The organism is Deltaproteobacteria bacterium (genome assembly GCA_016874735.1).
Classification (GTDB): domain Bacteria; phylum Bdellovibrionota_B; class Oligoflexia; order Oligoflexales; family CAIYRB01; genus CAIYRB01.
The window spans coordinates 1-46,664 of the sequence record VGTI01000034.1; the positions used below are offsets into that span (position 1 = coordinate 1).

The 46,664-nt window shown below is 53.0% G+C and carries 39 protein-coding genes; 30 read left to right on the forward strand and 9 right to left on the reverse strand.

Going from position 1 to position 46,664, the window contains the following annotated elements; translation table 11 throughout:
* Positions 1–281: 281 nt before the first annotated feature.
* The 18 genes from FJ146_13160 to FJ146_13245 all read left to right on the forward strand — a co-directional run bounded on the left by FJ146_13160 (position 282) and on the right by FJ146_13245 (position 15,216).
* On the forward strand, positions 282–671 hold the full coding sequence (locus tag FJ146_13160) for a hypothetical protein (GenBank protein MBM4252914.1): 390 nt from the start codon (positions 282–284) through the stop codon (positions 669–671).
* A 606-nt stretch (positions 672–1,277) separates the two neighbouring features.
* Entirely contained in the window at positions 1,278–1,667 is a 390-nt protein-coding gene (locus FJ146_13165; protein MBM4252915.1) for a hypothetical protein, read from the forward strand.
* A 372-nt stretch (positions 1,668–2,039) separates the two neighbouring features.
* On the forward strand, positions 2,040–2,258 hold the full coding sequence (locus tag FJ146_13170) for a hypothetical protein (protein MBM4252916.1): 219 nt from the start codon (positions 2,040–2,042) through the stop codon (positions 2,256–2,258).
* A gap of 370 nt (positions 2,259–2,628) precedes the next feature.
* The gene (locus FJ146_13175; protein MBM4252917.1) at positions 2,629–3,012 is read left to right on the forward strand and encodes a hypothetical protein; all 384 of its coding nucleotides are present in this window, start codon (positions 2,629–2,631) and stop codon (positions 3,010–3,012) included.
* Positions 3,013–3,350: 338 nt separating this feature from the next.
* Positions 3,351–3,836: a hypothetical protein gene (locus FJ146_13180; GenBank protein MBM4252918.1), complete on the forward strand. Its 486-nt coding sequence runs from the start codon at positions 3,351–3,353 to the stop codon at positions 3,834–3,836.
* A complete protein-coding gene (locus FJ146_13185) occupies positions 3,823–4,383 on the forward strand; it encodes a hypothetical protein (protein ID MBM4252919.1) in 561 nt (186 codons plus the stop codon). Before FJ146_13180 ends, FJ146_13185 begins: the two co-directional genes overlap by 14 nt.
* Positions 4,384–5,021: 638 nt before the next feature.
* Positions 5,022–5,498, forward strand: a complete 477-nt coding sequence (locus tag FJ146_13190; protein ID MBM4252920.1) for a hypothetical protein — start codon at positions 5,022–5,024, stop codon at positions 5,496–5,498.
* A 317-nt stretch (positions 5,499–5,815) separates the two neighbouring features.
* A complete protein-coding gene (locus FJ146_13195; GenBank protein MBM4252921.1) occupies positions 5,816–6,205 on the forward strand; it encodes a hypothetical protein in 390 nt (129 codons plus the stop codon).
* A gap of 711 nt (positions 6,206–6,916) precedes the next feature.
* Entirely contained in the window at positions 6,917–7,297 is a 381-nt protein-coding gene (locus FJ146_13200) for a hypothetical protein (GenBank protein ID MBM4252922.1), read from the forward strand.
* A gap of 855 nt (positions 7,298–8,152) precedes the next feature.
* Positions 8,153–8,536: a hypothetical protein gene (locus FJ146_13205; protein MBM4252923.1), complete on the forward strand. Its 384-nt coding sequence runs from the start codon at positions 8,153–8,155 to the stop codon at positions 8,534–8,536.
* A 532-nt stretch (positions 8,537–9,068) separates the two neighbouring features.
* Entirely contained in the window at positions 9,069–9,248 is a 180-nt protein-coding gene (locus FJ146_13210; GenBank protein MBM4252924.1) for a hypothetical protein, read from the forward strand.
* A gap of 102 nt (positions 9,249–9,350) precedes the next feature.
* Positions 9,351–9,740, forward strand: coding sequence for a hypothetical protein (locus tag FJ146_13215; GenBank protein ID MBM4252925.1), 390 nt, complete (start codon positions 9,351–9,353; stop codon positions 9,738–9,740).
* A gap of 655 nt (positions 9,741–10,395) precedes the next feature.
* A complete protein-coding gene (locus FJ146_13220; GenBank protein MBM4252926.1) occupies positions 10,396–10,821 on the forward strand; it encodes a hypothetical protein in 426 nt (141 codons plus the stop codon).
* 154 nt (positions 10,822–10,975) lie between these two features.
* Positions 10,976–11,365, forward strand: coding sequence for a hypothetical protein (locus FJ146_13225; protein ID MBM4252927.1), 390 nt, complete (start codon positions 10,976–10,978; stop codon positions 11,363–11,365).
* Between the two features lie 608 nt (positions 11,366–11,973).
* Positions 11,974–12,327, forward strand: a complete 354-nt coding sequence (locus tag FJ146_13230) for a hypothetical protein (protein ID MBM4252928.1) — start codon at positions 11,974–11,976, stop codon at positions 12,325–12,327.
* 250 nt (positions 12,328–12,577) lie between these two features.
* On the forward strand, positions 12,578–12,967 hold the full coding sequence (locus FJ146_13235) for a hypothetical protein (protein MBM4252929.1): 390 nt from the start codon (positions 12,578–12,580) through the stop codon (positions 12,965–12,967).
* A gap of 620 nt (positions 12,968–13,587) precedes the next feature.
* Positions 13,588–14,076, forward strand: a complete 489-nt coding sequence (locus FJ146_13240; protein ID MBM4252930.1) for a hypothetical protein — start codon at positions 13,588–13,590, stop codon at positions 14,074–14,076.
* Positions 14,077–14,826: 750 nt separating this feature from the next.
* Positions 14,827–15,216, forward strand: coding sequence for a hypothetical protein (locus tag FJ146_13245; protein MBM4252931.1), 390 nt, complete (start codon positions 14,827–14,829; stop codon positions 15,214–15,216).
* A gap of 174 nt (positions 15,217–15,390) precedes the next feature.
* On the opposite strand, the gene FJ146_13250 is transcribed toward FJ146_13245, so the two are convergent.
* Complete coding sequence (locus FJ146_13250; protein MBM4252932.1) at positions 15,391–15,990, reverse strand: hypothetical protein; 600 nt, start codon at positions 15,988–15,990, stop codon at positions 15,391–15,393.
* Between the two features lie 85 nt (positions 15,991–16,075).
* Entirely contained in the window at positions 16,076–16,459 is a 384-nt protein-coding gene (locus FJ146_13255; GenBank protein MBM4252933.1) for a hypothetical protein, read from the reverse strand.
* Positions 16,460–16,919: 460 nt separating this feature from the next.
* Between FJ146_13255 and FJ146_13260 the strand changes: the two genes are divergently transcribed.
* Both FJ146_13260 and FJ146_13265 read left to right on the forward strand, forming a co-directional pair.
* Positions 16,920–17,663: a hypothetical protein gene (locus FJ146_13260; GenBank protein MBM4252934.1), complete on the forward strand. Its 744-nt coding sequence runs from the start codon at positions 16,920–16,922 to the stop codon at positions 17,661–17,663.
* A 7-nt stretch (positions 17,664–17,670) separates the two neighbouring features.
* Positions 17,671–31,737 (forward strand): hypothetical protein, encoded by a 14,067-nt coding sequence (locus FJ146_13265; GenBank protein ID MBM4252935.1) that lies wholly within the window; start codon positions 17,671–17,673, stop codon positions 31,735–31,737.
* Between the two features lie 20 nt (positions 31,738–31,757).
* Here the strand turns inward: FJ146_13265 and FJ146_13270 are convergent, their stop codons facing one another.
* Together FJ146_13270 and FJ146_13275 are read right to left on the reverse strand one after the other, a co-directional pair.
* On the reverse strand, positions 31,758–33,311 hold the full coding sequence (locus FJ146_13270) for a patatin-like phospholipase family protein (GenBank protein MBM4252936.1): 1,554 nt from the start codon (positions 33,309–33,311) through the stop codon (positions 31,758–31,760).
* Between the two features lie 25 nt (positions 33,312–33,336).
* Positions 33,337–35,202: a DUF255 domain-containing protein gene (locus FJ146_13275; GenBank protein MBM4252937.1), complete on the reverse strand. Its 1,866-nt coding sequence runs from the start codon at positions 35,200–35,202 to the stop codon at positions 33,337–33,339.
* Between the two features lie 197 nt (positions 35,203–35,399).
* Here FJ146_13275 and FJ146_13280 point away from each other — a divergent pair, with 197 nt between their 5' ends.
* A complete protein-coding gene (locus FJ146_13280; protein MBM4252938.1) occupies positions 35,400–35,756 on the forward strand; it encodes a 50S ribosomal protein L24 in 357 nt (118 codons plus the stop codon).
* Positions 35,757–35,833: 77 nt separating this feature from the next.
* Here the strand turns inward: FJ146_13280 and FJ146_13285 are convergent, their stop codons facing one another.
* Positions 35,834–37,297 (reverse strand): hypothetical protein, encoded by a 1,464-nt coding sequence (locus tag FJ146_13285; GenBank protein MBM4252939.1) that lies wholly within the window; start codon positions 37,295–37,297, stop codon positions 35,834–35,836.
* Positions 37,298–37,474: 177 nt separating this feature from the next.
* Here FJ146_13285 and FJ146_13290 point away from each other — a divergent pair, with 177 nt between their 5' ends.
* A complete protein-coding gene (locus FJ146_13290) occupies positions 37,475–37,771 on the forward strand; it encodes a hypothetical protein (GenBank protein ID MBM4252940.1) in 297 nt (98 codons plus the stop codon).
* Between the two features lies 1 nt (position 37,772).
* On the opposite strand, the gene FJ146_13295 is transcribed toward FJ146_13290, so the two are convergent.
* Both FJ146_13295 and FJ146_13300 read right to left on the reverse strand, forming a co-directional pair.
* Positions 37,773–38,219 (reverse strand): copper chaperone PCu(A)C, encoded by a 447-nt coding sequence (locus tag FJ146_13295; protein MBM4252941.1) that lies wholly within the window; start codon positions 38,217–38,219, stop codon positions 37,773–37,775.
* Positions 38,220–38,254: 35 nt separating this feature from the next.
* Positions 38,255–38,941: an SCO family protein gene (locus FJ146_13300; GenBank protein ID MBM4252942.1), complete on the reverse strand. Its 687-nt coding sequence runs from the start codon at positions 38,939–38,941 to the stop codon at positions 38,255–38,257.
* 211 nt (positions 38,942–39,152) lie between these two features.
* Here FJ146_13300 and FJ146_13305 point away from each other — a divergent pair, with 211 nt between their 5' ends.
* From FJ146_13305 to FJ146_13340, 8 genes are all read left to right on the forward strand, one after another.
* Positions 39,153–39,839 (forward strand): c-type cytochrome, encoded by a 687-nt coding sequence (locus FJ146_13305; protein MBM4252943.1) that lies wholly within the window; start codon positions 39,153–39,155, stop codon positions 39,837–39,839.
* A gap of 162 nt (positions 39,840–40,001) precedes the next feature.
* Complete coding sequence (gene coxB, locus FJ146_13310) at positions 40,002–40,727, forward strand: cytochrome c oxidase subunit II (GenBank protein MBM4252944.1); 726 nt, start codon at positions 40,002–40,004, stop codon at positions 40,725–40,727.
* A 2-nt stretch (positions 40,728–40,729) separates the two neighbouring features.
* Positions 40,730–42,451 carry a cytochrome c oxidase subunit I gene (locus tag FJ146_13315; protein MBM4252945.1) on the forward strand — a complete coding sequence of 574 codons (1,722 nt, stop codon included), beginning with the start codon at positions 40,730–40,732 and terminating at the stop codon, positions 42,449–42,451.
* 84 nt (positions 42,452–42,535) lie between these two features.
* Positions 42,536–43,048 (forward strand): cytochrome oxidase subunit III, encoded by a 513-nt coding sequence (locus FJ146_13320; protein MBM4252946.1) that lies wholly within the window; start codon positions 42,536–42,538, stop codon positions 43,046–43,048.
* A gap of 12 nt (positions 43,049–43,060) precedes the next feature.
* A complete protein-coding gene (locus FJ146_13325) occupies positions 43,061–43,537 on the forward strand; it encodes a hypothetical protein (GenBank protein MBM4252947.1) in 477 nt (158 codons plus the stop codon).
* Positions 43,538–43,566: 29 nt separating this feature from the next.
* A complete protein-coding gene (locus tag FJ146_13330) occupies positions 43,567–44,163 on the forward strand; it encodes a heme-copper oxidase subunit III (protein MBM4252948.1) in 597 nt (198 codons plus the stop codon).
* Between the two features lie 83 nt (positions 44,164–44,246).
* A complete protein-coding gene (locus tag FJ146_13335; GenBank protein MBM4252949.1) occupies positions 44,247–44,540 on the forward strand; it encodes a hypothetical protein in 294 nt (97 codons plus the stop codon).
* 8 nt (positions 44,541–44,548) lie between these two features.
* The gene (locus tag FJ146_13340) at positions 44,549–45,139 is read left to right on the forward strand and encodes a TlpA family protein disulfide reductase (GenBank protein ID MBM4252950.1); all 591 of its coding nucleotides are present in this window, start codon (positions 44,549–44,551) and stop codon (positions 45,137–45,139) included.
* Between the two features lie 28 nt (positions 45,140–45,167).
* Here the strand turns inward: FJ146_13340 and FJ146_13345 are convergent, their stop codons facing one another.
* Positions 45,168–45,716, reverse strand: coding sequence for a cyclic nucleotide-binding domain-containing protein (locus tag FJ146_13345; protein ID MBM4252951.1), 549 nt, complete (start codon positions 45,714–45,716; stop codon positions 45,168–45,170).
* A gap of 43 nt (positions 45,717–45,759) precedes the next feature.
* The gene (locus tag FJ146_13350; GenBank protein MBM4252952.1) at positions 45,760–46,527 is read right to left on the reverse strand and encodes a hypothetical protein; all 768 of its coding nucleotides are present in this window, start codon (positions 46,525–46,527) and stop codon (positions 45,760–45,762) included.
* Between the last annotated feature and the right edge of the window lie 137 nt (positions 46,528–46,664).

Here is a 46,664-nt window from a genome sequence, read left to right on the forward strand (position 1 = left end):
GCATTTGCGCGTGTAAAATCGCAGCATATAGCACCTTAGAAGATTGGCTGCAGAATCATTCCGCGGCACTCGCACTAGCATGCAACAACGCTAGTGGGGGTGCTACATGCGCTGGTGTACTAGGTACGGTCTTTTCGTTATCACCCGCCTCAGGTTATTTGGACTATCAGTAATCTATCATCAAATTCGTCTCTATATCCTGGTCTTAACCCCCGCGATTACAAAATCCTCTAAAGCCCCTACCGCCATGCTCCGATACCTCTCCCAGGGTGGAGGTGGCTATGGATCCTCGGCGCGAAAAGTTTGAAAAGCAATCAAGAGACCTTCATGCTTTTTTCAAGCTAGTGGGTAAGGTGTGGATTTACGAAGAGCTTAAATTTTTGGACTTAGAGCCTCAGATGATGACTGGTGAGTTTCGTTCGTGCCATGCTCAGTCTTTACTCGACTTCTGTAGGTCAAATCCTGAGTACCATATTGTAAGCGGTTTTCAACTGAAGGTGTTTAACAAGTTTGTCCCTAATGCACGTATCTACTACTTAGCTGACGGCGATTCGGACCCGGATTTGTATTTTGAATTAGGGACGCGGTTAGGTGTCCAGGAGACCTTGCAGGTGGGACACGCAATGTTTGCGACCAAATTTAGCAAGATCAAACGCAGTAATGATGCCTAGCGCCTTAGCGTGGGACTCACTGAATTCATCCGTCAATGAGGTATTGTGGAGATACAGCATATCTGTCGCTGAAATAAATTCCAGGGAATCCTCCCCGTATTTTCGCCAATAGACCAGCTGCAGGTATGAGAATACCGCAGCTGAGTCAAAATGGTCTGCTTGCGTAAAGCCTGAAACTATTTCATTTACTTTTTCGGAACCTCGTAGGTCGTATTGGTAAATTACTTTATTTGACGAGGTATAACCGACCAGTGATGGGACAAGACTTGGGACTTCCATTTTTGGTAGGGCCTTTTGGTGACTCGGTGACACAAACCAGGTAGTGATTAACAGAAAATATCGGCTGGTGCGAGTGACATAGGTTCTCAAATTGATATGTCACGCCATGAACAACGCATTGGCGCACTTGAGGTTACGGTCATGGATCATGTGGGTTAGCATGGGCGTGCAGGACATACAGGCATTTTACGGATCTTTGCCAGTTTGAATCTGTCGCAAATTAAGCGTGACCTAGTATTCAAATCGCTGGCTTAGTCGCCAAGATGCAGGCATCGCCTAAAGGCCTCGGCACCATGGTCCGATATCACTCCGAGGGTGGAGGTGGGTATGGAGGGGAATCGCAAGTTGTTTCGTGAGTCATCCCGAAACCTTCATGCTTTTTTCAAGCGGGCGGGTAAGGTTTGGATTTACGATGAGCTTAGGTTTTTGGACTTAGAGCCAGAAATGCTGACGGGCGAGTTTGGATCAGATAGGGTCCAAACATTGATTGATTTCTGTAATGCCAATCCCGAATACCACATCATCAGCGGTCTTGATGGCAAGGTGTTTAATAAATACATACCAGATGCCTCAATCTATTACCTGGCGGATAAGGATAACGATCCAAGTCTCATGGTGGATTTGTGGGGGGCGCTAAGTGGCGAGGAGTTCTTGCAGATAGGGTACGCAATGGTTACGCCCATAGTTGGCAAGATCAAATGCGGTAACGATACCTAGACGTTTCGCATGTTGAATACGGAACTTTCCGTTAATTAAAAGTCCATGAGACGTTAACATGTCTGTTGCGTCCTGAAAATCCTGAGAAACATCACCATACTTGCGCCAGAAGATTAATTGCAAAAAAGAAAAAACGGCGATCGCGTCAAAATGATCCTCATGGCTAAATCCTTTAGTCACTTTACTGAGATTCTCGGAATCACTAATATTGCACATATAAATACACTTCGCCGATGACGTGTACCCGACTATTGAAGGGATATTCATGGGGATTCCTCTGTGTCAAGTTTTTAGTCTTTCGTGTGTTACCATCATCGTTTTGAGCCCGCTAGTGACATGAGCGGCACTTGTACGATGTCACTTAGCCATTGATTGGATCCGTCAGTCAGAGACTATATCGGTGGCGTGGTCCCACTCAATCTCAGGGATCCCAGCGTGCAGCTAAACGAGACTAACCTCAAGTCGACAATTAAATCCGTCGTCAACGAAGCCATCGACGAGCATCCCACCATCCAGCGGATGGGCTCAGAGATTGGTGAGCTAAAGAGTGGTGTTGCTGAATTTAAGATCCACACTAGATCAAACACGTAAGCCATCAACCAATTAATCATTGAGCAGCAACGTCAGGGTGTGATGTTGGAGGACATGCGCTCGGATTTGAAGAAATTGATTAAGTTCGTCATCCCATCAATGATAGGCGAGGAGCAGTATGACCGGATGGAGCGCCGCGTGGAGAATCATGACCACCGCATTGGCGCGCTAGAGGTTACGGTCAGGGATCATGTGGGTGAGCATGAGCGGTCGTAAAGGCGCTGGGTGCTGCCACACATAAAACTGTTTAAACTATCAGTAATATGCCGCCAATTTCGTCTCTATATCCTGATCCTAGCTCCCGAGATTATAAAATCCCCTAAAGCTCCTACCGCCATGCTCCGATACCTCTCCCAGGGTGGAGGTGGCTATGGATCCTCGGCACAAAATATTTGATCAGACTTCTGAAGAGCTGCACGCTTTTTTCAAGCGAGTTGGCCGAATTTGGATTTATGAAGAGCTCAAGTTTTTAGGGCTGGAGCCACAGATGATTTCGGGCGAATTTTGGTCGGACGGTGTTTCTAATTTGACCGAGTTTTGTAAGGCAAATCCCGGCTATCACATCATTAGTAGTACAGAAGGTAAGGTGTTCAATAAGTTCATTCCATCTTCACACTTCTACTTTTTAGCTGACGGAGACGATAATCCAGATCTCATGATTGATTTGTGGGCACACCTAAATATCCAAGATTTTTTGGAGATAAGGCAAGCAAAGGCAACGTCCATACTTGGCAAGATCAATGGCGGTGATTAAACCTAGTTTCTTTGCGTGTGTCTTGAAGAATTCAGCCGGCACCAGTCGATTGTGACAAAGGAGCATGTTTGTCGCACTCTTTAGGTCAAGAGAATCCTCACCGTACTTACGCCAGTAGACAAATTCCAGGTAGGAAAAGACGGCAATCGAATCAGAGTGATCCTCGTCGCTAAAATCCGAGATTTTATGACTGAGGTCTTCAGGGTTGCTGGTGTCGTATTGGTAAATGAGTTTTTTTGATGATGTATAGCCGACTAGTGAGGGGATGACCATGCTCCTTCCTTTCTTGGTATTCCGAAGCTGTAAGGGTTTTTAGCACCGGCTTGTTCGGGTTACGAATGATATTGGTACTTCAACTAATATGTCACTCAGTGCGTGATTTTTCGCCGCTGTCTAACACCACGGTATTGCCAAAGTTCCACCCGGTTCCAATCAATCTCAAGGATCCCAGCGTGCAGCTAGACGAGACTACCCTCAAGGTCACAATCAAAACAGTCGTCAACGAAGCTATTGATGAGCATCCCACCATCCAGCGGATAGGATCGGAGATTGGTGAGCTGAAGAGCGATGTTGCCGAACTCAAGATCCAAACTAGAACTAACACTCAAGCGATCAACCAGTTATTCATAAAGCAGCAGCGTCAGGGTGTGATGATGGAGGATATGCGGTCTGATATCAAGAAAGTGCTTGAGATCGTCATGCCATCAAAGATGCGCGAGGAGCAGTATGACCGGATGGAGCGCCGCGTGGAGAATCATGGCCAACGCATTGGTGCGCTTGAGGTCAAGATCAGGGATCGTGTGGGTGGGCATGAGCGGTCGTAGCGTGGACGTCCTTTTGCGCAGTTTAGCAAGTTTGGGCTATTGGCAAGTTGTTGATTATTTCTTGTACATAACTTGGTCTTATTTCCCGCGATTACAAATACGCCTCAAGACTCTGCTGCCCATCGCCGATACCTCCCCCAAGGTGGAGGGAACGGGTATGGATCCGCGGGTCAAAATGTTTCGTGATACCTCAGACGAGCTTTATTATTTTCTTAAGCGAGCTGGTCGCGTTTGGATCTACGATGAGCTAAAGTTCTTGGACCTGGAGCCGGACACCCTCACGGGTGAATTCTGGCAGGGTAAGGAGCAGGTGCTGACAGATTTTTGCACTGCAAACCCCGAGTACCATGTTATTAGTTGTCATGTTCCACATGTTTACAATAAGTTTGTCCCTGATGCGTGTATTTACTACCTTGCCGACGGTGACGCTGATCCAAATTTGATGTTTGACTTCGAGACACGTCTCAACCTAGATGAGCTCTTTCAGATAGGACACGGTGTGTTTGCGCCCGTACTTAGCAAGATCAAAAACCGTGACGATTCCTAGCAGTGCTTTTTGGCTATCCCGAAACTCAACAGTGGTGTGACGAGTATAAAGTAGTAACATCTTAAGGCCGTCGCGGAATTCATGCGATTCCTCGCCATACTTTCGCAAGTATACGAGTTGCAAATGTGTGAAAACAGCTATGGCATCAAAATAATCTTCGCTTGAGAAATTTGGCGCCACCGCAGTCTCGTCCCTCAAATTGTTAAGATTATACTGGTAAATTTCTTTGCGGGTGCGCGTATAGCCTACGAGTGTTGGAACATCCATCCTAAGTTAATCCTCCAGCTTAATTAAAGGTCCAGACCTGCAAGGTATTAGCTCCTGCTGGGGGATGTTGCGAGTGACATATGCTCTTGCATCAAGATGTCATTGCTTAAAAGCGACGGGAGCGAGATGCGACGTGATCAATCTAAGGATGGATGCACTTTCGCTCGGGTGATTTCGTTTGGTCTAGTGGCAAGTTGCTAGCTGATGCTTCGATGATCAATGGTTGATTCGACTTAACGAGGTTGGTGCCACAGTAATCACCACTTACCACAAGTCCGCTCCCACCCCCGCCTCCTCCATTCCACCCACCCCCAACCAGTGCTGTGGTGCCCCACACCACGGCGTTAACACGGTCCCTCACGGGGGTCCACGTGGTCCCACTTAATCTCAAGGATCCCAGCGTGCAGCTAGACGAAACCACCCTCAAGGTCACAATCAAAACTGTCGTCAACGAAGCTATCGACGAGCATCCCACGATCCAGCGGATGGGCTCAGAGATTGGTGAGCTGAAGAGCGACGTATCGGAGCTGAAGAGCGATGTCGCGGAGCTTAAGACCGATGTCGCGGAGCTTAAGACCGATGTCAGGGACCTTAACAGCAGGTTCGAAATTCACGCCAGGACTACCAACTACTCCATCAACAAGCTCCATGATAACGTCCACAAATTGAGTCTGGATATGGAAGAGATCAAGTCAGGTCTCAACAAAGTGATTGAGATCGTCATGCCTGCAAAGATACGTGAGGAGCTGTATGACCGGATGGAGCGCCGCGTGGAGAATCATGACCACCGGATTGGCGCACTTGAGGTCAAGGTCAGGGATCATGTGGGCGAGCATGGCCGATCGTAGGGCTGTTCATTCTCGGTACTTCTCAGTACGTTCAGTTTTGACCCTGCTCTAGCTCGCTTTGCCCACCGGATAACATCAAGAATCTTTTCTTTAAACCACGGCCGCCAACTTAACATGTCGGTTGCCGCGTTTATTCGCGAAGTAGCCAAGCTTCAGGCGTACACGCACTCTGCGATAGGTTTTAGGCACTTGCCTACCTTCTAATACAAAGAATACATCAATTCGCCCGTTGAACCGACCACTTGCATCTATGTTTTATCAGCGAACCTCAAGGCATGCCTGTCAATGACCGATAAAGAGTTGGTATGGAGGTGGCTATGGGCGCGAGGCGACAGATATTCGATGTCACTGCAGACGAACTGCAGCAGTTTTTCAAGCAGGTCGGCAAGGTGTGGATCTATGAGGAATTGAAATTCCTTGATTTGGAGCCCGACATGATGACAGGTGAATTTTGGGGCGATAAAGTGCAGTCGCTCATCGATTTTTGCGAAGAAAATCCCAAATATCACGTGATCAGCTGCAGTGGCCGTAAAATTTATAATAAGTATGTACCCGACGCATTTAGTTATCATTTAGCCGATGGCAATTCGGACCCAGGGTTGTTTTTTGACTTTGAATCTCGACTAAGTATCCAAGAGCTCCTGCAAATAGGCTACACAATGTTTGCGCCCGTAATTGGAAAGATCAATAGCGGTGACAATCGCTAATGTGGCTTTATTTTCGCTAAGAAATTCCTTGGGCAAATTCTGCTCAAATATTTTGAGCATCACCTGACAGCTTATGTAATCCCTGCATTCGTCGCCGTATCGCCGCCAGTATACCAACTGTAGATACGAAAATACTGCAAAAGCGTCAAAGTGATCCTCGGGTGAGAAATGCGACACCAATTTCTCGAGAGTATCAATTTCTATGGTGTGATACTGATAAATTGGCTTACTCGACGAAGTATATCCAACTAGAGAGTGGGTGATCATGGCTATCGTAGTCCGGATTAGGTTAATGAATTCGTTGCGCACAAGAGTGCTACCATTGCCGCTTGAGCATTGCGAGTGACATGAGCATTGACCAGCAGCGTCAGGGTTTGATGCTGGAGGATATGCGCTCTGATATGTAGAAATTGTTTGAGATTGTAATGCCATCAAAGGTGCGCGAGTAGCAGTATTACGAGATGGAACTGCTTGTAGAGAATCATCACCGCCGGACCCGCGCGGTTGAGGTTACGGTCAGGGATCGTGTGGGTGAGCAGGAGCGATCGTAGGGTATCTGGCTACCATTACCCGTAAGCACGTTTGAGATTCTTGCAAGCTGGCAGCAACTTCGCATCCAAAGCGGGATCTTAGGTCCGACTGTTCCGAAGTCGCCTCAAGGCCTTCTCATCATGCGCCGACACCTCTCCCAGGGAGGGGTGTTATGGATCCGTGGCGCAAATTCTTCGAGGAGACATCGAGGGAACTTCATGCTTTCTTCCGGCGAGCGGGGAGGTTTGGATTTACGACGAGCTAAAGTTTTTGGATTTAGAGCCAGAAATGCTGACGGGCGAGTTTGGATCAGACAGAGTTCAGTCACTGGTCGAGTTTTGTAAGTCAAATCCTGAATATCAAATCATCAGTGGCTTTCAACAGGCGGTCTACAACAAGTTTGTACCTGCTGCACGCATTTATTATCTAGCTGACGGTGACGCAGACCCAGATTTATTTTTAGAACTGGGAGCGAGGTTAGGCATCCAGGAGAGCTTGCAGGTGGGACACGCACTGTTTGCGGCCAAAATTAGCAAGATCAAAGGCGGTGATGATGCGTAGCTTAACCTCATGGGCCTTGCGAAATTCATCAGACATTGAAGATCTGTGAAAATACAGAAGACCAGTGGCCAAGAGAAATTCTCTAGAGTCCTCGCCGTATTTTCGCCAGCAGACCAGCTGTAAGTATGAGAATACAGCAGCTGAGTCAAAATGATCCTCCTCGGTAAATCCTGCAACCATTTTAGCTAAATGATCAAGATGTCTCGGATCGTATTGATAGATATTTTTGTTTGATGATGTATGACCGACTAGCGATGCGATAATCATTGAGTCGCTCCAGCTATGATTTGCAAATCAATTGCCTTGTTAACACCCAATTTTTCTGCCTGCTACATTTATGAATTGATATTTAAAGATGTCGCTCCGCGAAATCTTATTTGGGTCAACCATCTAAAAAATTTCCTAAGCCCTCGACCCACAATTTCCTACAACGTTTCGGCTTGCAGCTAAACGAGACTAAACCAAAATATCATAATCAAAACTTTGGCCGAAGGTCCCTTCGATGAGTATGATACAAAGCAAGTGTAGACACGGAGTCGATGAAAGCAGGTCTCAACAAAGTGCTTGAGATCGTCATGCCATCAAAAATGCGCGAGGAGCAGTATGACCGTATGGAAATGCGCATCGATAATCATGACCACGGAATTGACGCGCTTGAGTTTACGGTCAGGGATCATGTGGGAGAGCATGATCGGTCGTAAAGGCGCTGGGTTCTGCCGCACATAAAACCGTTTAAACTATCAGTAATCTTCAGCCAATTTCGTCTCCATATCCTGATCCTAGCTACCGGGATTATGATGTCTCCTAAAGCCCCTACCGCCACGCGCCGATACCTATCCCAGGGTGGAGGTGGCTATGGATCCTCGGCACAAAATATTTGATCAGAATTCCAGAGATTTGCACGCTTTTTTCAAGCGGGTTGGCCGCATTTGGATTTATGAAGAGCTTAAGTTTTTAGGGCTAGAGCCACAGATGATTTCGGGCGAATTTTGGTCGGACGGTGTTTCTAATTTGACCGAGTTTTGTAAGGCAAATCCCGGCTATCACATCATTAGTAGTACAGAAGGTAAGGTGTTCAATAAGTTCATTCCATCTTCACACTTCTACTTTTTAGCTGACGGAGACGATAATCCAGATCTCATGATTGATTTATGGGCACACCTAAATATCCAAGATTTTTTGGAGATAAGGCAAGCAAAGGCAACGTCCATACTTGGCAAGATCAATAGCGGTGATTAAACCTAGTTTCTTTGCGTGTGTCTTGAAGAATTCAGCCGGCACCAGTCGATTGTGAGAAAAGAGCATGTTTGTCGCACTCTTTAGGTCAAGAGAATCCTCACCGTACTTACGCCAGTAGACAAATTCCAGGTAGGAAAAGACGGCAATCGAATCAAAGTGATCCTCGTCGCTAAAATCCGCGATTTTATGACTGAGCTCTTCAGGGTTGCTGGTGTCGTATTGGTAAATGAGTTTTTTGTGATGATGTATAGCCGACTAGTGATGGAACGAGCATGCGCCTTCCTTGCCTAATATTCCGGAGCTGTGAGGTTTTTACTACCTGTTTGTTCGGGTTATGGATGATATTGGTAGTTCAACTAATATGTCACTCAGCGCGTGATTTTTTCGGCACTGTTTAACTCCGCGGCGACGCCGCGGCCCCACACGGTCCTACTTAACCTCAAGGATTCCAGCGTGCAGCTAGACGAGAATACCGAACGCTGCGGTGGTGGAGTACATCCGATCTGATATCAACAAAGTGATTGAGATCGTCATGCCATCAAAGATACGTGAGGAGCAGTATGACCGGATGGAGCGCCGCGTGGACAACCATGACCATCGCATTGGCGCACTTGAGGTTACGGTCAGGGTTCATGTGGGTGAGCATGAGCGGTCGAAGATTGGACGTCCTTTAGCGCAGGTTAGCAAGTTTGGGCTATTGGCAAGTTGTTGATTATTTCGTGTACATAATTTGGTCTTATTTCCCGCGATTACAAAGGCGCCTCAAGACTCCGCTGCCCATCGCCGATACCTCCCCCAAGTGGAGGGAACGGGTATGGATCCGCGGGTCAAAATGTTTCGTGAAAATTCAGACGATTTTTTTTATTTTCTAAAGCGAGCTGGTCGCGTTTGGATTTACGATGAGCTAAAGTTCTTGGACCTTGAGCCGGATACCCTGACGGGTGAATTCTGGCAGGGTAAAGAGCAGTTGCTTACCGATTTCTGTGCGGCCAACCCAGAATATCATGTCATTAGCTTCCACTTGCCTCTTGTTTACAATAGGTTTGTCGCTAATGGGAGCCATTACTACCTAGCGGACGGTGATGCGGATCCAGATTTGGTATTTGACTTCGAAACTAGGCTTAGTCTAGACGAGCTCTTTAAGATAGGAAACAGTATGTTTGCGCCCGTACTTAGCAAGATCAAGAACCGTAACGATGCCTAGCATATCTTTTTGGCTCGCACGAAAATGCGTCGTAGTTCGAGCCGTATGAAAGGTCAACATTTTGAGACCGTCGCGGTACTCCTGAGAATCCTCGCCATACCTACGCAAGTAGACTATTTGTAAATGTGTGAAAACAGCTACGGCATCAAAACAGTCTTCAGGTGTGAAATCTGGTGCGACCGTAGGCTCGTCTCTCAAAGGGTCCAAACTATACTGATGAATTTCCTTTTGGGTGCGCGTATAGCCAACAAGCGTCGAAACTTCCCTCATGAGTAAATCCTTCTGCTGAACTTAGGACTCAGACCTGCAGAAACGGACTAGCACTTGCTTGGGTGTGTTGCGAGCGACATAGTCTCTGGCATCAAGATGTCATTGCTTAAAAGCGACGGGGGGCAAGAGGCGACATGATCAAGGTTGGTGCCACAGTAATCGAAATGACCGTGTACTTTGCCAAGTAGCCAGAGGATGGTTTTAGTTCAAACAAACTCTAGACTCCTGCTGCCGATGCCCCCCCCAATCCTTTCGACCACTTACCACATGTCCGCGCCCACCCCCGCCTCTCCCATTCCACCCGCCCCCAACCAGTGCTATGTTACCCCACACCACGGCGTTAACACGGTCCCACAAGGTCCCACTTAATCTCAAGGATCCCAGCGTGCAACTAGACGCAACCACCCTCAAGGTCACAATCAAAACAGTCGTCAACGAAGCTATCGACGAGCACCCCACCATCCAGCGGATGGGATCAGAGATTGGTGAGCTGAAGAGCGACGTATCGGTGCTGAAGAGCGACGTATCGGAGCTGAAGACCGATGTCAGAGACCTTAACAGTAGGTTCGAAGTTCATGCCAGGACTACCAACTACTCCATCAACAAGCTCCACGATTCCGTCCACAAAATGAGTGTGGATATGGAAGAGATCAAGTCAGGTCTCAACAAAGTGATTGAGATCGTTATGCCTTCAAAGATACGTGAGGAGCAGTATGACCGGATGGAGCGCCGCGTGGAGAATCATGACCACCGCATTGGTGCGCTTGAGGTCAAGATCAGGGATCGTGTGGGTGGGCATGAGCGGTCGTAGGGTTTCTTCGTAATCACTGGCGTCAACTCGCTTGTGCTAAAGACAATCTGTCACCAATTTCGTCTCTTTAGCCTGGTCTTAGCTCCCGTGATTCCAGGAGTCCCTCAAGCCCCTGCCGTAATTCGCCGATACCCTTCTAAGGGTGGAGGTGGGTATGGATCCGCAACGCCAGACATTCGATCAAGTTGCGAGTGAGCTTAACGCTTTTTTTAAGCGCATAGGTAAAATTTGGCTTCCCTATGAGCTGGCGTTTCTCGATCTAGATCAGCACATGATTGGAGGTGAATTTCTGGCTAATGCAGTGCCGGTTCTGGTTGAATTCTGTCAGTCCAATCCGGGTTATCATATAGTTAGCTTTAAAGATGGCGTGTTCTACAATAAACTTGTGGAAGGGGCGATTACGTACCATTTGGCTGACGGTGATGCCGATGCTAATCTCGGTTTTGAATTTGGATCGCGACTAAGTGATCGAGATTTCTTTGAGGTAGGGTACACAAAGTTTGCGACCGTACTGCGAGTGATCAAAGGCAGTGACGATACCTAGAGCGATCGCGTAGTGAGATAGAGTATCCGGCTTCATCTTGGATCGATGTTTAGCCAGCATGGCGGTAGCATCGATATAATCATGCGAGTTCTCTCCATACTTACGCCAATAAGCAAATTGTAAGTAGGAAAATACAGCTGCCGCGTCGAAGTGATCTTCTTGAGTGAAGTCTTTTAATTTGTCATCAAGATGCCCCATTACGCTTGTGTCGTACTGGTATATCGCCTTTCTTGATGCTGTGTACCCGACTAGTGATGGCACGCGCATAATATCGCCTCGGAGATATTTCTGGTTGCTGACTAGTATGATCAGCTCATTTCGCTAATGCGAGTGACATAGGAAGAATTCCTTTGATGTCCGTGCTCGGAAAAAAATGCGGAGAGAATAATTTGCTATAGTCACTCTCGCTGCTTTGCAGCGTGGTTGTTCTAGTTAAAACAAACTTTAGCCTCCTGCTGGCGATGCCCCAATCCTTCCGGCTACTTACCAGATGTCCGCGCCCACCCCCTCCTACTCCATTCCACTCACCCCCAACCAGTGCTATGTTACCCCACACCACGGCATTGCCATGGTCCCACACGGTTCCAGCCAATCTCAAGGATCCCAGCGTGCAGCTAGACGAAACCACCCTCAAGGTCACAATCAAAACAGTCGTCAAAGAAGCTATCGACGAGCATCCCACCATCCAGCGGATGGGATCAGAGATTGGTGAGCTTAAGAGCGATGTTGCGGTGCTTAAGACCGATGTCGCGGTGCTGAAGACCGATGTCGCGGTGCTGAAGACCGATGTCAGAGATCTTAACAGTAGGTTCGAAGTTCATGCCAGGACTACCAACTACTCCATCAACAAGCTCCACGATTCCTTCCACAAAATGAGTGTGGACATGGAAGAGATCAAGTCAGGTCTCAACAAAGTGATTGAGATCGTCATGCCTTCAAAGATACCGCGAGGAGCGGTATGACCGGATGGAGCGCCGCGTGGACAACCATGACCATCGCATTGGCGCACTTGAGGTTACGGTCAGGGATCATATTGGTGAGCATGAGCGGTCGTAGGGTTATTGGTTTTCGTTGACGGTTAATTAGATAATTTGGACTTATTAAAATTTGCAGGGAATTTTTCCTCTTTAGTCACGCCCTAGGTTCCGTGATTCAGATGTCACCTCAAGACCTAACAGCCAGGCGCCGATACCCCTTAGGGTGGAGGCGGGTATGGATGCTCGGCGCAAAAAATTTGAAGACTCGTCGCGAGAGCTGCAAGCATTCTTCAAGCGGGTCGGCAAAATTTGGATATACGAAGAGCTTCAGTTTTTGGACTTAGAGCCTCAGATGATGACCGGCGAATTTTGGCCGGGAAGTGTGCACATGTTGATAACCTTTTGCGAAGCAAATCCAGGTTATCACATCATTAGTAACTCGGACGGTAAGGTATTCAATAAATTCATGCCTAAGGCAGACGTCTATTATTTGGCTGATGGTGATACCGACCCAGATCTAATGATTAATTTATGGGCAGGCCTAAAAGTCCAAGATTTTTTGGAGATAAGGCACACAATGTTGACGCCCATATTTGGCAAGGTCGATGGTGGTGACGATCCTTAGTTTCTTAGAGTGTACCTCCTTGAATTCCGCCGAAACCAAGCGAAAGTGAGCGGAAAGCATATTTGAGGCAGTCATGAAGTCTAAAGAGTCTTCGCCATACTTTCGCCAGTATACTAACTGTAAGTAGGAAAAAACAGCTACTGCGTCGAAATGTTCTTCCTGGCTAAAGCGTGTAATTCGCTCACGAAGCTCATCGGGATTGCTGGTCTCGTACTGGTAAATGGCTTTATTTGATGCTGTGTACCCGACTAGTGATGGAACGCGCATAATATCGCCTCGGAGAAATTTCTGATTGCCGACTAGTATGATCAGCTCATTTCGCTAATGCGAGTGACATAGGAAGAATTCCTTTGATGTCCGTGCTCGGAAAAAAATGCGGAGAGAATAATTTGTGATAGTCACTCTCGCTGCTTTGCATCGTGGTTGTTCAAGTTAAAACAAACTTTAGCCTCCTGCTGGCGATGCCCCAATCCTTCCGGCTACTTACCAGATGTCCGCTCCCACCCCCTCCTCTCCCATTCCACCCACCCCCAACCAGTGCTATGGTACCCCACGCCACGGCGTTAACACGGTCCCTCACGGGGGCCCACAAGGTCCCACTTAATCTCAAGGATCCCAGCGTGCAGCTAGACGAAACCACCCTCAAGGTCACAATCAAAACTGTCGTCAACGAAGCTATCGACGAGCATCCCACCATCCAGCGTATGGGCTCAGAGATTGGTGAGCTTAAGACCGATGTCGCGGTGTTGAAGACCGATGTTGCGGAGCTGAAGACCGATGTTGCGGAGCTGAAGACCGATGTCGCGGAGCTGAAGACCGATGTCGCGGAGCTGAAGACCGATGTAAAAGACCTTAACAGCAGGTTCGAAGTTCATGCCAGTACTACCAACTACTCCATCAACCAGCTTCATCATTCCTTCCACAAAATGAGTGTGACTATGGAAGAGATCAAAGCTAGCATCGCCAAAGTGATTGAGATCGTCTCGCCGTCAAAGTTGAGGGAGGAGCAGTATGACCGTATGGAGCTCAAGGTTGAGACTCATGACCACCGCAATGGCGCGCTAGTGGTCACGGTCAGGGATCATGTGGTAGAGCATGAGCGGTCGTAAAGTCGCTGGGTTCTGCCGCACATAAAACTGTTTAAACTATCAGTAATCTGCCGCCAATTTCGTCTCTATATCCTGATCATAGCTCCCGGGATTATGATGTCTCCTAAAGCCCCTACCGCCACGCGCCGATACCTATCCCAGGGTGGAGGTGGCTATGGATCCTCGGCACAAAATATTTGTGCAGAATTCCAGAGATTTGCACGCTTTTTTCAAGCGGGTTGGCCGAATTTGGATTTATGAGGAGCTTAAGTTTTTAGGGCTAGAGCCACAGATGATTTCGGGCGAATTTTGGTTCGAAAGCGTCACTCAGTGCGTGGTTTTTTCGCCGCTGTCTAATTCCAGGGCGATGCCGCGGCCCCACACGGTTCTACTTAATCTCCGGGATTCTAGTGTGCAGCTATACGAGAATGACCAGGGCTGTGGTGATTGATTACAGCCGATAAGTCATGATGAAAGTGCCTTAGATCGTCATGCCTTCAAAAATAGGTGAGGAGCAGTATGACCGGATGGAGCGCCGCGTGGAGAATCATGACCACCGGGTTGGCGCACTTGATGTCAAGATCAGGGATCATGTGGGTGAGCATGAGCGGTCGTAGGGTTGCCTCGTAATCACTAGCGTCAAGTTGTTTGCACGATCAGTAATCTCTCATCAAATTCGTCTTTATATCCTGGTCTTAACCTCAGCGATTGTAAAATCCCCTCAAGCCCCGCCCGCCATGCTCCGATACCCCCGACAGGATGGAGGTGGGTATGGATCCGCGTCGCAAAAGCTTCGAAGAATCGTCTATAGCACTTCATGCCTTTTTCAAGCGTGTTGGTAAGGTGTGGAAATACGATGAGCTAAGATTTTTAGACCTAGATCCGCACATGCTGACTGGGCAATTTTGGTGTGACAGAGTGCAATCTTTGATCGATTTCTGTGAGTCAAATAAAGAGTACCACATCATAAGCAGCGTCGATGGCAAGGTGTATAATAAATTCGTTCCTAAGGCTTGCCACTACTACCTAGCTGATGGGGATGCGGATCCTAAATTGGTGTTTGAATTATGGTCTGGGCTAGATGTCCAGGATGTGTTGCAGGTAGGTTACGCAGTGTTTGCGCCCATAGTAGGCACGATCAAAAGCGGTAATGATACCTAGTTGCAGTTCATATTTTTGACGAAATTCAGGGGTAGTTAAACCGGATGGCGCGCCGTGGGGTGAACCAACAAGTTGTTTCGCTCCCCACCCTGAAAACATAAAAGTTTTTTTCAAACCAGGGTCGCCGCATTGACGGCGCCCTTGGCGACCAGGTACCTTTAAGAAAATGTGTCTCTAATCGTCTTGCGTTTCAGTTATTCTTAACTGTGAGCATTGCTGAAAAAATGACTTATAACTTGGTAGATAAAGCGCATCTGGATGTGGTGCTACAAGGGCGTTATCACTTGGTAGATGGCGGACCTCGATGATAACAAGTTTTGCTTTTTGGATCATGGCGTCAATTAACTGGACGAATAAGTCCTGTAGCCCCAAGCTGTCTTGTATGGCGGCAAAGGAATGCAAAAGTAAAATATCGATATGGTGACGATTGGTGGATGGTGCCACATATTTCAGGCGTGATTGCTGCCGAAAATAGTCGTCAAAGATTGCTCTACAGCTTTGCCAAGAAACGGTGACTTCATTGTCTCGGGAACGAATTTGTTGCTCGAATGCTCGCATCAAGTGAGTTTTGCCAGAGCCCTTTGGACCCTGCAAAAGAATGGGCGTCTGGTGCGACAATGGCCAGTTACTGGCAATATGACGCAACGCGCTCCAGGCTTTGTCATTGCCCGTATGTACGCGTAAATTATTAGTCGACTGATCGAGTTGGTTAAAATCGTCATGGCATGTCTTGCCAACAGACAACTGTAATCCACATGAAATCTGCGGGTAAATTTTTTTATGCTTGCAGTTGGTTCATTGGCATTCTTTGGTGCCACGAGTCATACCGAAGTTGATAACCCGTCATGAGTGTCTAGTCTCACTCACTGCGTGACGCTAGTTCTCTTAGGCGCATCATCCGTAAACGACGGATGTTTTGCTCGCGCTCAATCTCAAGATTAGTGTGGACCACTAGATAGGGATTCTTATCACCCTCGGCTAGATAGTAAACATCATAGCCGGGGACAAATCTGTTAAGCCAACGATATTTACTATCAGACGTGACGATATGGTAGTCGCTATGGGCTTCAACGAAACGGACGAGCGCACTCACACGCTCGTCACAGAACATACCGGCGGTATTGTCGAGCGTGAATCCAAGCCACTGGATTTCGCGGAAGTCGATGATCATACCGGTCCGGCGCGTGAACGTGTGCCGATCCGTAATCAGCTCGACCCGATGCTCGTTGGCATAGCCCGCCATGAAATGTCCTCCTTACTGAGTGCTTCGACATTTCCCGACAGATGTTTAGCAGGGCGCGCAGATTTTTTGTCGTGAGGTAATTGTTACCCATTGGCGGCATCTTTAATGCGTGGTCAATCACTCAGTGTCATCGGAATTTTAGTACGAGCGGTATCAAACCTGCCCAGTCGGGATCGGTGTGAGTGGTCGCGGATCGCAGTCCCTGAGGGGCGCGGCGGGAGGCCTGAGGCCTCTCCGGAAAGTGTCTACTTTATGTTGGCTGTCCGGCCAATTCGCCGCAGTTGCGCTTGGCTACGTGGCCAGCGCTCTGTCCTGCCTAAAAAAATCATGATTATTTGGGGGTTAACAAAAAGTTGCTGCGGATCAATATGCCCTCAAGATTTCTCTCAATTGTACCGAGGTAGGGCAAGAGGACGAGGGTCTAACTTGTAATTATGGCAGTTTACAAGGATTGAGCGAGATGACGAAAAGCTTCAAAATTTCGGCTTCAGTGCGGCGCATGTATGCACCTGGCATGACGTCGGCGAAGCCTATATTTGCAGCGTTTGCGGCACTTGTGCTGGGAGTAAATAGCGCCTCGTGTCGGAAACAAACGATCTCTGTGAATGGGCAGAGTGTAGGCTCGACGATTGATAAATTGAAGGCAAAAAACGCTAAAAATGTGCCAAACGGTCCCAGTGGGACTCCGATTGAATTGCCCAACGCACTCGTTGCCAACCGCTCTCACTACCAAACACGTAGTGTAGTCACTCTGAAAATCGAAAGTAGTGAGGTGTCTCCAGGTGCGCCAATTCGTCTCATGTCGGAGACAACGCTCAGGGACCTGCTCACCGGTGTGGCCGGATCACTGGGCCTAGCAGCACCGGAGGATCCCGCCACTCCAGGGTGGGAGACGCACTTCCTTTCAGATGATAACGGATTCGTGATTCGCCTGTACCCATCGGATCCAGCGATTGCAAGTGCGATGAGCTACGGCGAGAACAGCCTCAAACTCCTAGTTGATGAATCAACCAGTCCCAAGATGGCTGTGAGCAAAGTTTATCTGCAAGATTTTCCGTACGTGACGATGAGTTTCTCTTCCTTTGACACATCAATGCAGCAACAAGGGGGATTTCAAGGGTCAGTGGATTACGTGACTGGTACCACCATCACCAACGGCACTTACCAAATGACGACTGGTAGTGTCGGCTTACCTAACTGGTAGGAGGGATATGCGGAAAGCTGTTCGCATCGCTAGCCTGCTACTTGTGGCAATGTTCCTCGGGACCATTGCCCAGGCACAGTCATCATTTGACTTCGTGCTCACGGGGCGGCTAACTGAGGCGAACGGCAAACCAGTGGTCGGACCCGTGGCTTTGGAAATCGCCTTTTTCCACGACAATCCAGGTACGACCCCGGTCCTCACGGTGTCTCAGGGATTCGAAAACGTTGCCCTTCAAGAGGGCATCTTCCAAGTGCGCGTGGCCTTGAGCGGTGCCGACTATGCCCAAGTGTTCCCCGACACATCCCAACCTGTTTGGTTCCAAGTCAGTGACCTGACCCACGGTGGTGCACCCTATCCGCAGCAGCAAGTAGTGACCGTGCCTTATGCCGCTCGTGTCCCCGTGGATGGCCGCACGGTGGCCTTCGGGGACGACGGTAAACTTGTCGTTGGCCCGACGACCAAGCCCACGGCCAACCAGTTTTTAACCAAAGACGCCAGTGGCAAGATGATATGGAGCACCCCGAGTCCGAACTCCACCGCGATCCAAGGGACCAACGTCAGCAACGTTGCGCCCAATCCAGGCCAAGTGTTGAGTTTTGACGGGACGATGTGGATCCCGGCTTCGACTACGGTCACTGCGATTCCGCCGTTATCGGTGACGATGAACGGAACGACCCCAGTGGTCGGTCAGACCCAAGCTACGAGTATCAGCGATGGCTACATTAGCTCCATCGATTGGCTGACCTTCAATTCCAAACAGGCTGCCATAAACTCAAACACAACGATCAACACCGGCAGCATGACGACGGCTAAACAAAACGCCATTGAGATTAAAGCCTTCGGGGCTAACTTAGGGCAGACGGGCGAGCTGCGTTTCAATAGCCTTTCTGCCGGCAACTACGTAGGATTCAAAGCTCCCGATTATGCCATCGGCCCGCGTATTTGGACCTTGCCCGACTCAGATGGATCAACTGGCCAGCTCTTGCAAACCGATGGCGGCGGTAAGCTCGGGTGGGCATCGCTACCTGTCGTCCCAGTGCAGTCTGTGGCAGGCAAGACGGGTATCGTGACACTCAACACTAGCGACGTTTCAGAAGGTGCCAACCTCTACTACACAGAATCCCGCGGTCAATCAACGGCGCGGTCGTCCATCTCAGCTTACGCACCTCTAGTGTACTCGGCATCCACAGGGACGATGTCACTCTCACAAGCATCGGGCGTATCGTCGGGGTATCTCTCAGTCCTCGACTGGCTAAGCTTCAACAGCAAAGTCGGTGCCGTACTGGCAGGTCCCGGTGTACTCGTGAGCACAGTTGGTAATAATGCGACCATCTCTCTACCTAATACAGGCACTCCAGGTGTTTATACGAAGGTGACCACTGATCTGCAAGGCCGCGTCACGAACGGCACGACTCTCATACCTGGCGACATACCAAGCCTATCGGGCGCCATCATCTCGAGCGGCACAGTCGCGCGCGCCTTCGGTGGTACGGGTGTAAATTCGACGGCAACGTTCCCGACGGAAGGTGTGGTGGTGACGCGGGATGCTGTTGAGACTCTTAGCGAGAAAACATTGGTCAAGTCTGTTGTCTCTAGTGGCACCGTATCAGGCGCATCGCTGATCACGGGATCGACGCGTATTGACACGACAGGCCAGTCAGTGACGGGTTCAGCAACCGTCAATGGCAGTATCACTGTGAATAGTGTTGGTAACGCGACGCAAGTGATTTCACTGAAGGATAGTACGAATACCAATTCCTTGAACTTTAAGGCCCCAGCTACCATTGCCACGACAATGACGTGGACACTACCTGATACCGAGGGTGGGTACGGACAGTTGTTAGGCACTAACGGTAGCGGCACGTTGGGTTGGTATTCAGGTGCGCGTCCTTCAGGTGAGGCTGCGGGAGATTTGACGGGTAACTACCCAGCTCCTGTCCTCGCACCAAGCGGCGTCAATCCTGGCGTTTACGCCAAGGTGACAGTTGACGCTAAGGGCCGCGTGGTGTCGGGTGGTACACTTGACACTGCGGACATTCCTGGTATCCCGACATCGCTCATCCAAACCGGCATGTTAGGTGTGGTCAATGGCGGTACTGGAGTTTCCAGCTTCAATACCAACGGCATCGTCTTTGGTGGTTCCGGTGGCACGCTGACATCGACAACAGCGGGTGCTGCCTACCAGAGTCTGGTGGCACAGCCTGGTGGTGGCGCTCCCATGTTCACCGCGGTGAACCTAGGTCAGCCTGCGGCTGTCACCGGAATCTTGCCGCGTGCGCTCGGTGGTACCGGTATAAATTCCACGGCAACATTTCCGTCCTCAGGCACAGTAGTCACTGAGGACGGTGTGCAAACTCTCAGTGCCAAAACAATATCGGGTTCGGTTTTTAACAATGGAACAATCGGCGGAACGTCGACGCTTAACATTTCCGGAAATATCTCTACGACTGGTACACTCGCCTCGGGTGCACAGACTGTTGATGGCGACATCGTCATTCAAGGTAACGGCAGCGCTGCAAGGCGTCTCGTGCTGAACGACCAAACCAACGCTGCATCGCTGTCCTTCGTGGCGCCAAATAATCTTAACGCCTCAGTGGACTGGACCTTGCCGGGTCAGGATGGTTTAGCGGGGCAGCTCCTACAAACCAACGGGTCGGGGACACTGAGTTGGATTTCTGGTGCAGCGCCGACGGGAGTTGCCTCGGGTGATCTATCGGGTAACTATCCCAATCCGATTCTAGCTAACACCACGGTCGTAGCTGGGACTTACGCGCGCGTCGTTGTCGATCCCAAAGGCCGTATCATTCACGGGACCACTCTGATCGATGCCAACCTCCCTCCTCACTCAGCCGATCTCATCACGAGCGGCCTCCTGCCAGTATCGCGCGGCGGCACGGGTGTGGGTTCCTTGGTGAACAACGGCGTACTTCTGGGTAACGGTACGGGTAATGTGGTCCCCACGGCCGCTGGTGCTGCCTACCAAGTACTCGCCGTGCCTAGTAGTGGCGGAACCCCATACTTCACCGCCGTCAATCTTTCATCCCCAGCTGCCGTCACCGGCGTGTTGCCGCAGTCACTCGGTGGCATAGGCGTAGTATCGACGGCGACTTTTCCAGCAAGCGGTACTGTGGTGACGGAAGCAGCAGCTGCCACGCTGACCAATAAAACGTTGGCAAGTGCCATTTTGACGACGCCAACGATTGATGGAGCATCGATCACCGGTGCAACCACGTTGGATATCGGTGGGACCATAGTATCTTCTAATCACATCGTGAACGGTGATGTGACTATCAGAGGCAGCGGCACCGCAGCCAATCGTTTGCGTTTGCACGATCTTGGTGCGACGCGAGCCATTTCGCTCAAGGCACCGGATGTGCTCTCAGCATCGGTCGAATGGACACTGCCTGAGACGGACGGCACAGCTGGGCAGCTCCTAACCACTAACGGTACTGGTACCCTGCAGTGGGTCTCCGGTACAGTGCCGTCCGGCAACGCTGGTGGCGATCTTTCGGGCCAGTACCCAGCACCAATTCTTCGGAATACGGGCATTGCAGCCTCGCAGTACACCAAGATCACGGTGGATGAGAAAGGTCGTGCCCTAGCCGGCACCACGCTTTCTGTCGGTGACTTACCGAAAATCCCCGCAAGCCAAATAGACAATGGTTTTGTTCCCGTGGAATTTGGTGGTACCGGGGCATCGAACTTTACGACCAACGGTGTGCTGCTCGGCAATGGCACGAGCAATATCTTCTCAACGGGACCGGGCAGCGCCTACCAAAGCTTAGTCATGCCATCGACCGGTGGTGTGCCGACTTTTGGTGCCGTCAATCTGTCGCAGTCAGCTGCTGTAGTCGGCACTCTGCCGACGACGCTCGGTGGTACTGGGGTTAACTCGACTGCTATTTACCCGAGCTCCGGCACCGTCGTGACTCGCGATGCTACCGAGATCCTAAACAATAAAACTCTGGGGCGCACGATTCTTAGCTCCGGCACGGTATCTGGTGCGTCCCTGATTACAGGTACAACGACCATTGACATCACCGGGACGATTGGATCCGGAGCGCAGACGATTAACGGGGACATAACTGTTCTAGGCAACGGCTCTACCGCTAATAAAATACACCTGAGTGACCAAGGATCGGCGCGGCGCGTCAGTTTAAAAGCACCAGACACGCTGTCAAATTCGGTCGAATTTACCTTACCAGGGGCCGACGGAACCAACGGGCAGTTGCTGCAGACTGACGGCGGTGGCGCCCTGAGTTGGGTATCTGGGGCAGCACCCACAGGTATCGCATCTGGCGATCTCACGGGCAATTATCCAAGCCCCATCTTGACCAACACTGGTGTCGTGCAAGGTACGTTTACCAAAGCACGTGTTGATGCGAAGGGGCGGATCACCTATGCGACGACGTTGGATCCAGCCGACGTGCCACCTCTCGATACCTCCAAATTGACGACTGGCGTCCTTGGTGTCACTCGTGGTGGTACCGGAGCATCGAGCTTTACTAGTAATGGCGTGGTGTTTGGTACAGGGTCGGGCGTACTAGCGAGCACGTCCGCCGGGTCACCTTACCAAAGCCTCACGGTACCACTTGGTGGTGGGGCACCGGTATTTGCACCTATCAATTTGGCCCACAGTTCCGCAGTGAGCGGTATCTTACCAACCGCCAATGGTGGTACGGGTGTTCTGTCGACGGCCACCTTCCCTGCCTCTGGTACAGTGGTGACCGAAGCAGGATCGCAAAATTTAACTAACAAAACTTTGACTAGTCCGGTGATCAATTCTGGGTCGCTTGCGGGCAGCACCTTTATCGGCGGCCTGGCGACTGTAAATACGAGCGGCACTTTTACCGTAGGCGAAGTGAACGTCAACGGTGACGTGATTATTCGCGGTAACAATGTGACACCAAAAAGGTTGGTACTGAACGACCTTGGCAACTCCAAGTCCGTTTCGTTGAAATCACCAGACGCCCTGGTCAACTCTGTCGTCTGGACCCTACCGAGTGCCGACGGCAGCAGTGGCCAGCTCCTGACCACCAACGGTGGTGGGACTTTGAGCTGGGTTTCGGGTGCTAATCCCACGGGACCTGCTGGTGGTGATTTGTCGGGAGGTTATCCAAACCCAGTTTTGCCTGAGACGGGTGTGGGGTCTGGCCAGTACACGAAGATCACGGTTGACGCCAAGGGCCGCGCGACAGCCGGTACCACACTAGACGTAGCTGATGTACCGCCGCTACCGATCAGTAAATTGACATCCGGCATTCTGGGCGTGGAATTAGGTGGTACCGGTACGACGTCGCTGACGGCTGATGGCGTACTCCTCGGCAACGGCACTGCCAATATTTATTCGACAGCGGCAGGGGTTGCCGCTCAGGTGCTGCGCATCCCGAGCGCTGGTGGAGTGCCGTCGTTTGGTGCAGTTGACTTGGCAGAGCCCAATGCAGTCTCCGGGATTCTCCCAACAACGCGCGGTGGTATCGGTGTTTCGTCTGTTGCCACCTTCCCCACGGCTGGTGTGGTAGCAACCGTCGCTGGAGCGGAAACATTTAGCAACAAGACGCTGGCGACACCCCTTATCAGTGGTGGCACCATCACTGATGCAGCCCTAATTACTGGTGGTAGTTCGATTGATACGGTTGGGACGATCAATGCCGGCGAGACGGCCATCAATGGTAACCTCACAGTACGTGGTAGCGGCGTAGCTGCAAACAAAATTGTATTTAACGACAAAGGTAGCACTAACTCAGTGTTCTTACGTGCTGCAGACACCGTATCTGGTAGCGCGGTAGGCTGGACCCTACCAACGACTCAGGGATCCGCTAATCAGCTGCTGGCAACAAGTGCTTCAGGTGAAATGCATTGGGTCTCTGGCGCTGAGCCAATCGGCACAGCTTCGGGCGACCTGAGTGGTAACTATCCGAGCCCAGTGCTAACCAACACGGGCGTCGGTGCCGGCACCTATCAGAAAGTGGTTGTTGACCTGAAGGGTAGGGTACGCGAAGGCACGACTCTCTCGGTGTCAGACATACCGTCACTGCCGGCATCTCAAATAGGAAGCGGTTTAGTTCCCGTCAATCGCGGTGGTACTGGTGCCTCGAGCTTCTCAACCAACGGCGTCGTATTCGGTCTGGCCGGCGGGACTCTGGCGAGCTCGAGCGCGGGAGTCACCTACCAAAGCCTCACCGTTTCGGCTTCAGGTGCACCCGTATTTGCCCCCGTCGACTTGTCACAGGCGGCCGCCGTGACTGGTGTCTTGCCCACGGATCTGGGTGGTATCGGCGTGTCGTCTAATGCCACGTTCCCGGCATCGGGTGTCGTTGTCACGCGGAGTGAAACGGAGACGCTTAGCAACAAAACTCTGGCATCACCGGTTATCACTGCGGCGGCTATTGGCGGCGCTACGACCATCGGTGGTAGTACGAGCATCGACACGGTCGGTACGATAGCTGCTGCTTCAGCCACGACGCGTGGCAACTTGACTGTGCAAGGCAGTGGCAACTACGCCAATAAACTTATTCTCAACGACCGGGGGTCGGTACAATACGTATCGCTGAAAGCACCTGAGATCCTGACTGGTAATGTGGAATTCACACTCCCGACAGCTGACGGTACGAACGGACAGCTTCTACAGACGGGTGGTAACGGTCGGCTTTCTTGGGTTTCCGGTGCCGTACCTACTGGTGGCGCCGGTGGCGATTTGACAGGTAATTATCCCAGTCCAGTGCTCACCACGACTAACGTCGCTGCTGGCACTTATCAAAAAGTTTATGTAGATACCAAAGGGCGGGTGTTTGGCGGCTTTAATTTAAGCCCGTCCGACATCCCAAGTTTACCAGCCTCTAAGATCGGCTCGGAACAGGTGGCGATCGCCAACGGTGGTACCGGCAGCTCCAGTTTCACTGCGAACGGCGTGATCCTTGGTAACGGTGGTGGCAACTTATTTAGCACCGCTGCCGGCACGACGTTCCAAGTGCTCCGGATTCCAAACGGTAGCAGTGTCCCGGCTTTCGGTCCCCTAGACATTTCGCAGACTGCAGCGGTAACGGGTATTTTGCCCACGACCCTGGGTGGTACCGGTCTTTCATCCAACGCGATTTATCCATCTACCGGTACGATTGCCACAGTTGGTGGTTTCGAAACATTCACCAATAAGACGCTCCAAACGCCTATCGTGACCAATGGTACGATCACCGGTAACTCACTCATCAATGGTCTCACAAGTATTCAGACGTCTGGTTCCATAAGTGCCGGTGCCACTTCCGTACTCGGTACTCTCTCTGTCCTCGGAACTGGAGTGAACGGCTCGACCAATCTTTTGGCCTTTAACGACGCAGCCAACAGTAAATACGTTGCCTTTAGAGCTCCGTCTGTCATCGCTAATCACGTGATTTGGACGCTGCCGGGCACGGACGGCGGTCCCGGTCAAATGCTGACGACTAACGGCTCAGGGCAACTAGGCTGGGTGTCGGTTGCGGAAAACATGGGATCAGCAGGCGGTGATCTCAGCGGCTCGTATCCAAATCCACAGCTCATCGAAACCGGCGTCTCTAGCGGTACTTATATGAAAGTAGCCATAGACCGGAAGGGGCGGGTCAACGCTACATTTGCGCTCACGGCGGCCGACATTCCGATCCTACCGTCCTCGCAGATCGGCTCTGGTATTTTCAATGTCACTAACGGCGGTACGGGAGCCAGCAGCTTTAGTGCAAACGGCGTTATCGTCGGTAACGGTTCGAGCAACCTCTTCAGCACCGGTTCGGGGCAGGCGTACCAAAGCTTAGTCGTGCAGACTAACGGTGGCGTGCCTGCCTTCGGTGCCGTTAATCTCTCGCAGTCTGCAGCAGTGACTGGCATACTCCCGAGCGCTCTTGGTGGGACGGGGTTAAATTCGTCGGCGGTATTCCCGAGCAGTGGCACGGTGGTCACTGAAGCGGGTGCTGCGACCCTTTCCAATAAACTCATTAGCGGTGGCACTATCGACGGAGCCACGATACTCGGTACATCTCTTGTCGGTGGTGCAACGAATATCAACACGACGGGTACCCTCAAGACCACAGCCGCAACCTTTGATGGTAATGTCGCAATTACGGGCGACGGCACATTCGCACGGCGTTTGACATTCAACGACAACGGCACTGAGCATGGCATCGTTCTGAAGGCTCCCGACATTCTAACAAACACCACCGTGTTTGTATTGCCTGCGGCGGACGGGGCGAACGGTCAGCTGCTATCAACCAATGGATCCGGCGGCTTAACTTGGGCAAGCTCGGCACCGCCCAGTGGACTGGCCTCAGGTGATTTGGCCGGAAACTATCCGTCACCCAGTTTGACGACTACTGGCGTGAGTACCGGCACTTACACCAAGGTTTCGGTGGATACTAAAGGACGCGTATTCAGCGGCGGTCAACTTACCGTAGCCGATATCCCGAACTTGCCAGCATCGCACATAGCTTCAGGTATGATCCCGGTGGTAAACGGTGGCACGGGCCGCGCCAGTATCACGGCAAATACAGTGATGTTAGGCAATAATTCTGATGTAGTGAATAATACCAATGTCGGCACGGCGTTCCAGAGCCTAACCGTACCAGCAGACGGCGGCACGCCGCAATTTGGCCCGCTTAACATTGGTCAACCAGCAGCGACCACAGGTATTTTGCCGAGTACTGCTGGTGGCACTGGGACTTCATCTGTTGCCACTTATCCGACTAGTGGCGTGATTGTGACGCAGACCGCTACGGAAACTTTAACCAACAAGACTCTTACAGCCCCCCTGATAAATGTTGGGACCATTCAAGGTGCGTCTGTCATCGGTGGCTCAACCGTAATCAACACGCAAGGATCAATCACCGCTGCTGGCATGACATCGAATGGCGACGTGCGTATCAAAGGTAACAGCACGTCAGCGCAGAGACTGATTTTGCAGGACCGCTCGAGCACTTACTCTATTTCTTTGAAAGCCGCGGATGATCAAAGTCGCGACGTTATCTTTACGCTGCCGACGGCCGACGGGACCACGGGTCAGCTCCTACAGACCAATGGACTCGGCTCGTTGTCTTGGGTAACTGGCGCTGCACCAAACGGTAATGCAGGCGGTGACCTCGTCGGTAGTTATCCAAGTCCGACGCTAGCAACTGTCGCTACTGCTGGCACCTTCCCCAAAGTACGCTTCAACGCCAAGGGTTTGGTGCTCGGTGGTTCGAGTCTACAAGTCTCTGATATCCCCATCTTGCCAGTATCGCAGATTGGATCGGGGCAACTCGGTGTAGGCTTTGGCGGTACAGGGGCCTCGAGCTTCACTAACAACGGCGTCATGCTGGGTAACGGCGGCGGCAACCTGCTTACCACAGCGGCCGGTAATGCTTACCAGGTGCTCCAGGTGCCCAGTAACGGCAGTACGCCCTCGTTTGGCCAGCTGAACTTGGGCCAGGCGGCTGCTGTCACCGGCGTCCTTGCGACTGCCAACGGTGGTACCGGGGTGGCATCCGGGGCTGTATTCCCGACTACTGGTACGATCGTGACGCAAACGGCTACGGAGACCCTCAGCAACAAAACGATGATCACCACGCTTATTAGCGCTGGTACCATCAACGGCGCGTCTTTGATCGGTGGGTCCACAAACATCGATACGCAAGGCACGGTGCGTGCGACCGGAGCGACCATTGCTGGTAACGTTGCCATCCAAGGCAACGGTGTAACAGCAAATCGTTTAGTACTGCACGATAAGGGTACATCCTACTCCATCGGATTCCAGGCACCAGACGATCTTAATGCCTCAGTGGCATGGACTCTGCCAGGTAACGATGGTGTAGGTGGGCAACTACTCAGCACCAATGGATCGGGTGTGCTTAGCTGGGTCTCGGGTGCAACTTTGATCGGTGCTGCTGCCGGTGACTTGGTCGGTTCGTTCCCAGGTCCGTACCTAACAACCACGGGTGTTGTGGCTGGTACTTACACCAAACTGGTGGTTGACGCCAAAGGACGCGCCTTGTTTGGCGGAGGTCTGTCGACATCAGACATACCTAACCTGCCAGTCTCACACATTACGTCAGGTGAGCTGCCAGTGACTCGTGGTGGTACTGGCGTGGGTAACCTAACGAGCAACGGTGTCATCCTCGGTAACGGTACCGGCAACCTGGTGTCGACGGCGGCAGGTTCGGCTTACCAAACTCTGGTCATACCGGATTCAGGGACGACGCCAGTGTTCGGGCGTCTGAATTTGGCGCGGCCCGAGGCTGTGACCGGAATCCTCGCGACATCCAACGGTGGTATCGGCATCGCGTCCAATGCGACCTTCCCAGCAACCGGGGTGGTGGTGACCGACGTGAGCATGCAAACCTTAACTAACAAGACACTAAACAGTCCCATAATTACCAGCGGTACCATTGGCGCCTACTCGGTGATCACGGGATCGACGCTGATTAATACGAGCGGAACGCTGACCTCGGGCGCGGCGACCATCAACGGTGATGTCGCTATCCGCGGTACGGGTCTGGCAGCAAATAGACTAGTACTCCACGATAGTGGGACGACAAATTTTGTGGCCCTCAAGGCACCTCCTGTACTCGGAGCATCGACGGCCTGGACACTTCCATCTTCAGATGGTTCTGCCGGGCAGATGATGGTGACTAACGGCTCAGGTCAACTCGGTTGGGTGTCTGGTGCTGCGCCCACAGGTGCTGCAGGCGGCGATCTCACTGGCTCTTATCCTGGCCCGACACTCACTGGTACAGGAATTGCCATAGGTACCTATCAGAAAGTTGCCGTCGACCTCAAAGGCCGCGTCTATATGGGCACCAGTCTGTCGGTAAGCGATATCCCAGCTCTGCCGATGTCACAGATTGCCTCTGGTGTTCTTGATGTGGGTAAGGGGGGTACCGGGGCGACGAGTCTGACTGCTAACGGTGTCGTTTTAGGTAGCGGCACCGGTGCTCTCACGACGACCACCGGAGGCCAGCCATACCAAAGCCTCATGATCGGGCCAAGCGGCGGCGCACCGCTATTCAGCGCAGTTGATTTGGCGCAGCCGCTCGCTATCACTGGCATCTTGCCGCGGGCCAACGGTGGTACAGGACTGGCGTCGAATGCTACCTTCCCGTCCTCTGGTGTGATTGTGACCACTACGGCAGCCGAAACTTTGAGCAACAAGATCCTGAGCAGCCCATTGATCAGCGCGGCGACGATCAATGGCGCATCTGTAATCACGGGATCGACATCGATTAGCACTTCGGGTGCGCTGAGTTCTGGGCCGGTGAATGCATCCGGAAACGTCACGATCCTAGGTAACGGCACCAACGCGAGCCGCCTTGTTCTGCGCGATAAAGGCACTCTAAACTTCATTAGCCTCCGCGCTGCCGACTCGCTAGCGCAGTCGACCAGTTATACCTTGCCAGAAACCGACGGCTCATCGGGTCAACTATTGAAAACCGATGGCACCGGCAATCTGGGGTGGGTCACCGGAGCGGCCCCTACAGGTAATGCCGGTGGTGATTTGACAGGTAATTACCCGACGCCGACGTTGACTACCACTGGCGTCACAGCCGGGACATATCACAAGGTGGCAGTCGATGATAAAGGTCGTGTGTATTCAGGAACAAGTTTAGCCATCAACGACATTCCCCTGCTTCCCGCATCGCACATCGCCTCGGGTTACGTTCCCGTAGCCAACGGCGGTACTGGCACGAGCAGCTTCACCAATAACGGTGTCATCCTCGGCAATGGCATTGGCAACTTATTCTCGACGGCAGCTGGCTCCGTATATCAGAGCCTAGTCATTCCGTCTCCCGGTGCGGCTCCAGCATTCGGCGCGATTAATTTATCGCAGTCGGCAGCCGTTACGGGGCTGCTACCTACGACTTTGGGTGGTACCGGCATTTCATCGAATGCAACGTTCCCGTCCACGGGTACTGTGGTCACGCGTGATGCTACTGAGACCTTGTCCAATAAAACACTACTGACCCCGCAGATCAGCGCAGCCACGATTGATGGGGCGACTACCATTGCTGGTACGACGACCATCAACACGACTGGTACGGCAGCGCTAGGTGCCACGACGGTTACTGGCAACTTGACAGTTGTCGGCAACAACACGTCCGCAAATAAACTAGTCTTAAGAGATAAAGGACCTACCTATTCACTGTCCCTGAAGGCTCCGGATACTCTGAGTACATCTGTAGTGTGGACCCTGCCCAGCGGTGACGGCAGTTCTGGTCAGCTCCTGCAAACGAATGGCTCTGGTAACCTGAGCTGGGTGAGTGGTGCGGCGCCCATTGGCACGGCAACTGGTGATTTGACCGGAGTTTACCCAAATCCAACTTTAACGGTGACGGGCGTCCAAGCAGGCACCTATCCAAAGGTTAGTGTGGACGCTAAGGGTCGAGTACTCGCAGGTATGAACCTCGCCGTCAGTGACATTCCAAGTCTACCAATGTCGGCGATTGGATCCGGTGTTTTGGATGTCGGGAAGGGCGGTACGGGATCCACAACGTTCACGAGCAACGGGATTCTTTACGGTAACGGTTCTGGCACTCTGCTGGCAACCGCTGCTGGCAGCCCCTACCAGACTTTGGTTGTACCCGCCTCGGGTGCTCCTAGTTTTGGTGCTCTCAATCTCGGCCAAACTGCGGCTGTTACTGGCACCCTTGGTGTTGCAAACGGCGGTACGGGAGTATCCACGACGCCGTCCAATGGTCAGGTATTAATCGGCAACGGTACGAACTTTACGCTGACCAGTCTGACGGCTGGCACCGGTGTCAATATCACGAACGGTTCGGGGGCGATCACCATCGCTGCCACTGCTGATGCTGCGACCAAGGTGACAAAGGCTGGCGATACGATGACAGGTGTCCTCAACCTTGCCGCCAACGGACTCGTCGCTGGCACTGATCAGCTAGTCATCAGCAACGGTAACGTAGGTATAGGCACCGCGACGCCAGCCGGTAAATTGCATACCTACCGCGTGACCTCCGAGGCGCTAGGTGAACTAGCGCGATTCACTGCCTTCAGCTCAAGCCAAACCAGTCTGCGTATCCAAGGCGGTAGCTCGGATGTCAATCTGCCTCTGCGTCAAGTGAGTATCGATGCGATGCGCAGCGATACCAACTTTGCGCCTCTCCTTTTGACCCAGTCGAATGCGACCACCACCCTCGAGCGTATGCGGGTCGCAGCTTCGGGTAACGTTGGTATCGGTGCTTCGGCTCCGAATAACAAACTAGATGTGGCTGGTTCACTGGCCATCGGTGCCGTTTACGGCGGTGGTACCTCGGCCTCGGGATTCACGGCTCCGACGAACGGTATGATCGTACAGGGCAATGTCGGCATCGGCACAACCAATCCAGTGGCTGCCTTGGACGTCGCGGGTAATAAGTCGGGGACCCCGACGTTGACGGGTGCTTATATGGGCTTTGCGGGTGCCACCTTTACCGATAGCATCACCGGTGTGAGTGGTACCGCTGGTAACATGGCGTTTAACGCAATCGCCGCACCGACTTTAGCATCGACAGCCGCTGGCGTGCAGACCACCTACGCTTACACCTCTTACGTAGGCGGCGCGCCGAAAAAAGGCTCGAACAACGTCATAGTCAACGCGATTGCATTAGGCGTCGGCGCAACATCCGTGGGCTCGCAGCCCAATACGCTTGGTATACCCACCAATAGCTACGGTCTCTATATCGACGCCCAAACTGGCGCGACCAATAACTATACGGCAGCCTTAATGGGCGGCAACGTAGGTGTGGGCACGACGGCTCCGCGAGCAACACTCGATGTCAGTGGTCACATCGGTGCTTCAAGCTCTTCGACGCCGACTATAAGCTCCTGCGGCGCAAGTCCCGTGATCGTCGGTAACGACACGCGTGGCCGCGTCACCTTCGGCACCAGTGCGCCGACTTCATGTACGGTCAACTTCACGACGCCTTATGAGACTACACCGTACTGCGTGATTTCCGTGTACGGCGCAACGAATATCAACACCGGTAGTCTCAATGCCCGCATCAGTGCAGCGTCTCATCTGAGCTTTACCATCACTTTGGCTACTGGCACGAGCTCGATTGAGTTCAACTACATCTGTCTGCAGTAAACTGGAAGAGTCACTTGGAGTTACTCGACTCCTGTACCCATAACGTCTCCCTCACGGTGCTCGAGGTCGAGGAGCTCGTTGGGGGTCTTCAAATTGAAGCCAAAGCGGCTCAGCTTGGCCGCGTAAACGCCATGCCGCTCACGTAGCTGGCGCAGCGTTTGGCGGTAAGCGGCGGTGACTATTTCCGTCCTAATCCGGTAACGCATAGGCATGCCGGCCATGAGATGGGCGCATTCTTCGTCCGGCTGGAAAACCAGAAAATCCACATCCGGATAGCGCTCCGTCAAGTGGGTGAGGGTCTGATGGAAGCGCGTGTGAACCAGTGCTTTGATGGTCTGCAACACAGCAAAAAAACCACCTCGCTTGTCCACTGATCCGGGAACAATGGTGGCAAGCGGTTTCATGGGGTCGACAATGACGATGAGGCGGCACTGACGCTCGACGAGAAGCTCGAGATTACAGGTCTTGGTGACTTGTCCGTCTATAAACCAGCGTCCGTTTATTTGGTGCGGTGTAAAGAACGGTGGCAGCGCACACGATCCTCGCAGGGCGTCCGAGATTTTGACGTTTTTCCATGCCCCTTTGCCAAAAGTTACGTGTTCAAAGGTATCTTGATCTGTCGCCCCAATGTAAAGCTCAGCGCGTAGTTGTTCAAAAGAGTCATCATTGCCATAAGTCTTCATACTCTCGCGCAGATAGTCTTTGAGCCCATCGCCGCGGAAGAATCCCGTTGGAATAGCACGCATCAAGCGGCGTACCCACTTGAGTGGGTCTAAACCGACTGGACTTAGCGCCGTCCGCATGAGCCTTTTGACGATGTCGGATGCGGCAACGTCAAAAAGCAGACTCCCGTGCAGCGGTGGCAGCGTATCGGACTGGCCGTGCATGGCGCGGATTACTTCGCCCGTCGGCACGTTGCCGGCTAAAAGAGCTGCACACAGGGAGCCACTGCTAATGCCTGTGTAGGCATCAACACTGCGCACTGGGCGCCCGTACGTCGCGCGTTCGAGAGCATGTAGCACGCCGACTTGGTAGAGAAATCCCTCTAGTCCGCCACCGCTCAGAGCCATGCCGACGCGTTTGCTGCGGACCATGGTCTGCGTCAAGATGCGCTTAAGCCACCTGAGGACGTTTGCCGTTTTTTGTGGATTGACGAACACGTCGCGGACTTGCACGCGGCCGAGCTCGAAAGCCCTTTGCGCGTCGTTTTGTTCGTCGCTGATGATGGCTACGACGCGACTCATCGGGAAGATAAAATCTGGTCCCCAAAGCTCGCCAAAGGCAATCATATCGCTTTGAATCTTATGCAAGGCCTCGCGGGCCTCGATACCCCCGCCGCGCTCGTCGTAGATCAAAAGATCGACAGGATTACGCCGTAGGTGCGGCGTGATGGCATCAAGATTGGCTATCAAGTGAACATTGAGTGAGATTTGATCGAGATGCTGACTTTCGAGGTGAAATGCCTCTGAGGTTGCCGAGGGGGTGCTGATCGGCGTGGCATTCATACGCGACAAAGCCAGCTTAGTCAGCCTGATCTGCTCGGGTGATGCAACAAACAGAATGTGGTGCAGCAAGGACGTCTCACTTCATTGCAAAATGTTAGGGCGCTACGTTATGAGATTGGAGAAATTTGTCTAGTTCGCCCAAAAGCGTAGCATCGCTGACGTAGCCGGTGATCGCCGTTTGACGCGGGATCTCACCAGTCGATGGTAGCAGCACGAAGGTAGGCAAACTTTGCAGACTATACTTGTGCTGCAGCGCATCAACTTCCGCCGTGGTTTCGGTGAAATCGAGTTTGAGTAATATCCAATGGGATTTTAATGCCGCGACGACGCGAGGTGCGGCAAGAGTCGTCACGTCCATCTGTTTGCATGCCTCGCACCACTCGGCCCACATATCAATGAAAATTGGTTTACCACTTTGCTGCGCGGCAGCAAAAGCAGACGCCTCATCGTGGTACCACGTGAGTGCTTGCGATGGCTCCTCCACCTGCGACTTAGACGTGGCCCACTGACTCGCCGCAAAGAGTCCGAGGCCCAGAGATAACGTCGGTGCGATCATGAGCGCTTTGGCTTGATGAAGCCGCGATATGCTCAAGATCGCAACGGATAAAAGGAGGCCAAGTCCCAGACTGGCACCGGTGATCGTGGGCCAGGAGTCGTGCAGTGACTTCATCAGGTCGTAAAACGGTACTCGCAAATAATAGAAGCTCAGTCCAAACATCACTCCGGCAAAGAGGAGTTTCACGCCCAGTTGGGTGAGCGGTGGTACGCGCCATTTGCTGACCTTGTTGGCGGCAGCGCCAAGGGCGACGTAGGGCAGCGCAAAACCGAGGCTGTACGTGCCGAGTAACGCCGTCGAAAAGCCGACGCTACTAGCATTTTTAGCGGTGTAAGCAAGTAGCGCCGCTAGGATCGGACCGGTACATGGCGCAGCCACAAGTCCGGCGCCGATACCCATGAGTACAGTATTCCGCGCCGACGGCTTACCGGTACCAAGGCGGTTACCGATTTGCTGGATCACCGACAAATCGCCAAATCCCAGCATGGTGACGGCAAGCACCATCATCACCAAGGCAAAGGCGATATTGAAACCTTTGCTGGCCAGAAGGCTGCCAAATAAGCCTCCACTGAGCGCAGCCACCATCCCGAGCGAGGAGTAACTGAGGATGATGCCAGCAGCATAGTACGAGGCATTGCGATAGTGATGGTGTCCTTGGCGTGCTAGCAGCCTGATGGTGATCGGGACCATGGGGGCGACGCATGGTGTCAGGTTTGAAAGTAGTCCACCGACAAACACCACGAGAAACAGAGCCCAACTCGATGTCTTGCCGCTATTTATCGACGCAGCCAGGCTCGACTGCAGATCCTGATCGGGTGGTGCCGGCGCCAAGGTGTCGGTCGCACTGGTTGCGGTATCAGTGATGAGTTGCGTCGCCGGAGCTGGCGGCGGAGTAGGGGGCGGCGGCGTGTAGGGAAGCTCAACGGTCTGCGTGTAAGGAAAGAGGCAGATGACATGAGTGCAGCCGACGTAGGTCAGGGACACCGGGAACGTCTGACCCGTCCAAGCGGGAGCGCCCCTGAAGCTCAGGGTGAATTCGCCACCCTCGTAGACTGCGGTCTCGACGTGTTCAATGGGGTCGAGGATGGTTTTTGTCGGCGGTGCCGCCAGGTTAGTGAGCTCGTAACCAGCGGGGCCGGCAAATTTAAGATTCTTGACGTAGACCTTCCATCCTTGGCTGGTGGTCATGCGCAGGGAGGCATCGATGGTTCCGTCTGGCGCGGTAACTGCCTGAAACGCCTGCCAGGTGATGACATCCTGCGGGCGAATGTCCTGGGCCTTGCCGTCGTTAGCGGCAGCGAAGTCCGGGGTCGCCGCCCGACTCAGACTGCCCGCGCTTCCCGTGGATAGGAGCAGGCTGAGCAAAAAGAGACGCTTACAACCAATATAAGTATTCAGTTTCATTATTGGTTCCCTATGGTCGCTCGGTGAGCCAGTGATCCTAACGTTATAGCAGACGGGTTGCCGTCTCGGGCAGAGTTTAGTCGGGGTCACAAAAAAAATCACTTTTGCTGCGAGTGAACTTGACCGTCGCGACGAGTTCCACTAGAACGACTACTTCGCGTTCTGGACCAAAGTATAGACTAGGTGGGTTCTTCGCCATGCAAACACGTAAATTCAAACAACATGATCCTAAAACAGAATTTAAGAGCAAGCTGCGCAAAGGCGACGAGGTCGTCGTGTTGGCTGGTAAATCCAAGGGTGAAGTCGCTAAGATCGAGACCTTGGACAAGAAGCGCGGTCGCGTGTTTCTGTCTGGCAAAAATCTGAACAAGCGCCATCAAAAGCCGAGCATGAATAACCAAGACGGCGGTATTGTTGACGTGCCGATGCCGATTCACATCAGCAAGGTTGCCCTGCTTGACGCTAAGACCAAGAAGCCTACCCGCCTTGGCTACAAGGTTGAAGGTGGACTGAAAGTGCGCGTCGCTAAGAAATCGGGCGCAGTAGTCGAGTAATCGACCAGTGTACCGCAAGTTTGAAAAGACCGGTCTTTGACCGGTTTTTTTTCGTTAGCCTGCCTCCCTTTTTTGTCTCAGGGCGCGTGGAACAGGCTGATGATCCGACCGTTCAGGCTATTGAGGAAGGCACCAACGGCTGCCAGCTCCTCCTTGGTCAGTGCCAGTGGCGATAGGTGCGCGTCACGATTGCCAATCGCTGGAACATCTCGCGGATCATTGAGGTACGACAGCACGGCGTCGAGGCTGGCAAAGCGGTTGTCATGCATGTAGCTAGTTTTACTGGCAAGCTGGCGCAAACTCGGTGTCCTGAACGCGCCGAGTGCAGCGGCGTTTCGCGGGTTAAGCGTCAGGGTCTTGGCACAATCAGCAGCGAGAGGCTCTGCGTTGAGTGCGCTTCCAAGGCAGCCCTGCGGATTGGCCGCAGCCTGAAGCACAGCGACCGCCCGTCCGGCATCGAGGCGCGTACCGCGTTGCGAGAGTCCTAAGTTATAAAAATTTTGATCCGCCAAAGTAGCTCCGTTGTGACAGGAGACGCATTTGGCCGGGCCTAGAAATAGCTTTAGGCCCTGAAGCTCCGCGGCGCCAAAGCCAGGGCCAAGGGCCTCATTCACGTTAGTGCTGTGAGTGAGGCGAGCGGCAAACTGGTCAAATGGAGCATCAACCGTAACTGCCCCTATGATGTACGTGCTTAGGGCGTGTCCGAGGTTGATGAATACTTTGTTCACCGCCGCGGCCTCTGCCGCAGACAATTGGCTGAACTGGTGTTGCCATGGCCTGCTGACTTGCATCGGTGATAGCGTTCGGCGCGCCAGTTCTGCAGCGGGAGCAATATGTTCGCGCAGTGACTGTTCAATAATATCGTCGAGGAGGACTGGGCTGCCAATTGACGCGAGGCCAGTGGCCGCGACTGCAACGTCGAGTCGTAGCTGCGGCAACTCCGGACTGCCTGTGCCTACGAGGCGCTCCACTGGCGGTAGCGCTGCAGGTAGGGCACCGAAAATGGCCTGGTACTCCCGAGACCACAGCGATCGCGCTGCAGCGGCGACCACGGCCCTCGAGCTATCAAGTTGCTCGGGTTGCTCGCACGCCGCGAGCACAGCGGCATCGAGGCTATCGCTCGCACCCGCCACGCCGAACCATTCTTGCCAGGCTAGGTTGACTAACGGACTGGCTGGTGTCCTTTCCGATTTGGTTGTACCAATGGCGCCGTGGCAGGACGCGCAGCTCACCTTACCGTCGCGACTTAGCCAGGTGGATTCGTAGATGAGCCGACCTAAATTTGCCTTGAGTCTGGTCTTTTCGTCTCCAACGATGATTCTCTGCGCCAGCGCGTCCGTGGGGGGCAGCGTTAGCGCCGCTACTTGCGCGCGCAGTTGGTCATCCGACAGCGGTACATCGCGCACGCGCGGGATCGTGGGCTGCATGATGACGTAGGCTAGGCCGATCAGAGGCACTAACGCCATGCTTAGCCACACTGGGCTACGCCGACCCTTTTGCGCCGCCTGCACCTTATGCCTGTGGACTGTCCTCTGCAGCACGGGGCCGCCTCCCGATGCACGATGCCGTTAACTTTCCTCAGCTTACCCAGGCTTATGCAAACAGATCCACTTAATTGTTGGTAAATGGGATTGCGACCTTCGGAGAGAGGGACTATAAATTTGGATCTACTGCAATTTGTTGTAACAACCAGAAACCTCAGCAGATGAGATCACTAGATGCAACTCAACCACGACAGCAGTGCGGCAGCGCGAAGCTTGCCTTACAGTGTTGTCGTCGGATTGTTGCTGCTATTAGACGTTGCCGAATGGTGTGCTTACGCCGTGCGGGCGGAGTTGCCAGCAGGTGCCGACTCTTTGGTGCCCGCCCTGCTTGTGGTGACGTTAGCCAAGTTTTTACTGGTGGTAGCTTGGTTGGTAGGTAAAGTCGAACACGTCAGCCTGGCGCAAAAGGTGACCATGGTCACGAGCGCATTGGCTGGCGGTGCGATTATTTGTCCGCTCATGCTGTTTTGAGTTAGTCGGCCGCGCTGCGCGTCGTGGCGGTGAACGGCACAGTCAGGCCCGACTTCAGTCGCAGGGAACCCTGCACCGTTTGGCCCGGCTTCAAGGTGCTTAGGCCGTGCAGCATGACATGAAAACCGCCGGGGCTAAGGCTCAGGGTCTGATGCGCCGGAATGGCGACGTCATGAGCGGCGCGCATCCGTGTCATGCCTTTAGGGTCGGTGAATGTCTCGTGCACGTGGGCGCTGGCGACACCGCTCACAGTGACGGCATCGACAGTTTCAGGGGTGTCGGATTCATTGGCCGCCTCCAGATAGAGTGCCGCCATGTGGCCGCCAGGTGCAGGCAGGCGCACCCAGGCCTTGGCGACCGTCACCGGTGAGTGTGCCGGGGCGGCAGCTAGGAGTGGCAGTAGCAAACAGGGCAGTAATGGGCCGCGTAACTTGGCATAGGCGCGCATGGTCGTTCATCCTCTCCGGTCATACTTTATTCTGGTCATACTTTATTCTGGTCATGTATTTGCGTGATGATGGCACTCAGGGCACCAGGCGCCTGTGGTGGCGACAATGTCTTGATCAATTTGCCACGGGGGTCGACGATAAAAAAGGCACCGCTGTGGACGATAGTGTAGCTGGAGTCGTTGGTTTCGTTGGTGTCGTTGGTACGGGCGGCATCTGACTTGTCGCTTGCCGTGTCTTTGGCACGGCTGCCGTCGTCAGAGCGCTCGACTTCGTAGTAGACACCAAGCTGTTTAGCCAGCTTTTCGAGCATTTCGGGGCTGCCCGTGGCGCCAACGATACGACTGCTGAAGGCTGCGACGTACCTCTTCAGTACCTCGGGGCTGTCACGTCCTGGATCCACCGAGACGAATACCGGCTGAAAGGTGTCGGCGGCTGGGCCTGCTTTGGTGAGTTCCCGGTTGAGGTAGGCAAGTGACATGGGGCACACGTCTGGGCACGAAGCGTAGCCGAAGAACAAGATCATCCAGCGGTCACCGTTGGCGTCCAGGCGAAACTCGACGCCGTCGTCTTTAACGAGCGTGATGCCGCGGACCCTCGCGGTCGCGGAGATGGCACCGACGTCATCCGCCGTGTCGAGTTTCTGCATCATGCGGAAACCGACTGTGATGGCAACTAACACCCCAACTGTGACAAAAACCTGGCGCACCTGGCGCATCCGCATAGCACTACTCTCCTCTCTGCAAAGGCATTGCCGCCGTCGCAGCAGCACAGCGGCTGCCTAGTGCGCGTCTTATCGCGGGCCCCGCATAATGTCTAGCGTCCTACTTAAGTTATTGGACGCTCAGCCCAAAAAAAAACATTCCGAACGCAAGGTCTTTGTTGTTTGTCGTCTCATGTGAGATTATCTTAGGTGCCAACGTGGACTTTCTTTTTTGACCTTGGTCATTGGTGAATTGATGATCAAAATTGCTACTCAAGTTGTGTTGTTGTCCGCTCTTGCCCTCTCGATGGTGCCTCGTGCCGTCGCGCAGCCCGCTGCGCCCAGGCCGTGGGATGATCGCCCCGCAGAGCTTTACCGGCTGTGTACCTCTTGTCACGGACCAGATGGCAAGGGTATGCCCAATGTCGGTGCCCCGGCCATCGCTGGCCTGCCCGAGTGGTACCTGGAGGCCCAGCTCACCAAGTTTCATACGAGCGTGCGCGGCGGTCACGTCAAGGACATCAACGGCATGCGGATGCGGCCGATTGGCTTGACCTTGAGTGAAGAGAACCGTAAATCCATCGCCAAGTATGTCTCGGCCATGGCGCGTCCCGAGACGCCAGACACGGTCAAGGGTAACCTAGCCAAGGGCGAGAATACCTACCAAGTCTGTCAGGCTTGTCACGGGCCCAAGGCTGAGGGTATGCAGGCGCTTAACGCACCGCCACTCGTGGGTGCCAACGACTGGTACTTGCTGACCCAGCTCAAGAACTTCAAGGGTAAGGTGCGCGGGTACGATCCGGCGATCGACCCCAATGGGTACGCGATGGCTGGGATTGCCGCCACTTTGGATGAAGCTGCGATGCTGAACGTGGTGGCTTATATTAACTCGTTTAAACCGGCACCTGCCGCTAAGTAACTAACGGGATCTCAAGGGGGACTGGCGTGAGCACTAATGATCCGGATCTCACGGCGAAGAAGTTGTTTTTTACGATCGTGGCCGTTATCGGCACCTTTGGCGCTATGGTTTTTATTTTTGTGGTCTGAAGCCCTTCAGAGCGGAGGCAGCAGGTAGTCAATTATGATGGAATCACTTATCCACGCAGCGTCGTCCTATGCCGGCGAGATTGACAATGTGATCTTAGTGATCGCGGTGCTCAGTACTTTCTGGCTTGTTTTGGCTGAAGGCGCATTGTTTTACTTCGTCTTCAAGTACCGCCGCTCCAAGAATCCCAAGGCTGAGTACATCACTGGCGAGACCAAGCAGCAGATGAAATGGATTCACTGGCCACACAATTTGGTTCTCGTGTGTGACATCGTGATTCTCGTGTTCGCAGTGAGGTCTTGGTACCACGTCAAGCAAGAGATGCCACCGATTGACGAAGAGGTGAAGGTTGTCGGTCACCAGTGGGCATGGGAGTTCGTGCACGCGGGCCTCGACGGGCAATTGGGCACTGATGACGATGTTGCCACTGTCGACGAGCTTCACTTAGTCGTAGACCGTACCTATAAGTTTAAACTCGAAGCGGCGGACGTGCTCCACAGCTTCTCCATTCCGGCCTTCCGCTTCAAGCAAGATGCGGTACCGGGGCGGCAGATCGTGGGCTGGTTCAAGCCGACCAAGACGGGTCAGTACGACGTCCCGTGTTCGCAGATGTGCGGTATTGGGCACGGCATTATGGGCGGACAGGTCTATGTCCACACGGCCGACGAGTATCGCCAGTGGTTAGAGAAAAAGTCTGCTAAATCGGCAGTTATTTCGGTAAAAGGTGTGGACCAGATTGCAATGAATCAGGGTGGGATCTAAGCATGTCAACGCACGCACACAGGGCTGCAGCAAGCGATCATGAAGCTCACGGGCATCATGATCACCACGAAATGAGCTTTTGGGAAAAGTACGTGTTCCCCCTCGATCACAAGATGATCGGGATGCAATATTTCTTTACCGGCGTCGCCATGGGTGTCATTGGTGCACTTATGTCCTATGCCTTCCGCATGCAGATGGCATTTCCGGGTAAGGCTGTGCCACTGTTCGGACTCATTACCCCTGAGTTTTATAACTCCATGGTGACCAACCATGGCTCGATCATGATTTTCTGGTTCGCCATGCCGGTGCTGATTGCTGCCTTCGGCAACTTTCTGATTCCACTCATGTGTGGCTGCGACGACATGGTGTTCCCTAAGATCAACCGCCTGTCGTACCAGATTTTCCTACTCAGCGCGATTATCCTCCTCGTGTCGATATTCATGCCGGGTGGCGGGTTCGGCAGTGCTTGGACCTCCTACCCACCGTTATCGTCTAGCGCGACATACAACCAGACGCCTTACGGCGCACCGATGTGGTTGTTGGCTGTAGCATTGGAATTCGTCGCCTTCCTACTGGGCGGTATCAACTTCATCACCACACTGATGAATTCCCGCGCTCCGGGCATGAAAATGTACGACATCCCAGTGGTCCTTTGGATGATCGTCATCGCCAGCATTCTTTTTATGGCTTCGGTCGGTCCGCTGATCGCTGGTGCTGTCATGCTCTTCTTCGACCAGACTATGGGTACGGGATTTTTTGACCCAGCCCGCGGCGGTGACCCGGTACTGTGGCAGCATTTGTTCTGGTTCTTCGGTCACCCGGAAGTATACGTAGTGCTGTTGCCAGCTATGGGTATCGTGGCTGAAGTACTGGCTACTTTTGCGCGCAAGAAACTGTTTGGGTACAAGACCATCCTCTGGACGGCCATTGCGACGGGCGTCTTGAGCTTCGTTGTCTGGGCTCACCACCAGTTCGTAGCTGGTATCGATCCACGGATGGCTAACATATTCACCGTGACGACCCTTCTCATCTCTGTACCTGTAACGGAGATGCTCTTTGTCTATATCGCGACGCTTTACGGTGGGTCCATCCAGCTAACGACGCCGATGCTCTTTGCCATTGCATTCGTAGCTGAGTTCTTGATCGGTGGTGTCACGGGGATCTATCTCGGGGCCAGCGGCGCGGACATTTACTTCCACGACACTTACTTCGTACTGGCGCACTTCCATTACACGTTCATTCCGATCGCCGTGATCGCCGTGTTCGCCGGTGTGTACTACTGGTTCCCGAAGATGTTCGGCCGCATGATGAACGATTTCTGGGGCAAAGTGCACTTCTGGGGTACGGCCGTTCCATTTAACGGTATCTTCCTGCCGCTCTTCTACACGGGAGCTGCGGGTGACCACCGGCGGAGCTTTGACCTCCTGAACTTCCCAGAGATGAACCAACCGGCTCTGATCTTTGCGCGGCAATTCGCAACGGTATCATTACTCGTGATGCTCGGCTTCCAGGTCATCTTCTTCATTAACTTCTTTTACAGCATGTTCCGCGGACGCAAGGCAGGGGCCAATCCGTGGAATGCGAATACACTCGAGTGGGTGGCGCCTTCGCCGCCGCCTCACGGCAACTTTGCCGAGCTGCCAAACTGCTACCGTGGTCCTTATGAATATAGCGTACCAGGCAGGTCTTCTGACTTCTGGCCGCAGAACGAACCCGCTAACTGAATTTGAGGTGGACGAGACGTGGGTACCGCAATTCCAATAGCGACTAAGCGTAGTGCGACAGGCATCGTCACAGGCAAGCTGGCCATGTGGTGGGTGCTAGGGTCAGAGATCGTCATCTTCGGCGGTCTTTTAGCTTGCTACCTCATGATGCGGCTTATGTATGACTCCTGGTCTGACGCAGCCTCGCATACCAACACGGTAGCTGGTGCGATCAATACGTTCATTCTACTAACGTCGAGCTTGTTCGCTGTGCTCGCTCATAACGCTGCCGAGAGAGGCAAGGGCCCACTAGCGGCACTGTACCTGCTACTTACCATCGGTGGTGGTCTCAACTTCCTGGTCGTTAAGGCCATCGAATGGACCAACGAGATCAAGCATGGGTACACCATCACCACTAACACCTTCTGGTCGTTCTACTATACCGCCTGCGGCCTGCATGCCATGCACGTGATTGCAGGGATGACGGCCATGGGTATCGTTGCTGTCGGAGCACTCCGCGGCAAGCATCTCCCGCGCGTCGAGTACGTGGGCCTTTACTGGCACTTTGTCGACATCGTGTGGATCTTCCTGTTCCCTCTGATCTACATCGCGAAGTAAGGAGTTGCGACGATGAGCGAGGCACACGCTTCCCATGAACACCACGGTGCAACTGCAGGCCATCACCACGAGCCTCATGCCCCTAGTTACTATGTGAAAATCTGGGCCGTACTGTTAGTCCTTCTGGTCATCAGTATCACCGGTCCGATGCTTGGTAACAAGATCCTGACGCTCATCACCGCCTTCGGGATTGCGGTCGTTAAGGCCCTAATAGTTGCCGCATTTTTCATGCATCTCAATGTCGAGAAGAAGTACATCTGGTACGTCCTCCTGACCATGCTCACGGCCGTCGCGATGTTTTATTTCGGCGTGGTTGCTGATGTGCAGCAGTACAAGGGAACTAACTGGACAAAGCCAGCGTCTTACCAGTATGACGCTGATATGAAGAAGGCTCACGAAGCTGCTGCCGGTGAGCATGGTGGCTCACACGGAGCCGCAGCTGACGGTGGGGCTACCGACGGTGCCCCCGCCCACGGCGAGGCCAAGTAATCTGCTAGGTCAGTGTTTGAGGTTGTGCAATGGCTACGATGACGAGTGTTGCGAGAGGGTTGCTTGAGCGGCGGCCACCAGTGGTTCCTAATGCAGTGATTGGTACCTTGGTTCTGGTCCTGACGGAAGTTATGTACTTCTGTGCATTGATTAGCTCCTTCAACGTCATTAAAGCGCAGCTGTTTGGTAACTGGACACCCCCGGGTGATGTCCGGTTGCCGCTAGCGGCAACGGCCTTCAATACGGCTTTACTTATGGCGAGCGGCCTGACGATGTGGCTGGCCAATCGCGCGTTTAAAAATCCTGCCAAGCGAACCACGGCTCAGCTTCTCTTCGGTCTGACGATCACACTCGGTGCTTGTTTTGTCGGTTTCCAAGGGTACGAGTGGGTTAAGCTCGTTCAGTACGGTATGACCATGCAGTCGGGCATCTTTGCTGCGACCTTCTTTTTAATCATCGGCTCGCATGGTGCCCACGTCGCAGCAGCGGTGTTGGTGATGGCGTACCTCTACGTCCGCATGGTTCGTGGTAAGCTCAGTCAGGGCGGCATGCAGGCGATGCAACTGTTCTGGCTATTTGTCGTCGGCGTGTGGCCGGTCCTTTATCGTCTTGTCTATTTTGGTTAGTCCTTTGCTGACGCTTTTGCTCCGATTTTTAAGTAGCCCCCTAGTCCGCCATTTTGAGCCTGTCATCGCCTAGGGAGGCTTTCATGCTTACCGTAATCCTCCACATCCTGTCCGATGCCTTGCCAGCATGGGCCTGTGCCGTGTGCGGCAACTTGGGTGAGGATCCAGCAGCTGGCGCTATTTTGGCGGGCACGGGACTTTTGTCGGTAGCGCCCATATTGACCATTGGTGGTGGGATCTACTACGTATACCGCAAGACCAAACTGGATCAGGGCAGTGCCGGCGATAGCTCTCGCGCCGACGGCTCCGGCGGCTCCGACGGCGATGATAATGTTGATGTCGTGCCACCCCAGTCCGTGCTGCCGGCTGCAGACTAGGCAGCAACATGAATGGTCCACGGCGTCTACTGCTGCTACTGGCCTTCAACCTTCTGGTTGGGTTAGGGATGTGGCTCGGTTTTCGCTGGTCTGATCAGCGGGGGCAGGATGGGGTCCCGCCGCCAATCAGCGCCCGTACCAATGATAAAGTTGTGGTCGCTGAGCCGATCACTAAACTTGCTGCCTGGCCCACATTTCCCGCGGCGCATCCAGGGGAGTCTCAGGTCGCACTGGCGCGTTGGCGGGGGCAGCGGTTCGCCATCAATTTCTGGGCCAGCTGGTGCACGGCATGCAGTGAGGAGAAGCCGCTACTCGCGCTTCTCGGGGGCGCATTCCCGCGGCAAATGGTGGGCTTGGGGACGCTCGATTCGGTCGAGCAGATTGCTGCGAGTGAGGCCCAGCACCCGCATCCCTATCCCGTGGCGGTGGATGCCGATGGTACACTTGCCGCCGAACTAGGTGTTGACGTGCTGCCGCAAACGCTCGTTTTCGACGAGCAAGGGCAACTTCTGCGGCGCTTTCGCGGTGTGCTTACGGGGGTTCATGCCGATGCGATTCGCTTACTTTTAAATCCCAGTGAGCCGCCCACCAACAATTGAGCGGATCGGGTGGGAGAGCCGACCTTGCTTAGAGTCCTTTGACCTCGCTCATCAGGGCGTTGTAAAGCAGGATCACATCATTATTAGCTTTATGTAGGCGCTCAACGATGACGCGCGCAATCCGTAGCACCACTGGCAAGGCCCACTCCGGGTGTTCGCTGCAAAAGGCATCGAACGCCTCTTTATGGAGCACCAAAACTTGGCAGTCGGTTTCGCATACGATCGTGGCATTGCGGCGATCCGTTTGCAGCAGTGCCGCCTCACCGAAACTGGGGTGATCGTCGGCAGTTAAAATTGCCACGGGGAAGAACTCTCCCGCAGTGGTCGACTTGATGACCTTGACGCTACCGGCAAGCAGGAAGAATGCATCTTTGCCCTCCTCGCCCTCGCGCAAGATGGAGGAGTATTTGGTAAAGGTCTTCTCCTCCACAAGCTGCGCTAGTAGGTCGATGGCTGCCGGTATCGTCGTGAGGTTTTCAAACAAGTAAACGCGTCTCAGCCACTCTGTGCGCGACGTCAGATCTTGCGGCGCGGTTGGCGCGTCTTTAGCGGCGAAAAATTTTGCCAGTGCCGACATCAGGAAACTCCACTCTCGAACTAATCATTATAATATTGTTTATTTAAATGACATTTAAGGTGCTGAGTTTGTCTCGCTTCAGCAGCGTCGACTCCTGCTGGTGAGTGTCTGCGCCATGCTCGTTTACCAAAACGATGGCAGCACTGCCTTTAGTGATCTTGTAGTCGTCGCGCGGGTGAAAAATGGGGTTATTGCAGCGCAGCGATTTGACCGTCCGCAGGTTATCGATGAGCGTACTGATACTTGGGGTTTTTTGTGCCTCTTTAAAAGCCAATTCTTTGATTATGTGGGGATTGCCTGTGTTGGCGAGGATGCCAATGACCAGCATATCTTGATGTTCTTTGCCGAAGGCACGGCGAAAATCTCCGTAGGTCCTATCGTGCCATGCGTCAGAAATGTCCTTAGTCGTTATGAAGGCGCCAGTGCTCGGATCCACGAGATCGTGAAAGACATTCACCAGGCCAGTACCACTGGACGCACTTCCCAGTAACAGCCGACTATATTCGCGCGAATAGATGATCTCACTGACACCAGCTAATTTGAGATAATGGTCCAGTGTGGAGTCGATGATCTCAGCTGCGACGATGGTACCCTTGGCTATATTTGAGAGGGCAATCGCGGTCATAATCGTACGCGCGTCGGCCTCGGTGGCGGTCGGTTTGCGTCCATCGGCTCCCATCGATGCATCGGCAAGAATGAGTACTTTACGAGCGGCGTCCGGTGCCGCTCTTTGTAACGTTGACTGCTGAAAGTAGTCGCCAATGATCACTGTGACTCCAGCAAGCTTAGGGTCGCTCTTGAGTGCTGCGATATCCTCTTGAGATCTATCGGAAAGTCGGCTAGTACTCCAACCATACCGTAGGACGCTTTAGCGTCTGAGGCTTGGTTGGTGGTGAAGGCCGACACACCGTGAGCTTCGCTTGGCGAAGTGAGCGGTCCGTTACTCGA

Coding starts and splice junctions, on each gene's coding strand:
- FJ146_13325 (MBM4252947.1), top strand. CDS start 43,061: ATGAGCGAGGCACACGCTTCCCATGAACACCACGGTGCAACTGCAGGC.
- FJ146_13215 (MBM4252925.1), top strand. CDS start 9,351: ATGGATCCGCGGGTCAAAATGTTTCGTGAAAATTCAGACGATTTTTTT.
- FJ146_13280 (MBM4252938.1), top strand. CDS start 35,400: ATGCAAACACGTAAATTCAAACAACATGATCCTAAAACAGAATTTAAG.
- FJ146_13180 (MBM4252918.1), top strand. CDS start 3,351: ATGATATTGGTACTTCAACTAATATGTCACTCAGTGCGTGATTTTTCG.
- FJ146_13165 (MBM4252915.1), top strand. CDS start 1,278: ATGGAGGGGAATCGCAAGTTGTTTCGTGAGTCATCCCGAAACCTTCAT.
- FJ146_13330 (MBM4252948.1), top strand. CDS start 43,567: ATGGCTACGATGACGAGTGTTGCGAGAGGGTTGCTTGAGCGGCGGCCA.
- FJ146_13210 (MBM4252924.1), top strand. CDS start 9,069: ATGCCATCAAAGATACGTGAGGAGCAGTATGACCGGATGGAGCGCCGC.
- FJ146_13235 (MBM4252929.1), top strand. CDS start 12,578: ATGGATGCTCGGCGCAAAAAATTTGAAGACTCGTCGCGAGAGCTGCAA.
- FJ146_13195 (MBM4252921.1), top strand. CDS start 5,816: ATGGGCGCGAGGCGACAGATATTCGATGTCACTGCAGACGAACTGCAG.
- FJ146_13225 (MBM4252927.1), top strand. CDS start 10,976: ATGGATCCGCAACGCCAGACATTCGATCAAGTTGCGAGTGAGCTTAAC.
- FJ146_13275 (MBM4252937.1), bottom strand. CDS start 35,202: ATGAAACTGAATACTTATATTGGTTGTAAGCGTCTCTTTTTGCTCAGC.
- FJ146_13315 (MBM4252945.1), top strand. CDS start 40,730: ATGTCAACGCACGCACACAGGGCTGCAGCAAGCGATCATGAAGCTCAC.
- FJ146_13340 (MBM4252950.1), top strand. CDS start 44,549: ATGAATGGTCCACGGCGTCTACTGCTGCTACTGGCCTTCAACCTTCTG.
- FJ146_13295 (MBM4252941.1), bottom strand. CDS start 38,219: ATGCGCGCCTATGCCAAGTTACGCGGCCCATTACTGCCCTGTTTGCTA.
- FJ146_13320 (MBM4252946.1), top strand. CDS start 42,536: ATGTGGTGGGTGCTAGGGTCAGAGATCGTCATCTTCGGCGGTCTTTTA.
- coxB (MBM4252944.1), top strand. CDS start 40,002: ATGATGGAATCACTTATCCACGCAGCGTCGTCCTATGCCGGCGAGATT.
- FJ146_13205 (MBM4252923.1), top strand. CDS start 8,153: ATGGATCCTCGGCACAAAATATTTGATCAGAATTCCAGAGATTTGCAC.
- FJ146_13265 (MBM4252935.1), top strand. CDS start 17,671: ATGCGGAAAGCTGTTCGCATCGCTAGCCTGCTACTTGTGGCAATGTTC.
- FJ146_13290 (MBM4252940.1), top strand. CDS start 37,475: ATGCAACTCAACCACGACAGCAGTGCGGCAGCGCGAAGCTTGCCTTAC.
- FJ146_13175 (MBM4252917.1), top strand. CDS start 2,629: ATGGATCCTCGGCACAAAATATTTGATCAGACTTCTGAAGAGCTGCAC.
- FJ146_13260 (MBM4252934.1), top strand. CDS start 16,920: ATGACGAAAAGCTTCAAAATTTCGGCTTCAGTGCGGCGCATGTATGCA.
- FJ146_13335 (MBM4252949.1), top strand. CDS start 44,247: ATGCTTACCGTAATCCTCCACATCCTGTCCGATGCCTTGCCAGCATGG.
- FJ146_13345 (MBM4252951.1), bottom strand. CDS start 45,716: ATGTCGGCACTGGCAAAATTTTTCGCCGCTAAAGACGCGCCAACCGCG.
- FJ146_13185 (MBM4252919.1), top strand. CDS start 3,823: ATGAGCGGTCGTAGCGTGGACGTCCTTTTGCGCAGTTTAGCAAGTTTG.
- FJ146_13255 (MBM4252933.1), bottom strand. CDS start 16,459: ATGGCGGGCTATGCCAACGAGCATCGGGTCGAGCTGATTACGGATCGG.
- FJ146_13160 (MBM4252914.1), top strand. CDS start 282: ATGGATCCTCGGCGCGAAAAGTTTGAAAAGCAATCAAGAGACCTTCAT.
- FJ146_13300 (MBM4252942.1), bottom strand. CDS start 38,941: ATGCGGATGCGCCAGGTGCGCCAGGTTTTTGTCACAGTTGGGGTGTTA.
- FJ146_13245 (MBM4252931.1), top strand. CDS start 14,827: ATGGATCCGCGTCGCAAAAGCTTCGAAGAATCGTCTATAGCACTTCAT.